The sequence below is a fragment of the Aeromonas sp. s9 genome, from assembly GCF_040907765.1.
Classification (GTDB): domain Bacteria; phylum Pseudomonadota; class Gammaproteobacteria; order Enterobacterales; family Aeromonadaceae; genus Aeromonas; species Aeromonas caviae.
The window spans coordinates 55,537-113,207 of the sequence record NZ_JBFOCK010000026.1 but is presented as its reverse complement, the minus strand read 5'-3'; the positions used below and the strand labels follow the sequence as shown (position 1 = coordinate 113,207).

The window sequence follows — 57,671 nt, the reverse complement described above, 5'->3', positions numbered from 1 at the left end:
CCGATAACTGGTATCGTTGCCCCTCGGTCAACTGCTGATAGCTCATGGTGATACTGCTTTTACTTTGGCGAGCAGAAGGGTACCACCAATCAGCAGTTGGCCACCTCTCGCCATTCATCCATGAGTGTCGCACTTATTATCTGAATTCCCGCCTTGCTGAGATTTTTCGGTTCTTTTCCTAAGGAAGAGAAATCGATTGCTTTAGCAGAAAGCATTATTGATGGAGAGCTGTCCGGCGGCACCCCTCAAGTAAAAGCTAGGGCGCTAGCGCTAATTGCAAGATACTTATGTGTAGGAGAAAGGGCTCAGCTAGCGAAAAAATGGCTATCATGTTCTAAAAAATTGTGTCAAACGGAGGAGGCTGCGATAGCACAGGCCTTTATCGATGCTATTGAATTGAACAGAGTAGATGCGGCGTCTGGTTTGCTTGCAGGGGGGGCTTCAAATTATTCTGCCTTTTTTATGATTAAAAAAATAGTAGAAGGAAACGACGCTGCTTTGCTCTGGTTAGAAAGTGCAGGATTAAGCTCTCAAGATTTAGACAATGATGGCAAAGTCTTTTTGGTTTCTACATTGTTGATAGAGCATCAATGGGAAAAGGCTTTAGATTCGGCGCAGACGATAGGCGACGCATCATTTTATATTTCACCAGCACTGGCGCAGATTTCTGCGTTTGCATTCTTGGTAAATGCAATTAAGGCTGTTGAACTCCGCGAGAGCGTGTTGGCTTTTATTCCTTTAGCAGCAGATAAGTTTCCACTTGCAGATGATTCTGAATCGACAGCGCTTAGAAATAGAGCTGTCGAACTATTCAAATGTTGTTCAGGTCAGGCAAGGCACCTCGGTGCTGAAGATGTCGCTAATATATCAGATAAATATGTGCTGTGGTTACAGCTTAGAAACAGTGAAACACACGAACAAGCAATTTTAGAACTTGAGAGCTACTTTGTTAGTTACACTCAGAAAACACTTGAGAATTTGTCATTGGCATTTGCTTTTGGAATTGAAATCGATTTTGATGCGATAGAAAAGGAAGTAAATAGACAAACAGCACTAAGTCCAGAGAATGATGCAACTCTTGGTTTAGCCAGATTTGTATTGGCACAGGTACAAAAGCCAATATCGGCAGCAGTGGATTATATTAACCGCCACAGAACTCAAATGGAAGCCGCCGTTAATTCCAGTGCAATTAGTATGCTAGAGATAGAGGCATTAGCGAAGTCAGGGTTGGTCGATGATGCACAACAGCTTTTACAGAAGGTCGGGAATTCTGGAGCGTCAGATGCTGATGTCAGAAAGTTGCAAAATATCATCGAATCAGTTAAGGGGGCTGACCCAGTTGCATTAGCTATAAGTCAATATCAACAAAGTGAAGATACAAGTGATCTTGCTCATTTGGTAAATTTGTTAGAAAGGACAAATCGAGGTAGTAAATACTACTCATACTGCCGAGATCTTTTTTACCGTACAGGCCAGGAAACTGATGCTATCAGAGTCTGTAATGCGGCCTGTTTATTGGGGCGGTTTGCTGAACTTCATCAGTTTTTATTAGATAAGATAGATCTTGTAAAAAGAAGCGAGAGGCTGCAAGCCCATTGGGCTTGGTCTCTTTTTAGAAAAGGAGACTTAATCGGTGCTCATGAACAGATTGTTCGATTGAAGCAGTATAAGTCGCAACAGACTGATCTTAAAACTCTTGAGATCAATCTATCTATATTTGGTGGTGACTGGGAGTCTCTTAGCATTTTTGTGGAAGATTGCTGGAATAATCGGGATGAGTTAAAGGCCAATGACCTTTTACAAGCTGCCCAGTTAGCTAAAGCAATTTCTCCACGGAGAGCAAGGCAAATTTTAGATTTCTGTACAGGAAAATATATGGATGATCCTCAAGTGCTAGCATCATCATACTTCATCGCTACAACAATGGGCACGGAGGACAATCAAGAAACATCAGCATGGCTCAATAAGGCAATAGATCTCTCTAATGACAACGGTCCATTGCGAAGGGCTTCATTCGAAGATGTAAGGGAGATGGTGTCCGAGGCTAGAGAGAAAAATGAGAGGGTCTATAAAGCCTATTTAGATGGCGATGCACCCATTTTTACAGTGGCGGAACTATTGAATAAGACAATGTCTGATTTTTATCTGATCCAGCCATTTGAAAATAAAAAGGCTAAAGATATAAGGCGGAAAAATGTAATTCCGCTATTTCATGGTGTAAGGTTGGATCAGGTCATTGTTGGTAATACAATTGTAGTCGATGCTTCCAGTGCTTTGGTGATGGAAAATATTGGGATATTAACCCATCTGTTTGATTGTTTTGAAAAAATAGTTATCCCGCATTCTTTTATGCGATGGCTTTTTGAAGAGAAGCAGAAAGTTGCTTTTCATCAGCCGAGCCAAATTGAAAAGGCAAAGTATTTTGAGCGGCTTGTTACTGATGGCAAAATTTCCGTTTTTCATCCTAAGAAAATTAATAATCCTGAGCTGGCACTAGATGTAGGTGAAGAGCTTGCGTTTATGCTAGAAGAGGTGCGTGAGAATCCTGCGAATGAGTCGCAATCTGTGGTCGTGTGTTCCTACCCTGTATATAAGGCAGGAGGCACCTTTAGAGAGGTGGAAGCTGACCTTTCTTTATTTCATCACAGTCTGACTTCATGTTCCCAATTAATAAAAAAACTCAAAGATCTAGCCGTAATCACTGAATTTCAGTGTGTTAAAGCCTTAAATTATCTTAGCCAGCACGAAAAAGAATGGCCTGTCGATCTTGAAGTGGTCAGTGGAGCACGATTATTTCTCGATTCACTGTCAATTACCTACCTGATTACCGTTGATATGCTTGATAGACTTAGCGAAGCCGGATTCGAAGTGTATGTATTTAAGGGCGAGCGTGATAGATATAGAACGCTGATAAACTACGGTTCAGTTGTCGAGCAGGCAGATTCGAAAATAGAAAGTATAAGAAAGTTGTTTTTTAATGGGCTTACATCTGGGAAAGTTACACTCGCTGAAATACCTTTAAAAAAAGACCAAGTAGCTGCTTCTGAGAACAATTATGCCAAGCCAACAGAAGAGCTTTTTGAGGCGCTAAAAATATGCGATGCAGCTTTGATAGATGATCGATTTATGAATAAGCATCGAAATATTGCATTTGATGAAAGAACAGTACCAATCTATACATCATTAGACTTTATCGAGACGCTACACCATAAAGGACTTATTTCTAAAGCTCAGAAGCTTGAATTCAGAACATTACTTCGGGAGTTTGGGTTAGAGATTGTTAGCATTTCCAGTGAAGAGCTTGAATATCACCTAAATCACTCCGTTATGTCTGATGGTGAGTTTAAACCAACTAAACAGCTAAGAATGATAAGAGAAAATCTGTTTTTGATCAGGATTAGTGGTCTGGTTCAGCTCCCAAGAGATGCCCAGTGGCTACATGAGACGATGAAGACTATTGCAAAAGCAATAAAAACTCAGTGGACCGCCGATATCTCACCTGAACTAAGTCGCGCTAGCTCCTGCTGGCTATATGAGCTTATGGGTTATAGGGAGTGGGCCCAAGCTCATAAAATAAGAGGGGATGAAGGTATGGCCTATTTAGGCGAGGTTATTAAAGTGAATTCAGTGTTGATTCCGCCGGAGTCTTTATCAGACGAGCAAAAGAAAGGCTACAAAGCATGGTTGGATGAGTTTGTTTTGGGGCCGCTAAAGGATAATGACCCGTGGAGCTTTAAGACTGTAATTGATTCGATGAAGTCGGAGGTTAAAAGTATCGCTCAGAAATCGATACTGGAGGAAGAGGTTTATGACTAACTCATATTCAGTGCGAGCTTATATGGTTTCGCACACTCTCAATTTATTCCCCAGTTTGGTGAGAGAGGAACTATTATCTGATAGTAAGTTGTTGGAAGAACTAGAGCTAGTAACAGATGTCACGATTAGTTTTGGTGATAAAGAAGTCGCATTTTCCAGAACCGCTCTCTTTAAAGCTATTCGCAGTACTTTTGACAATGTCGAGGAAGAGTCCTCCTTAGAGGATATTAATCGCAATGTTTGGTTTCTACGAAATATTCCAGAAGAAAGTTCAGCATTTTCTTTAACCAAAGGTGATGTGCAGATACTTAATAATAGTTTTTGGCCGCTTTTGGGAGATATCGACAGACGGTTAAGTATATTTGAGACAGTAGCGAAGAAGAGTTGCCTTTCGAAAGAGGAGTTTGAGTACTGGAGAGCAGTTCTCTCAATGGAGGCAGTAAGTGATGATGATGTATCTGACTTGTTGCTTGATTTGGATTTATCACCAGCCCACATTAAAGGTGTGTTAAAGAATGAGTTTCAAGGACCATCAAATAGTGTTTCAACACTGGTCCCAAATGAAATTTGTTATTATGAACGGCTTGTGGGTAAGTACAGCGGGAGTAAAAACATTGAGGAGTTCTGTAATAATGAACTCAAGCAGTACCTCGAAGGTAGAATAGAAGGTGGAGTAACTGAAAATAATTTATTGCTTTGTATGCATAAGTCAATATCAAAAGTCATTTCAACTAGGCTCGTTGACGAAGATTCGTATCAGTCAATAGCAAAGCGAGCAATTGAAAGCAGTCATCCGATACTTTTGATATCTTGCCTTGAAATCGGTATTTTGAAATTCGCAAATTCATTAGATGCGACTCTTAAAGCTCTTTTTGAGAGTGTGTCGGCTGTAAAAACATTAGAAAATCTACGTCTTTTTTGCTCGATGGCTGTTTTCGTCGATGGTGAACTGGCGCGACTTCAGATATTTCGCAGTATGCCACCATTCTACCGGCGTCTCGCTTCACTTGCCCAGTCAGCCTTAATTGTTGAAGCTGCACTGGAAGAAAATGTTACCTTTGACAAAGTAGAGCAATGGGCGGCTCAACAGAGAGGGCTTTATTTTTACTGTCAAAATTTTATTGATCTACTAGAGGAGCCAAGATGGTTACCAACGTACTTGACAGCAGATCAATTCATTAATGAGATTTATGGGCGGGTATATAATGTATGTCAAGAAGTTGGTGAATTCGAGATCGCTGAATGTCTGCAAGAAGAGCTTATGACTGGTTCTCGACTCAATATGAATTCGTTTTTACCTGGACCGTTGGAAGGTAACTCTATTCCAGCTGATGTGCCGAGAGAAATATTTAATTTGCTTGATAAGCAAGTCGGCGCTAATGTTTCATTAGCATCGTTCAAAGTTTTGATGAATTCAGCGCCTTTCTGGAAAATTGATGAAAAATATTTGGAACATACAGTTTCGCTATTAGAAAGCGCACAGCATAAGTTATCCTCGGTAAACGATAAAGATTCAGTCTATCAGGTGCTGAACGGGTTAGCGCAAGTTTCTTGTCTGACTAGAAGCAGAAAACTTTCTGCGTCGGTAGTGATTTTAAGTCGTCTATATCGGGACTATATTGATGTGGACTCTGAGCCCGAAAACTATCTTTCATTAGGTTTAGTCGCAGGAGCTGCCTTTGAGGATAAGAATGACTGGGCTGAATATATAGGGCAATGGTGTACAGAATTAGCATATCTGCCAATCAGTGATGATGCAATTTTTAGAATAGAGGCAATGCTCGAAAGGCTTTGCATCTTGGAACCTTATTTGTATCACACCTGTTCAAAGGCTCTAGACATATTTAAGATGCTGAGTAGAAAATAATTTGTATTATCAACTGGTGTCCTGACATTAAGGGAAGGTTAGGGAAAGAGCGAATAAGTCCTTGATGTGAGATCATAAGCCTCTATTGGTATGTACAGATCTAGTTATCACCTGACACCGGCCTCAAACCGGTGTCTTGTTTACGCTATTTTAGTGCGCACTTCCTTCGGTATCAATTTCAGACTCTTCTTGAACATGTTGTAGGGGGGTTGACCCTCCATCATCCTGCCTTGATGTGACCGCTGGGTGTTGTAGTGCTCCAGGTAGCTATCCTGGTCTGCCTGCATCTGTTCTACCGACTCATACCAGGTCGTCCTCCCCTTGATACGGAAGTGTTCATCCAGCAGTGTGCGATGCAGTCGCTCGATAAAGCCGTTGCGCTGCGGCCTGCGTACCTTGGTTGTCCGGTGCTCAATCCCCTCCAGTTGCAGGAACAGCTCGTAGGGATGGTGGTCAGGTCGTCCACAGAACTCACGCCCGTTGTCCGACAAGATGGTATAGATCAGTGCCTCGTGGGCTTCGAAAAACGGCAGTACCGTTTCATTGAGCACATGGACCGAGGTCACCGGCAGCTTGCTGGTGTAGAGCCCCCAGGCGTGGCGACTGTAGCAGTCCAGCACTGTTTGCAGATACACCTTACCAACCCCCTTGAGCGCGCCGACGAAGAAGGTATCGACCGCCACCAGTTCCCCGGTGTAGTGGACCTCAATCTGACGTTCGCGAAACTCGGGGCTGAAGCGCTCTAACAGGCGAATTTGCTCGTCATTGAGCTCAATGGTCTGCTCACGGTGCGTTTTCTCAAGGCGCAGCAAGCGGTCGTGTTTGGAGAGCAAGTCGTGCCGTTGCCACACGCCACGCACTCCACCGGCACTGACGTTGATACCATGCAGAGCCAGTTCTTGGGCGACCCGCAGTGGGCCATGGGTTGGTCTGGTGAGGGAGTAATCGAGGATGGCCTGTTCAATCTCGGGAGCGACCCGATTGGGATGAACCCCTTTGCAGCCGGGCAATTTGTCGAGCAATCCCTCGGCACCATAGGTCTGGTAATTACGGCGAATTTCGTAGAACTGCTGACGGCTGTAGCCGATGAGCTTGCAGGCTTTGCTGACGTTATTGAGCTCTTTGGCGAGCTCTAACAGGCTGAGTTTTACCGGTTGATGAGTCAGGTGATGCCCGGTTGGGAAAAGACCAAAGCGAAGCTGGATGGCATGTCTAATCGCTTGTTGACGTGAGTTATCCGCTCGTCAGTCACCCACAGCCCGGCAGGCCACCCTTGCCGGGCTGAATTTTTTGGTATGGATGCATTGATTGCTCTTCGCATGGAGCCTTTTGTAGCCCAAAATGGACATTTTTTCTGAGCGGAATCACCAATCGCCTCAGAATAATGTTCTATATCCGCCACCCTCTTATGTCAAAAAAGGAATAAAAAATATTTGCTTATTATTTATAAAAATAAATATTCGTGATTATGTATGCTTATGTGATTTTTTATAACTCTATGTTTTTTAAGATAAAAAATGAAATTTTGTTGAGTGTGGCATTTTTGCCATGATAGCGTCGATAGTTATTATTTATAAAAATAAATAAGTAAAAACAACGTCTTACGTGCGCCATTGCGGTTGACGACTCCCTGCCCAGTTACTAGGTTGTATGCAAGTCAGGTAGGAGTAGTCATGCAGCAAAAAACGGTTCAGCAGCCCATCGTCACCGATGCGGAGATCGCAAAAACAGAACGGTACAACCGCAGTATCCAGGCTCGGGGGTATCGGCCCTGGGTCACGGTGCGGCAGTCCCATACCTATGGTCAGGGGCAGATTGTGTATAGTCACAAAACTCGGCGTGAGCATCATCTGCTGAGTCGTGGCGAGAGGGCACCATTTTTCTATTTCGAACGCGATCCAACTGTTATCGACATTCTCGAACAGTATCCGTTACCACTGCATGAAACGCTCAAAATTGCGGCATCTCTGCACATTGTCCATCCTGGTAATTACAAAGAGCGGGCGAATTATGGTGGCCGCATCCCAGCCAAAACTATGACTCAGGATTTTGTCATTATTCGGCAAACGGAGGCAGGGAAGCATATATTGAGTCCATATAGCTTCAAATATTCTGATGCGCTGGATCCAGAAATAACATCCCCCCGTGTTGTTAATCGTACAAGGGCAAAGGAGAAAATTGCCATTGAATATTGGCGTACTCAAAATATTGACCATGTGCTGTTAACGGAAAAAAGCTTCGATAAAGTACATATATATAATCTGGAGTTCCTACGTGAGTGTTTTGATACGCCTGAGTATATTCAGGTATCTGAGGCCATATACCTCATTATATTGGGACGAATCAAACATCACCTGATTGCCCGTCCCTCAAATACCTTGTTAGTGTTGATCCAGCTGGTGGCCAAGGAGTTGAATATTTCTGACGTGCAGGTGAAATGTGTATTTCAATATGCAGTTTACCATGGTGTTATAATCGTTGATCTTACACAACGTTTAGAGTTGTATAGGCCTGTGCCATTCAACGAGGTGGTCCATGCGAGTTAACCAGAAACTGATCACTAATACAAATGGTGGTTCAGAGTTTCTGATTGTCTCTATTTGTTATGACATGGGGTTGTTAGCTGTAAGTGAATTATTAGATGGGCCACCAAAACGGCCGACTAATCTATTAATCGAGAATGTCGAGTCTAATATTGAAAGTGGTGAGTGGACTCTGGCTGAACATCAATTTCCAAAAGTTTTATTTTCCTCTGATAGTGAGCTAGAACCTCAATGGATCAAGATTCGCAATGAGAGGTTGGCTGTAATTAGTCCGTTGCTTAGTCAGCCTGAATTGTTACATCGCTATTTATATGGTGATGCAAGTGGTATATTGAAAACATTGATTGAACATTCCGGCCGAAGTAGGAAATACATTTGCGCTCAATTGAATAGTTATTTCTTTTTTGGAGCTTTTCCAAATTCATTGCTTCCACACTATTTTAATTGTGGCAGCAACTTTCAACTACCAGATGTGCCATTGGGTCAGAAAGCAACCAAGAGTGGCCCAATTACTCGATATGGTACACCATATCGTGGCATTACTCAGCGAGATATTATACAAATTGAGCGTTTTTCAAAATCTATTAAATCTGGCTCTGAAGTGAGGTTGTCAGAGCTATACTTTGACTATTGTTTGAAATATGAATGTGTCAATGTTTTACCGAAGGGCATTGAGGATTGTGACATAGCAGAACCAATTAAAATGTTACTTCATAGGGAATATTTAATATCACCAAGAATATTTAAATATCATCTGAAAAAGTTCGTCAGTGATCTCACGTTCCTGAAAAAGCGAGTAGGCAGTATTAATTATTCCCGTGACCATGCAGGAAAACCAGGTCTTGCCCGTGCCGGCCTGCGGGGGCCAACGTCACGATATGAAATAGACAGTACTATTGCCGATGTTTACATCCGTTACCCGTACAGTAACGATGAGCTACTGAGTACTGGAAGACCGGTTATATATTTTGTCGTTGATACCGCCAGCAGTATGATTGTTGGATTGCATGTCGGTTTCGACTCGCCTTGTTGGCATGGAGCAAGTCAAGCATTATTCAATGCGATGAGTAGTAAGCGAGAGTTTTGTCGGCAGTATGGTGTGGAGATCGAAGAGGCTGACTGGCCCTGCAATTTACCATGTCGTGAATTAACGTTCGACCGGGGCTCTGAGAATACTGATACCAATATTTGCAGCCTGCTGCGCGGACTCATTGGTATCACAGTCGGTAATTTTAATGCCTATCATCGCGGGGATATGAAAGGCCAAGTGGAGAAAACTTTCGACATTATTCAGACTTTAGCGATCCCGTTCGAGGCAGGCAAGGTGGTTAAGTATCCACATAAGGAGGATCAGCACGCATCTCGTCGCCCCCTGTTGACGTATGAACAGTTCATGTATCGACTCATTAATATCATTATCTATTCAAATAATCATCGTCAGCGCGTGACCTCGCACAACCTAGAAATGTCACGTGATGGGGTTGGTTTTACTCCTCGTGATGTATGGAACTGGGGTCTGAAAAATTCAGTGATGGTGAGGCCTGTTCCCATAGACCGCCTGCGATTTGCGCTGTTGCCAGAGGATGAGGCTACGGTGCGTGCTGATGGGATATTTTTTCGAGGCCTTTACTATAGCAGTAATGAAATTGTTCGAATGCAGTGGCTGGATCAGGCGAAAAATCTCGGACGTTTCAAAATCAAAGTCAGGTACATAGATACATGTACTAATCATCTTTGGTTTAAAACTGAGGATAGTGATGAGGTCTATCAGGTTGAGCTGACAGATCGCAGTGAGGCATATCGGAATCAGGTTTGGGCAAATGTCATGCATCGCCTGTATATTGTTAAACAACAATTGGCTGCGTTGGATGAGAAGAGATTCAATGCTCGCGCAGTGTTAGAAATGGACTTTCGCGAATGTGATGAGGTAATTCGAAAAACTAATCGTGGACTGAAAAAATCCACTGCAAAAAATATACAGTCAGGAATGAAAAGCCATAAACAGGTCGAAGGGAACTTGCAACGTCATCATGAGGAAATGGCTATTGCTGCTGATTTAAGAAATACATGTCAGCAAGATAATTATATTAAAAAAACACCCAGTCAGAACCTTGCTGATCCGACAATATTTACAGTTCAGGAGAAATAGTCATGGCCGCACCTCAATATTACCCACATCCCAATTCAAAATATCGGGGAAACCCCTATATCGAGGGGCTTGGCTTGCCGCTCTCAACGGCACAATTTTATGCGAACTGTGAGATCCCTTTTCAGTGTGATCTGGATCTTGCAGGGGTGGATGAATCGCTGCATTCATATTTTATCCGCACAGCCATAGATCAACTGGCGGACGTGTATACCTCTCCAGATGAGGCGTACCGTTTATATGACCAAATACGACGAATGATCGAGGCCGGGTATACTCGACGCAATCCAGTGGGGGCAGATGTGCGCCGGATATTAGCTGCAATTGATCGTGACAAAGCCGAGCCATGGAAAGCCTCTCATGTACTGAGTCTTGGCTTGTCTGTTCAGTATAGCCTGTTACTGCTAGGGCTCAGCGGACGTGGGAAGAGCACGATGGTTAGGCAAATTTGCCAACAGATACCACAAACGATAGAGCATGATCGCTATACGGACCTGCATGGTCACGAAATTATTGTGAGTCGAGTGCAGGTGACCTATCTGTACATTGAAATTCATGATCGCCGTGGCCAAAAAGCACTTTTGCTGAACTTGTTAGAATCACTCGACGCTGTCACTGGTGAGAGTTATAGCCATACCCATAGGAACCGCTCTGTTAATGAGTTGATTTCGGTAGTGCAAAAATCGTTTATCGGCCATGGGGTTGGTTTGCTGATCCTTGATGAAGCGCAGAACCTGGCCAGGTCTGCCAAGAATGAAGTGATCAGTAACAACGAGAAAACGACCATGAAATTCCTAGAGGAACTATTAAATCGAGTGGGGATCCCGTTGATGTTTGTCGGAACATTGGCCACGATGAAATTGTTTGATAGCGAAATGACGCTAACCCGCCGAGCAACTAAAAATGGATTTATGCAGTTGGTAAGCTGCGATATAAATAGCTCATTTTGGCTGCGTTTTATCCGCCTGATATGTCAAACCAGATTTCTGAAAAACCAGAAAACATCAGAGGATGTGTTACGCCAACATATACATTATTTGAGTGCCGGTATCCCGGCTATTGCAACCAGTCTAGTTCGCGCCACGCTATCATATCTAACCCTGCTGAAACCAACAGATCAAGATCTCTCGATCGCAGCATTGGACCTATGTTTCAATCGCGAATTTAAAATCCTCCAGCCTGCGTTGAGTGCTCTGCGTAAAGGTGATTACTACCAATTTGAGGACTTATCGCCGATGTTACTGCTCGAATCAGTGGGAAATAGTCAGGTTGTTGATGGAGACGCATATTCAGCAGAAGGAGAAATCCTGCTGCAAGGCGAGGTTAAAATCACCAAAAAGCTGCCAAAAACAGAGGAAAAGAAGCTAAAAACTTTAGAGCAATTATCCCCGGATTCATTGCTGGGGCAACTCGGTTACTCTGTAGATAAGGGGTCGTGGAAATGATCCTCCATCGGCTGGAGTTGCTACCTGGTGAGCATTTAGGGGCGGTAGTTGGCCGGATGCATGTGCTGAGCACGCACGGGACGTTTACTGCAACGGCCCAGGTGCTGGGGCTGAGCAGCCCACAAATCCGTCCCCATCGTTTATGTCATCCCGACGATCCTGTCCTCGATACCCAATTTCGGGCCCGACACGTTCAACGTGCGTGGCAGGATCACTCTGTCGGCAATTATTTAGCTTCTTTTTTGACTCCGGATGAGCAGAGGATAGTGGCATCAGCATTGGCGGGCCGTTCTCAGCTTCGGTTACGGGTGACTGGCCTGCACAATGTACAACACCAATATTGGCGCTGGTGCGCAGACTGTATTGCCGAGGATTATGAGCTCCATGGTATGCCCTACTACCACCGAGATCATCAACTACCAGGAGTGTTCCATTGTTATCGGCATCAATGCGGTTTGTCTGGTCACTGCGCAGGCTGTGGTTTTTCTGCCAAATTATTGTCGGAACAACTGATCCCACCATACGAGGGCCTCTGCCCCCATTGTGGGCACTGGATGGGGGGATACGATGGTCATTTTTCCGAGCGGATGAAAGAGATTGAGTTGGCGTCGCTGGCATTAGCCCAGTCCGCGAGTGCTCTCACCCTGTGTGCGCTAACTCAGCTGGTGACTGATTCGATGGGCATCTCGGGCGAGGAGATGCGCACGGTCAAAAGTATCAAAACGATCAATGCGTGGTTTCAGCAGATGGACTCGCAATGTGATCCCCTGGCACTTACTGCGTATTTCACCAATAGTGGGGGGCCAGGTCAGGTATGGCAATTACCCCCACAGCTGCGCAATGCACGGGGCTACCATGAGAAGTCAGCCCGAGATCCGTTGCACCCTCTGGCCCATCTAATGATGTTGCAGCATGCAGGCGTCGATCTGGTGGGGCTCTTGGGATCTGAGGGGTGATCGGTGTTGACCTCGGTGATCCCCACCTATATTCCTGGCGAGTCGGCCTACAGCTGGGTCAGCCAGTATTTTGTTCATTCGGCCTACAGTGATCGAAACCATTTTTGTAACCAGCTATTCCACTGTCCTGCTGTTCGGTTGCATCCGGCATTACCAGGGCATATTGAGGCGGCTGCCCAGGCGGCGGGGGTGGATCCGCAATACCTGCTGCACCATGGCACGGGTTTCCCATTGTTCGCCCTGACGCTGAACAATAAGCACCAAGTCCACGCCCTGGCTGCCGCCATGCTGGGTGAGAGGAGGGGAATAATGGCCCTGTCAGGACAAGCCGCCAGCAAACTCGCCTTTGGTGTAGTTTGCCTGAAATGGTGTCCTAGTTGCCTGCTGGAGGATGAACAGACGTTTGGGGCCGGATATTGGCATACAGAGCATCAACTGTATGGAGTGACCGCCTGTATCAGGCATACGCTGCGTTTGCAAACCCTGGCGGCCAGCGCGGGAGGTATCGATCGGCGACTGCTCTTGCCCGATCCCGCCATGCGCTATGAGCAATCGTTGCCGTCCGAGCAAGAAATCTACCTTTCTTCATTTATCACCGAGCTGCATCGGTATCTGTGCGTCCAGTCGCCAGTGGCATCACCAGCTGAGTATTATCGGCGATGGCTGGGACAGCAGGGCTATTTGACAGCCCAAGGTCATCTCCGCAGTCAGGCCCTGTTGAAGGCTCTGAGTGCGTTCTGGCGGAGCCTGTTTACCGGCTCTGCCCCCATGGTGCCAGTGGGCCTGGCCAGTTATCAGTACATCTCGGCTCTGGTTCACGGAAATCGTAACCACCACTACCTAAAACACGCGGTATTGATGGCGTTTGTGAGCCGCAGCCCAGCAGAATTCTTTTCCATCGAGGAGCCACACGTGATGCCGGAGCCTGCCTCTTCTCCGAGTGACAGGCAAGCCGCCGAGCAAGCGGTGTTAAGGCTGCTGGCAGAACAGACCCCCATGCGGCAGATCGCCCGCCAGACTGGATACAGTGTCGGCTATATCAAGCAACTCGCGCTGCGACACCACCAACCTGTTGACCACCGTGCCAAGCGCATCACTGTGGAGGTTGAGCGGGGAATATGGCGTCAGGCGTTCATGGGGGGAGCACGGCAGCAGATCGCGCACAGTCATGGCGTTTCTGTCGGGGCGGTCGAAGCCATTATTCAGAGCCACCAAGGGCTTTCTGACTGGCGACGGCATTTGAAAAGGGTCAACCGTCTACGTGAGCACCGTGTAACGGTGGCTGCATATTTGGCACAGCATGCCGATGTCAGTCGAGGCTGTGTCGAACAGGTGTGTAGAACCGCATTTACTTGGCTCTATAAACATGATCGTGCTTGGTTGTATCAACAGTTACCTGCCGCCAAGCGAGCAGTTCACCATCCCAGTGTGGATTGGGAAGAACGGGATAGGAAACTGGCTGAGCAACTGGGGCTGCTGGCCGAGCAGGCAAGTTCGCTATCTGCATTGGAACGGGCAGTCGATAGGCCAGACTGCCTGAGGAAATACAAAACACGTCTACCGCTCAGTTACGCATTGGCTGTGCGGCTGGTTGCGGCGTATGCCGCTCAACATCCTATGCCCTGATGCTCGCCGTCGATACCTATACAGGTTCTGATATCAGGCATCACAACGAGGAGTATTGCCATGAAGGTCGAAGCAATCGTTCCTACCACACAGGTCGTCGATATTTTGTGCGATGTCTGTGGTGCTAGTACTACTAAATCGCTCGGTACGCAGGAATTCGGCACGCTGGAAGCTTGCTGGGGTTATGGTTCGCAGCACGATGGTGAACGATATCAGGTACACCTATGTGAAGGCTGCTTTTTTGGGGCGCTGGCCAACCTGAGACAGGAGCATCGGTTGATGAATATGTTTTCGGATGATTATCAACCCGCAGACCCTGATCAATTTGGGAAAATTGAAGGCAATCGAGAGCTTATCTAACCACGATTTGAGTGGTTGTGTTGATCGGCTCATCAAGTGAGTCGATTGGTCGAGGTCATCGGCTCATCAAGTGAGTCGGTTGGTCGAGGTGATCGGCTCATCAAGTGAACCGATTGGTCGAGGTTATCGGCTCATCAAATGAGCCGATTGGTCGGGGTGATCGGCTCACCAAATGAGCCTATTGTTTGTTCTTTATGGTATGACCCTTAATCAGCAGGGGATGCCATGCCTAATCCGGCCGACAAGATCGATAACTGCCTGCGCTCCCATAGGCGTAGTAATCACATCGGCCGGTTTTTCACCACCCAATCCCCACGCAGAGCGGGTGAGCCAGCTCATCGTTTTAGCAGTATCTCCCCGGTGTAGGGATATGGCTGCGTCCACTGCTAAGGCAACCCAGTAGACGCGATCTCCCTGAGCTGTCGATAAGCGATTGCCCCGTTTGATTTGGCGATTCAGTGTGTCTCGGCTAATGCCAATCATCTGGCAAATTGTTCGGGTATTAGACCCCAATAGCGAGCTCAGTTTGACGACGATCTCAGGAGATACACCAGACACTATGTGCTGATGGGCGGCTAGCCAGTTACGTGGTAGACCGAGCGACTCCAGAACAGATAGATTGCTGGTTGTGGGAGATTGCTCTACATGAGTCATTATGAGTCTGCGCCTCCGTCTGGGGGTTGTTGATGGCAGCCCAATGCGAATCATCACTCAGGAGTTCATTGGGTCATCATCTAGTTTGGGGCATTTCGCAAGCCGTTGGCTACAAAATTGACATCATGATGTAATTATATATAAATCAATACTTTAAGTTGGCCAACCCCGATTGGCTCAGTTATCGTTCAACACAAGTGTGCACCAATCAGTTGATGGTATCCATATGACAACCATTGTGCGCTCAATCTGTTCCCTTTCTGGCGACTATTGCTGCGAATAGAATCAGTCTATGCGCGGCCCTACAACCTATAAACATTCAATCCTCCAGAGCTGCCATGGCCCCAGGGGTAGAGAGGCCGCACAGGCGTGTGCCAACCTATGAGAGGTGTCATCTGATGACGAAAGTTTTCGTCTAGTTTCCGCTTTGCCGCCTGGCATCTCGCCCGAGCAGGACTATCGTCTGCCGGTGGCGAGTGGGTCATTGCGCTAAACCGATCAAAATGCCCGCTTGGCGGCCTTTCTTGTGGCAAACCAGAGCGGCCACCTCGCTGAGTCAAACTCACCAGCGATTTGTCTTAAACTTTCATCCCGATCAGGCCCTACCGAGCTTCGACAGAGGGTGTAAAAGTGGCGCTACATTACTATTTGGCTGCGAAGCGACCATTTTGCTAAGCGAACTCTGCCATTCAACATAATGGGCATTATGCGCTGACAGATTGGCATGGTGGCTTGCAATTGTGGAGGACAGTTCTTTATTCTGTTTACCATACTTTCAGTATGGCGACAGTCGTTATGGAGTAGCGTTAATACTACTCAAATAATATGGCTTGCATTGTAGGTTCTCGTAGTAGTCCAATGTGTTACATTCACAATTTCTGATGCTGTGCAACGGTCGGTTTCACGTCTAGGAATTGGGGGCATTCAGTTACCATTACCATTTAAAGAAATGGCTGTGAATTGCTCTGATTTTTCGGGTGGACTGCCCTGCCGGGATAGAAAAACCTCAGTATAGTCAGTGCAACTACATACAATCCGCATCCAACTATCCACACCCAACCATTCCAAGATTCGTGGGTTGCACTATACAAAAATGCAAAAATAAGTGGACCGATTACACCCGTGAGGTGTGTCAAACTGGTCAGCAACCCTTGCAATTGTCCCTGTGCTACCTGACCGACACGAACAGATATAATTCCCTGCAAAGCGGGAAGAGTTATGCCACCACAAGCGAGTAACAGCACAACTGGCCAAACCATCCAGCTTTGCGTAATGACTGCCAATAAAAGTAGGCCACAGCCATCAGCCAAGATGCCAACCACGATAGCTCTCTGTTCTCCCAAATGTTTAGCGATAAAACCAGCAGCAAGTCCTTGAAACAGAGCGTGTGTAAGCCCAAACACAGCCAATGAAACACCGACCATTACGCCATCCCATGCGAAGCGCTCTTCTCCGAATAAAACCCATAATGTTGCAGGGATTTGGCCAATCAATTGAATGATGAAAAAGACAACTAGCAATCCCGATAATGGGGAGATCATCTCGCGTATGGAGGATGTGGTTTCATTGATTGTTTCATTCTTTATCTCGTCACTAACCTGATTAGCATTATGGGTCTCATGTAAAATGAATAGGGAGACCAGAAATGCCAGCCCGTTAATGGCAGCAGCGAACATAAACGGTGCCTGTACCGAAAGTTGACCTGCAAAACCACCAATGACTGGTCCAGCAATCATACCGCCACCAAAACAGGCACCCATCATACCAAACCAATGTGTCCTGGATTCCTCAGGTGTGACATCGGCAATTGTTGAGGCTGCAACAGCTCCAGTCGCACCGGTAATACCAGCAATTAAGCGTCCCAGATACAACACCCACACTACGCTGGCTGTTGCCATTAATGCGTAGTCCAGTGTTGCACCTAAAAGTGAAAGTAATAATACAGGGCGACGACCTATGCGATCTGACCAGCGGCCGAGAAGAGGGGCAAAAATCACTTGCATCATTGCATACAGCGCCAATAAAACACCGTAGTTCTCCGCAACATTAGCCTTTCCAACAAACTCCCGTAATAACGCCGGTAAGACAGGCATAATTATGCCAATCCCTATGGCATCTAAAAAAATGATGACCAGTGCCATCATCACAGTGCGGTTCATAGTTAACGCTCTCTATCGGTGATAGGGTTTGAAAAGTAACTCTATCAGTGATAGATTGTCAACAGCGAAAGGAGATAGTGATGGCACGACTAAGCTTGGACGACGTAATTTCAATGGCGCTCACCCTGCTGGACAGAGAAGGGCTAGAGGGCCTGACTACGCGTAAGCTGGCGCAGTCCCTCAAAATTGAGCAACCGACTCTGTATTGGCACGTGCGCAACAAGCAGACCCTTATGAACATGCTTTCAGAGGCAATACTGGCGAAGCATCACACCCGTTCAGTACCGTTACCGACTGAGAGTTGGCAGCAGTTTCTCCAGGAAAATGCTCTGAGTTTCCGTAAAGCATTATTGGTCCATCGTGATGGAGCCCGATTGCACATAGGGACCTCTCCTACGCCCCCCCAGTTTGAACAAGCAGAGGCGCAACTACGCTGTCTATGCGATGCAGGGTTTTCGGTCGAGGAGGCTCTTTTCATTCTGCAATCTATCAGCCATTTTACGCTGGGTGCAGTATTGGAAGAGCAAGCCACAAACCCGACAGAATACAATACAGTGATGGACGCTGTGCCACCATTATTACAGGAGGCATTTAATGTTCAGACGAGAACCACTGCTGAAACGGCCTTCCATTTCGGGCTGAAATCATTAATAGTTGGATTCTCTGCACAATTAGATGAAAAATATATGTCCATCCAGGGTAATAATAAATGATGCTGTCTATGGGGCAGTGCTAACGGTAGTAATTTTAAATCTATCGCCAGTGATTTTTATTTTTCACGCGACAAGTATTCTTGAAAATGTGTATGTGCATAGCCTTTGATAAATTAGGGAGATCCGAACAAAAGGGGGATTTCTTTGCGGGTCTGGCGGTGTTTGCCATTGAACTCGTAGTCAGCGAAGGTCAGTTGATGGCTCACGTTGGTTCTCATCCATGGTACTAAGAAAATCTGATGATCTCGTGTCAAGGATTTGTTCGCACCCTCCCCATCACGTCAAATAGAGCCTGTTTTCCAACTTAAATGTCCTGTTTGCTCACGGAGCAGATGTAGTATTACTTTTGAGTTTCCAACTTAAATGTCACATTTGGTATCGTTAACTCATTGAATACTTTGATCTGCCAGTTTCCAACTTAAATGGTTGTGATCACGCCGTGAAGAGCTGACAGCCAATATGCACAAGGCCACCCCCAGGGGTGGCCTTGTTGTGTGTGGCGCCCGTGCGAACGGGCTACTCGCCCCGGCGCGCCGCCTCGATGGTGGCAATATCAATCTTGCCCATCTGCAGCATGGCCTCGAAGGCGCGTCTCGCTGCCTCGGGGTCGGGATCGCTTATCGCCTCGGTGAGGACCTGAGGGGTGATCTGCCAGGAGATGCCCCACTTGTCCTGACACCAGCCGCACTCGCTCGCCCGGCCGCCATGGTCGATGATGGCGTGCCAGTAGCGATCCGTCTCGGCCTGGTCCTGGGTAGCCACCTGAAACGAGAACGCCCAGTTGTGGCGGACCCCGGGCCCGCCGTTGAGGCCGAGGCAGGGGATCCCCATCACCCTGAACTCGACCGTCAGCACGTCCCCTTTCTTGCCGGCGGGATAGTCGGCCGGGGCCCGGTGTACGGCACCGACGGCGGAGTCGGGGAAGAGGCTGGCGTAAAACCGTGCCGCCTCCTCGGCATCCCCGTCATACCAGAGGCAAATCCTGTTCTTGACTGGTCTCATTGTGTCGCAGCTCCATCCTGGTGTTTGTCCTTCGACGCCCGTGAGCGGGCGCCCCGATGGGTATCCTGCCGCCCGCAGCGCCTGCGGCTTCGCTGGGTGACAAGCCAGCCTGTACGCCGTTTGCCACCCGCTTGGGGCTTGCATGATGGGGTCAAGTGTAGTGGCATGGGGATCCTGGTCACCAGGCCGGGAGCCGGCATGAAGGCCGCAGCAAGAGAGGAGTCTGCCATGGACAGTACCCAGCGATTCTCGACCCGGGTCGAGGCCTATGTGAAATATCGACCCGGTTATCCCGCCGCCATGCTGGATTTTCTGGTAAGGGAGCTGGCCATGGGGCCCGAGTCCCAGGTGGCCGACATCGGCGCGGGCACCGGCATCCTGACCGCCCCGCTGGCCCCCCGGGTCGCGCGGGTCTGGGCGGTGGAGCCCAACGACGATATGCGGGCAGCCGCCAAACGGCTGCTCGCCCAGGTGGGGAACATCGGCTGGCTGCACGGCAGTGCGGAAGCCACGGGCCTGCCCACGGGGGCGATGGATCTGGTGACGGTCGCCCAGGCGTTTCACTGGTTCGATCGCGCGGCTTTTCGGCAGGAGTGCCAGCGGCTGCTCAAGCCCGGTGGCCAGGTCGCCCTCATCTGGAATGACAGGCTGACGAACACCCCGTTTCTCAAGGCCTATGAAGAGGGGCTGCACGCCTACTCGGGGGATTACGAGGAGGTCAATCATCGCAACCTCGGCGAGGCGGATTTTCGCGCCTTCTTCACCGGGGAGTACCGGCTCGATCGCTTCGAGAACAGCCAGCTGTTCGATCTTGACGGGGTGCTTGGACGGCTCAACTCCTCCTCCTATGCGCCTGTGGCGGGCACGCCGGCCCACGATCAGATGACGGCGCTCGTTCGCCGCGAGTTTGCTCGCCATGCCGTTGACGGCAAGATAGCCTTCAACTATTGCACCCTGGTCTACAGTGGCCGGGTGTAGCACCGTTCAGCGCTGACATCCGCAGTGAAAAGGCCCCCGCCAGTGATGGCGAGGGCCTTGTTTCATTTTGGCGGTCTGTATCCCGGCGATGCGAAAGAGACCGTCGCGCGGCGAAGGGGCGGTATCAGCCCTGATCGATGCCGAGAATGGCCATGGCCTTGGCCAGGGTATCGACCGATTCCTGATGCTTGCCCGCGTTGTGCAGGGTCTCTCCGTCCGCCCTCAACTGCTTCACCTCGGCCAGTTGCTCGGCACTGAGGGCGGGGCCTGCGGCCAGGGCGTCGTCTATCTTCTTCATGTCCATGGGGCAGTGGAAGGCGAGGGCGCTGCCGCAAAAGAGCAGGGCTGCCAACAACAGCATGAGTCTCATCTTTCGGATCTCCATATGGGGTTCCCGTCAAGCATAGCCCCGCAGGGGGAGGGCATTCGGGTTGAAGGGGGCGGGAGGCAGGGGCTACCATGACTCTTTTGTTGCGAGGAGGCTCCATGGCACTGACAAGGTTGCTGTCCCCCCTGACCAGTCTGGTGATCTTCATTCTGGGTCACGGTCTGTTCAATACCCTGCTGACGGTGCGTCTCTCCGCCGAGCAGGTGTCCGCCCAGGCCATCGGTCTGGTGTCGGCTGCCTATTTCGGCGGCCTGGTGCTGGGGACCTTCATCAATGCCCGCCTCATCATCCGGGTGGGTCATATCCGGGCCTATGCGGCTTATGCCTCCCTGCTCTGTTTTCTGTTTCTGCTGCACGGCATGGTGGTGGAGCCCGTCACCTGGGCGGCGCTGCGGCTGATCGGGGGGTTTGCCACCGGCGGCCTGTTCGTGGTGCTGGAGTCCTGGATGCTGGTCTCAAGCACCCCGGCGAACCGGGGGCGGTTGATGTCCCTCTACATGATCCTGCTGTACGGCTCACTCGCCCTGGGCCAGCTGCTGCTCAAGCAGGTGGACCCCATGGTGCTGACGCCGTTCGCCCTGTGCGCCATGGCGGCGACTCTCTCCGTGGTGCCTCTGGCTCTCTCCCGGGTGGCGACGCCGGCCATGGTGGCACCCCAGCCGGTGGGCGTGCTGGAGCTGGTGCGCCTCACCCCGGCGGGAATGGGCAGCAGCTTTACCTCCGGCCTCATCCTCGGGGCCATCTATGGGCTGTTGCCGCTCTATTTCACCGACAGCGGCGCCTCCCTCTCCCAGGTGGCGGACATGATGGCGCTGGTGATCCTGGGGGGGATGTGTCTGCAATATCCCATCGGACGAGCATCTGATCGTTACGACAGACGGTTGGTGATCCTGCTGCTCTGCGCCCTGCTGACCCTGATCGCGTTGTTGATGGTGCTGCTGCCGGAGCCCTGGCGCGAGCCAGTCGAGGGGACTCTTGTCTTCCTGCTGGGGGGCATGGCGTTCTCCATCTATCCCTTGAGCCTCAGCCATGCCTGCGATGAACTGCGCCCGGATCAGGTGCTGGGGGCAAACCAGGGGCTGCTGCTTGCCTACAGCCTGGGGGCCATGACGGGTCCGCTGCTGGCCCCCTTTACCATGGCGACGTTCGGACCACAGGGGCTGTTCGTCTACTTTGCCCTGTGCGGTCTGCTGCTGTCGGCCTATCTCGGCTGGCGCAGGCGTAAGCGAGCCCCCATTCCGCTGACGGAGCACCAGGTCTTCATGCCGGTGCCCCCCAACACCCCCATGACGGCGGAGCTGGAGCCAAGAACGGATCTGGAAGGGGAGGCTGTGCCGGCGAGCTATGCCGCGCCTGATGCAGAAGAGAGAGCGGTGAGTGAAGAGGGGCAGGAGAGGGACGCGCCGCAAGGGCGCTGAAGGCTGGCGACCCAACGACAGGGATAAAAAAACCGACTCCAGGGAGTCGGTTTTTTGTTGGCTTGAAGGAGGTTATCAGGCAGTCACGGCGTCGGCCTGGGTGGCCTGGGCCTCAGGCGCCGGGTTGCGAATGAGGTAATCAAACGCACCCAGGGCGGCGGTGGCACCTGCCCCCATGGAGATGATGATCTGCTTGAACGGTACCGTGGTGGCATCCCCTGCGGCATAGACGCCGGGCAGGGAGGTGGCACCCTTGGTGTCGATCTCGATTTCGCCAAAGCGGGTCAGGGCCACTTCGCTCCCCTTGAGGAACTCGGTGTTCGGCACCAGACCGATCTGGACGAAGATGCCGGCCACAGCCAGATGCTTGATCTCGCCGATAGTGCGATCTTCGTAGTCCATGCCCACCACCTTGCTGCCGTCGCCGATCACTTCGGTGGTGCGGGCGCTCATGATGATGTCGATATTGCCCATGGAGCGGGCCTTCTTCTGCAGCACGTCGTCGGCACGCAGGGTATCGGCGAACTCCACCACGGTGACGTGCTCGACGATGCCGGCCAGATCGATGGCCGCCTCGATGCCGGAGTTGCCGCCACCGATCACCGCCACGCGCTTGCCCTTGAAGAAGGGGCCGTCACAGTGGGGGCAGTAGGCCACACCCTTGGTACGGTACTCGAGTTCACCCGGCACGTTCAGGTCGCGCCAGCGGGCACCGGTCGCCAGGATCACGGCGCGGCTCTTCAAGGTGGCACCGGAGGCGAGGTCCACGTTGACGTAACCATCCTTGCTGATGGCGGCGGCACGCTGCTCGGTGATCACTTCCACGCCGTACTGCTTGACGTGCTGCTCCAGGCTGGCGGCCAGCTTGGGGCCCTCGGTGTAGGGCACGGAGATGAAGTTCTCGATGCCGACGGTGTCCATCACCTGGCCACCGAAACGTTCAGCGACAATGGCAGTGCGAATGCCTTTGCGGGCGGCATAGATGGCCGCGGCGGCGCCGGCCGGGCCACCGCCCACCACCAGCACGTCATAAGGCGCTTTTTCGCTCAGCTCTTGCGCCTTGCGCTCGGCAGCGCCGGTGTCGAGTTTGGCGACGATCTCTTCCAGCGAAATACGGCCCTGGCTGAACGGCTGACCGTTCAGGTAGACGTTCGGGACCGCCATGATTTGACGCTCGTTCACCTCATCCTGGAACAGGGCACCGTCGATCATGGTGTGGGTGATGCCGGGATTCAGGGTGGACATCAGGTTCAGGGCCTGTACCACGTCCGGACAGTTGTGGCAGGAGAGTGAAATATAGGTCTCAAAGTGGAACTCGCCCTTGAGGTTCTTCACCTGCTCCAGCACGGCCGGATCGGCCTTGGAGGGGTGACCGCCGCTTTGCAGCAGGGCGAGCACCAGGGAGGTGAATTCATGACCCATGGGAATGCCGGCAAAGTGCACGCGCGGGGCCTGGCCCAGGGGCGCGATGCTCATGGAAGGCTTGCGGGCATTGGTGCCATCGGTCAGGGAAATTTTGGGGGACATCTCGGCGATCTCGCTGGCCAATGCCAGGAGTTCGGCGGATTTGTCGCTGTCATTGCCGGACACGCTGATCTCGATGGGATTGACGATGTACTGCAAGTAACCGTTGAGTTGTTGTTTGAGGTTGGTATCTAACATGGTCGAATTCCTTCTTGCTGAATGCGGGTCGGCACGATGACCGGATACAGAAAACAGAGGTCCACACAGCAGACCGGCGCATTTTCTGAGGGCCGTAAACAAGACCGGCCCTTGAACGGGCCGGTCTTCAGAGCGGGGCGGCTTAGATTTTGCCTACCAGATCCAGGGACGGGGCCAGGGTGGCGTCGCCTTCTTTCCACTTGGCCGGGCACACTTCACCCGGGTGGGAAGCAACGTACTGGGCAGCCTTGACCTTGCGCAGCAGTTCCAGTGCGTCACGGCCGATGCCGCCAGCGTTGATTTCAACGATCTGGATGACGCCTTGCGGGTCGATGACGAAGGTACCGCGGTCAGCCAGGCCAGCTTCTTCGATCATCACGCCGAAGTTGCGAGTGATGGTGCCGGTGGGGTCGCCGATCATCGGGTACTGGATCTTCTGGATGGTGTCAGAAGTGTCGTGCCAGGCCTTGTGGGTGAAGTGGGTGTCGGTGGAGACGGCGTAGATCTCGACGCCCAGCTTCTGGAATTCGGCGTAATTGTCGGCCAGGTCGCCCAGCTCGGTCGGGCAGACGAAGGTGAAATCAGCCGGGTAGAAGAACACCACGGACCACTTGCCTTTCAGGTCAGCGTCAGACACCTGAACGAATTTGCCATTGTGGTAGGCGGTGGCGTTGAACGGCTTGATTTCAGTGTTGATGTAGGTAGACATGTATTTGCTCCTTGGTGATGTACATATGCCTGTCTGGTGTTGAAGAGTCGTGCCAGACGAGGCGCTTAACTTTCGATGGAGTCATCATAGTGACTTTTTCTAATCGGTCAAAGCCACAATTTTGAATCACATAAATCTATTTATTAGATAGACCATCACAACTGTACCTAACATGAATATCTCAGGCCTTCGGAGATAACTCATTGTCGAAGTTCAATTTCTGTCCTGCATGTCACATTTTCAAGGGCTGGGCCGGATTTGTTTTCATTGCGTGAGCAGAGAAGGGGGCAGACGAGGCGGCGCAGTAGAAAAAAGAGGGATAAAAAAATCCCGGCGCCGTCGCACAGACAGGGCCGGGTCATCAAACAAGGAATGGCGATAAATATGCTTTACAGCAAAGACTAACTACGGGGTGTGCAAACTTGCAGACATATGAAGAGAAGATGGCGGGTGCACAATCCTCATCTCCTCTTCGGCAACCATTGCATGGTGGGCATCATAGTGTGATGAATGTCACAACGCAAGTTTTGTGGTGTAATTTTACAGTCAAATTGAAAGTGTTTCACTTAAATAGCCGTTAAATTAGGCTGAAAACGCTTTTATTGTAATTTTATTACAGAGTTTTAAGATCAAAAGTCGGTTGGGGGCTCCTGCTCCTCCATCAGCTCCAGCAGATTGATGGCCACGGCGATGAAGTCCGACTCGGTGACGATGCCAACCAGCTTGCGCCCCTTGAGTACCGGCAGACAGCCATATTTGTGGCGCTGCAGATACAGGGCCGCCTCCTTGATGCCGGCGTGGGGATCCACGCTCGCCACCTGACGGGTCATGATCTCGTCGAGCTGGACGCTGTCGGTGAACTCTGCCTCCCGCTCCGGATTGATCAGCAGCAGTTTGGACTCGCGGGTGGCCAGGATGTCCGAGAGGGTGACCAGACCGAGCAGATGCTGGTGTTCATCGACGATGGGAACGTGACGGATCCGCTCCTGCTGCATCAGCTCCATCGCCTGCTTGACGCTGTTTTCCGGACCCAGGGTAAAGGGGTGTTCAGTCATGATCTCGGAGAGGGTCATCATGGTGGGCCTCCTTGTGTGTCTGCTTCCACCCTAGCCCAGCCCCCGTCGCCAGAACATGATCGGGGTCAATACAAAACCTTAAAGGTTTTTTAACGGGCCCAACCTCACAAAATGGCCCGCTATCCCTTGTCTTCCTTGGGTTTTTAGTCTTTTGGGTTGCCTTGGAAGAGGGGGATAACTAGACTAGCCGCCGATTCCCCCGAGGTGAAAGATGCAAGTATCCGATTTTCATTTTGATCTGCCAGACGAGCTGATTGCCCGCTACCCCATGGCGGAGCGTACCGCCAGCCGCCTGCTGCAGCTCGATGGTCAAACCGGCGCCCTGCGCCACGGTCATTTTGTCGATGTGCTTGACCAGCTCAACCCCGGCGATCTGCTGGTGTTCAACAATACCCGGGTCATTCCGGCCCGCATGTTTGGCCAGAAGGCCAGCGGCGGCAAGCTGGAGGTGCTGGTGGAGCGCATTCTGGACGAGCACAGCGTGCTGGCGCACGTCCGCTCGTCCAAGTCCCCCAAGCCAGGTACCCGTCTCCTTCTGGATGGCGGTGCCGACGGCGTGCCCGTCGAGGCCGAGATGCGTGCCCGCCACGACGCTCTGTTCGAGATCCACTTCCTGGACCCGCGCCCTGTGCTGACCATTCTGGATGCCATCGGCCATATGCCGCTGCCCCCTTACATCGACCGTCCCGACGAGGATGCCGACAAAGAGCGCTACCAGACCGTCTACAACCAGAAGCCGGGTGCCGTGGCGGCGCCGACCGCCGGTCTGCACTTCGACGAGCCGCTGCTCGAGCAGATCCGTGCCAAGGGCGTGGAGATGGCCTTCGTGACCCTGCACGTGGGGGCGGGCACCTTCCAGCCGGTGCGCGTCGACAAGATTGAAGATCACCACATGCACTCGGAATACGCCGAAGTGCCCCAGGAGGTGGTGGATGCCATCGCGGCGACTCGCGCCCGCGGCGGTCGGGTGGTTGCGGTGGGGACCACGTCGGTACGATCCCTCGAGAGCGCAGCCAAGGCGACCCTGGCCCAGGGCAAGCCGCTGGCGCCCTTCTTCAATGACACCGACATCTTCATCTTCCCCGGTTACGAGTTCCAGGTGGTCGATGCCATGATCACCAACTTCCACCTGCCCGAATCCACCCTGATCATGCTGGTCAGCGCCTTTGCCGGCTATGACAACGTGATGGCCGCCTATCAGGCCGCCGTGGCGGGACAGTACCGTTTCTTCAGCTACGGGGACGCCATGTTCGTCACCCGTCGCCGGGTGCAGGGTTAAGCCTTGCCCTTCAGAAGTCGTTCAGGCTCTGCTTGTCAGTATGCCGACCGGCTTCATATTACCGGGCCCCTCGGGCCCTTTGTTGTCAGACTGTTTCTCTGACTGAATAGAGGTAGCAATGAAATTTGAATTGAAAACCACCGATGGGCGTGCCCGTCGCGGTCAACTGGTGTTCGAGCGTGGCGTGGTCCAGACCCCGGCCTTCATGCCGGTCGGCACCTACGGCACCGTCAAGGGGATGACACCGGAAGAGGTACGTGAGACCGGTGCCCAGATCCTGCTTGGCAACACCTTCCACCTCTGGCTGCGCCCGGGTCAGGAAGTGATGCGCGCCCACGGCGATCTGCACGACTTCATGAACTGGCAGGGGCCGATCCTGACCGACTCCGGTGGTTTCCAGGTGTTCAGTCTGGGGCACATCCGCAAGATCACCGAGGAGGGGGTGCACTTCCGTCATCCCATCAACGGCGAGAAGATCTTCCTCGACCCCGAGAAGTCCATGGAGATCCAGTACGATCTGGGTTCCGACATCGTGATGATCTTCGACGAGTGCACCCCGTACCCGGCCACTTACGAGGAAGCGCGCAAGTCCATGGAGATGTCCCTGCGCTGGGCCAAGCGCTCCCGTGACAAGTTCGATGCGCTGGGCAACAAGAACGCCCTGTTCGGCATCATCCAGGGTTCTGTCTACGAACCGCTGCGGGATGTGTCGCTGGACGGTCTCCTTGAGATCGGCTTCGACGGTTACGCGGTCGGCGGTCTCGCCGTGGGTGAGCCCAAAGAGGACATGCATCGCATCCTTGACCATGTCTGCCCGAAAATTCCGGCCGACAAGCCGCGCTACCTGATGGGGGTGGGCAAGCCGGAGGATCTGGTGGAAGGGGTGCGCCGCGGTATCGACATGTTCGACTGCGTGATGCCGACCCGCAACGCCCGCAACGGTCATCTCTTTACCACCGATGGGGTGGTCAAGATCCGCAACGCCAAGTACCGGGAAGACACCAGCACCCTGGATGCGGACTGCGATTGCTACACCTGCAAGAACTACACCCGCAGCTATCTGTACCATCTGGACAAGTGCAACGAGATCCTCGGTGCCCGTCTGAATACCATCCACAACCTGCGTTATTACCAGCGCGTGATGCAGGGTTTGCGGGACGCGATCGAGCAGGGTAAATTAGACGACTTTGTAACTGAGTTTTACCGTCGGCAAGGGAAGCCTGTGCCTCCACTGGCTGAAAATGACGTGAAATAACAACGACATATAAGTTAGTATTCAAATCTACATCAATAAGAGGTTGTTAAATGAGCATTATCTCCAAGGCGTATGCAGAAGGCGCGGCTCCGGCAGCACAGGGTGGTGGCATGGAAATGATCATCATGCTGGCCGTGTTCGGTCTCATCTTCTACTTCATGATCTACCGTCCCCAGGCCAAGCGTGCCAAGGAGCATCGCAATCTGATGAGCTCCCTCTCCAAGGGCGACGAAGTGCTCACTTCCGGTGGCCTGGTCGGCAAGATCGCCAAGGTTTCCGCCGACAGCGACTACATTGTGCTGGCCCTGAACGATCAGACCCAGGTCACCATCAAGCGTGACTTCGTCTCTGCCGTTCTGCCCAAGGGTTCTATCCAGTCCCTCTAATCTCCCGAGGAGCACAGCGTGTTAAATCGCTATCCGCTGTGGAAATACCTGATGGTGATCGTCGTGATCGCCATCGGTTTTCTATATGCAGCCCCCAATCTTTACGGCGAAGACCCGGCCTTGCAGGTCTCTGCCAGCCGTGGTGCCGAAGTCAAACTAGAAACCCTCGACCAGGTGAAGGAAACCCTCGACGAGGCGAAGATCCCGGTCAAGCATGCGGCGTTCGAGCACGGCTTCATCCTGATCCGTTTCAACAACACCGAAGACCAGCTCAAGGCGCGCGACATCGTGGCCAACAAGCTGGGCGACAATTTCATCACCGCCCTCAACCTGGCACCGTCGACCCCCGCCTGGCTTGAGGCCATCGGCGCGGCGCCCCTGAAGCTCGGTCTTGACCTGCGGGGCGGTGTGCACTTCCTGATGGAAGTGGACATGGCCGAAGCGCTGGCCAAGCAGCAGGAACAGATGGTGCAGGATTTCCGCGCCGAGCTGCGTACCCAGAAGATCCGCTACTCCGGTGTACGCCGGGTCGGGGATCAGGTGCAGGTGGTCTTCCGTGACGAGGCCGATCAGGCCAAGGCACTCTCCTTCCTGCGTCGCCAGAATGCGGATCTTGTCTTCACCACCGACCAGAAAGGGGATGACTTCATCCTGCTGGCCACTCTGAGCGAAGCCAAGATCAAAGAGGTGAAGAAGTATGCCCTCGAGCAGAACATCACCATCATCCGCAACCGGGTGAACGAACTGGGTGTGGCCGAGCCGCTGGTCCAGCAGCAGGGCGGTGAGCGTATCATCGTCGAGTTGCCGGGGATCCAGGACACCGCCCGTGCCAAGGAGATCCTGGGTGCCACCGCGACCCTGGAGTTCCACATGGTCGATGAGGCTGCCGATATCCAGGCCGCTGCCGCAGGCCGCGTGCCGCCGAGCTCCAAGGTCTACAACGATCGCAACGGTCGTCCCGTGGTACTGCAAAAGCGCGTGATCCTGACCGGTGACCACATCGTGGGTGCCCAGTCCGGTTTCGATGAATACAGCCGTCCCCAGGTCAACATCAAGCTCGATGGTCAGGGTGGCAACAAGATGGCCAACTTTACCAAGGACAACGTTGGCAAGGGCATGGCGACCGTCTTCATCGAGTACAAGCCGGTGGGTCAGCCTGGTCCGGACGGCAAGCGCAAGTTCCGCAAGCAGGAGGAGGTGATCAACGTCGCCACCATCCAGTCTCGCCTGGGTAGCCAGTTCCGCATCACCGGGATCGACAACGCCAACGAAGCCCACAACCTGGCGCTGCTGCTGCGTGCCGGTGCCCTGATTGCCCCCATTCAGATCGTCGAAGAGCGCACCATAGGCCCGAGCCTGGGTCAGCAGAACATCGACAGCGGGATGGAAGCCATCGGCTGGGCCATGCTGGTGATCGTGCTCTTCATGGGGATCTACTACCGTGCCTTCGGCTGGGTGGCCAATCTGGCGCTGACCATGAACCTGGTGCTCATCGTCGGTATCATGTCGATGATCCCGGGGGCCACCATGACCCTGCCGGGCATCGCCGGTATCGTGTTGACGCTGGGGATGGCGGTGGATGCGAACGTGCTGATCTACGAGCGTATTCGTGAAGAGATCCGCAATGGTCGCGGGGTGCAGCAAGCCATTCACCTGGGCTTTGATCGCGCCTTCTCCACCATCGCCGACTCCAACGTCACCTCGCTCATCACCTGCGTGATCCTGTTCGGTATCGGTACCGGTGCCATCAAGGGCTTCGCCCTGACCCTCGGGATCGGCCTGACGGCGTCCATGTTCACTGCCATCACGGTATCCCGCGCCATCATCAACCTGGCCTGGGGTGGACGGCGCATCGACAAGCTGCCGATCTAAGGAAGAGACATGTTTCAAATTCTACATTTTGAAAAGCCCATCCCCTTCATGCGTTTCGCCAAGCTGGGTATGGTCCTCTCTGCTCTGGTGACGGTGCTCGCCCTCTACGTTCTGTACGATCGTGGCCTGAACTGGGGGCTGGACTTCACCGGCGGTACCACCATCGAGGTGGGGTTCCAGCAGTCGGTGAGCCTGGACAAGATGCACGAGGCGCTGGATCAGCAGAAGATTGACGGGGCGACCCTGCAGTTCTTCGGCTCCAGCCGTGATGTGCTGGTGCGCATGGCCCCGCAAGAGGGCGTCAAGGTCGAGCAGCAGGGCAACGAGGTCCTGGCGGCCGCCAAGCTGGTCGACGAGAGCGCCGTGCTCAAGCGTGTCGAGTTCGTCGGTCCCTCCGTGGGTGACGAGCTGGCCACCGACGGTGCCCTGGCCATGCTGGCCTCCATCCTCTGTATCCTGATCTACGTGGCGGTGCGCTTCGAGTGGCGTCTGGCCACGGGGGGCATCCTCTCCCTGGCTCACGACGTGATCATCACCCTCGGCATCTTTGCCTACTTCCAGTACGAGTTCGACCTGACCGTGCTGGCGGCGCTGATGACGCTGGTGGGGTACTCCCTGAACGACACCATCGTCGTGTTCGACCGGGTGCGGGAGAATTTCCGCAAGGTACGCCGTGGGGACACCGCGGAGATCATGGATCTCTCCATGACCGAGACCCTGAGCCGGACCATCATCACCTCGGGGTTGACCTTCGTGGTGGTGGTGGCGCTGCTGCTCAAAGGCGGGCCTCTGATCCACGGTTTCTCCATCGCCATGGTGATCGGGGTGGCCTTCGGGACCTACTCCTCCATCTATGTGGCGAGCGCCTCAGCCATGTTCCTCGGGATCAAGCGGGAGCACATGCTGCCGACCCAGGTGGAAAAAGAGGGCGCGGATCAGCAAGAGATCCTGCCGTAACAGACAAGGGCGCCGCAAGGCGCCCTTTCTCTTGTGGCCGGGGTGAGTCATGATGCTCCCCACAACCCAGCATCCATTACCCAAAGCAAGGAGCAAGCCCATGCAACACAATCCCCGTTTTCTGGCCCTGGTAGAGGCCATCCGCCCGCAGGTGCAGGAAACCGATGTGCATCAGATCAAGCGCTGGCAGGATGAGGGCCGAGCATTTCATCTGATCGACGTGCGCGAAGAGAGCGAGTGGGCCAGGGGCCATCTGCCGGGGGCCACCTATCTCGGGCGCGGGGTGATAGAGCGTGACATCGAGACCCGGTATCCGGATCCCGACACCGAACTCTACCTCTATTGTGGTGGGGGATTTCGCTCCATCCTGGTGGCGGATAACCTGCAGAAGATGGGTTATTCCCGGGTCGTCAGCGTCGATGGAGGCTTTCGCGGCTGGAGCGATGCCGGATACCCTGTCGAATCCTGATTTATTTGAGGGAGAGGGGCTGCGCCACATGACAAACGGCCCCGTGATCTTTACCATATGCGGGGTCAAGCGTAAGCGTCGGAGTGTTCATTGAACGTCAGGATAGGGATTGGATACCTCACGGGTATCCTGTTGTTGCTCCCCTTGTGGGGTTGCAGCAGTAGCAGTCAGGTAAAAGCGCCTCAAGTTCCCAAGCCGCAACCCGCTTCACTGGTATTGGCGACCCCCTTGCAGGTCTCCTACCAGAGCGAGTTGGCGTTGGCGCGACTCGGGCAGATGCTCAGTGAAATGGAATTGACGACCGAACAGCGGGCAGAACTCTTCTATGAGCGTGCCGTGGTGTTTGACCGGGTGGGCTTGCGTTCCCTGGCGCGACTCGACTTCAACCGCGCCCTGCGGGAGAAGCCGGATTTTGCCGAGGCCTACAACTTCATCGGTGTCTATCTGGTTCAACAGCAGAACTACGACGAGGCCTATGAGGCGTTCGACTCCGCCCTGGAGCTCGCCCCGGATTACGACTACGCCTATCTCAACCGGGGAATCGCTCTCTATTACGGCAATCGCCCCGAGCTTGCCGCGGCGGATATGAAGCGCTTCTACGAGGCGCAACCAGAAGACCCTTATCGGGTGATCTGGCTCTATCTGGCCGAGCAGAAGCTCAACGGACCGGCGGCCATGAGCCGGATGCGCGAGCGGCTCAACAAGTATGACGACGACGCCTGGAACTGGGATCTGGTGCGCCTCTATACGGGCGACATCAATGCCACCCAGTTGATGAGCAACGTGGTGAAAGGGGTCAAGGACAACAGGGAGCTCGCCGAGCGCCTGTGCGAGACCTACTTCTACCTCGGCAAGTTCGAGCTGGCCAAGGGTAACCGCAAGGAAGCCATCAGCTACTTCAAGCTGGCGCTGGCCAACAACGTCTATGACTTCATCGAGCATCGCTATGCCTTGCTGGAGCTGGAACTGATGGCGCGCAAGCCCCAGCCACCTGGAGCCCAGGGCAAGAGCGGCAAAGCGTGACTAAACGGGTTTGATCCCCATGAAAAAGGCCTCTTGACGAGGCCTTTTTGCTGTCTGGTGACACGGGGTGTGCCGCTACTCCACCAGGCTCATGCCGGGGATCTGGCGCCAGTAACCGTTGCAGTCCCGCTCCTGCAGCAAGGGCAGGGGGGCCATCCCCTGTTCGTTGGCCTTGAAGCGCTCCAGCATCGTCAGGGTCTCCATGCCTTCGGGCGAGAGGCGCACCACATCCACCAGGCCCTCCATCCCCTTGAGCTCGTTGCCCAGGTTGTAGCAGTAACCGGACTGGGTCTGGATGCCGTTGAGGTTGAACACCTTCTGCCCCTCGCGACTGCTGGCAAGTCGCCCGGTGGGGTAGTCGATGCAGGCCAGTTCGCAGTTGTCCTTGGGCCGGTCGAGGGATCGGGCGGTGAAGCAGCGTGCCGAGTAGGCGAGCGGCAGATGACCATAGGCGAACACCTCCACCTCGAACTGCTGGCGCTCCCTGCCCAGATCCTGATTGAGCTGCATCAGCCAGTCGCGGGAGAGCTCCACCGGCATCACCCAGCGCTGCATCCCCTGTTTAAGCAGCATGCGCAGCACGTCGGCGTTGTAGGCGTTGATGGCGGGGCCGCAGACGAACGGCAGCCCGGCTGCACTGGCGAGCTGGACCGCCCCCAGATCGTTGGCCTCGATCATCAGCTCGCCGTTGTCGATCAGTCGCTTGACCTCCTTGAGCTCGGAGGGGGCAGAGATCAGCGCCAGCGTGGAGAGCACCGCCTGCCTGCCCGAGGCGGTCACCTGACGGGCGAGGGCAATCCAGTCATCCACTTTCAGTTCACGGCGTTTGCTGCACACCGTCTCGCCCAGATAGATGATGTCGGCCTGGCTGGCGGCGGCCGCCTGATAGAAGGCCTGGGTATCGGCCTTGGGCCAGTAGAAGAGCAGGGGGCCGAGAGAGAATTTCATGAACAGGGCTCCTTATTGCCACTGGCGATGATAGGCACCGAGGGTGGTCTGGCTCCCCTCGGAGACACGGGCGAGCTGGGCATCCCACTCAGCCTTGACCTGATAGGCCTCGGGGTTGGCCTGATAGGCGTCAATGGCGGCGCGCCAGACCCGGGTCACCTGCTCCACATAGGCGGGGCTGCGCTGGCGCCCCTCGATCTTGACTGACTGGATGCCGGTCTGGAACAGCTCGGGCAGGAGGCCGAGGGTGTTGAGGCTGGTGGGCTCCTCCAGCGCGTGATAGGTCTGGCCATCCACCTCGAAGCGCCCCTTGCACAGGGTCGGGTAGCCGGCGTTTTCCCCCGGGCCGTAACGATCGATCAGCACCTCGTTGAGGCGGGATTCGAGGCCGCTCGGGGTCTCTTCCCAGCGTACGAACTTGGCCGGTGAGCAGGCGCCGACGGTGTTGGGGCTCTCGCCGGTCATGTAGGAGGAGAGGTAGCAGCGCCCTTCCGCCATGATGCAGAGGCTGCCGAAGGCGAACACCTCGAGGCCGACGTCGGTCTCGCGGGCCAGCTGCCTGACCTGATGCATGGAGAGCACCCTCGGCAGCACCACCCGGCCGACGTTGAAGTGCTGCTGGTAGAAGCGGATGGCGGCGGCGTTGGTGGCGCTGGCCTGGACCGAGACATGCAGCTCCATGTCGGGATGGCGGCGGCTGGCATAATCGAGCACGGCGAGATCGGCGATGATCAGGGCATCGGCACCGAGCGCCACCCCTTTGTCCACGGCCTGCTTCCAACGGGCATCGGAGCCCGGGTGGGCAAAGGTATTGATGGCGATGTGCAGCTTGCGGCCATGCTGGTGGACATAGTCAACCGCTCTTTCCAGCTTGCTGTCGGTGAAGTTGAGCCCGGCGAAGTGGCGGGCATTGGTGTCATCCCTGAAGCCGATGTAGACCGCATCGGCCCCGTTATCCACGGCTGTCTTCAGTGCCGGCAGGCTGCCTGCCGGGCAGAGTAATTCCATCGGGTACGCTCCGAGAGGGCAAAAATGCAAAAGTGGTCCGATTGTATTCATGCTTGCCCTCCCGCTTTTTGACCTGAGGCAGCTTTAGGTGGCTTTACCCTTCTTGAGGTAAGTGGGCACAAGTTTGATTTTCAACAGGATCTTGCCGAAGGGGCTGTGCTTGAATGCGCAAAAAACTGGGAGTTTATCGTGTTTCAACATCTGCAACGTCGCCTGGTCGAACAGGCACCCCGTCTCTTGCGCCACCCCCTCAAGCTGGTGCCCTTCCCGCTGCAACAAAACCTGATGGAGGCCCTGCTGGGCAGGGTATTCCGGGAGGCCATCGAAGAGGGGGAATTTGCGTTTCTTGCGGGCAAGTGGCTGAAAGTGGAAGTCAGCGATCTGGGGCTATGCTGGTTTATCAGCGAGCAGGAGGGCAAATTGGTAGTGGCGAGGAAGTGTGAGCACGCCGATGTCTGTTTCAGCGGCAATAGCCAGGATCTTGTTCTGATCGCCGGGCGCCGTGAAGACCCGGATTCCCTCTTCTTCCAGCGCCGGCTGAAGATAGAGGGGGATACAGAGCTGGGCCTGGAGGTGAAAAATCTGATGGACAGCCTGGATCTGGACGGGCTGGGATTGATGAAATACCCCCTGATGGATCTGGCGACCTTTATCGAGCGGGCCCGCGTGACGCACGTGCCCACTGCCGCGACAATGAGCTGAGCCGTTTTCTTGCCCGAGTGCTGCGGAACAGGTGAACTTGAGCCGCAGTACCCCACTGTCAGCGTGACCACGCAGGGTGGGGATGTATCATCTGCCTGTTTGTGCAGAAATGCCTGGTCGGAAGCGGTGCCAAAATAGCGATTGGTTATGTTACAATTGCGCGCCATTTTTGACTGAAGATTGACTGGGCATGTTGGATCAGATTCGTATCGTGTTGGTAAACACCTCTCACACCGGCAACATGGGATCCGCGGCGCGGGCCATGAAGACCATGGGACTGACTCAACTGGTGCTGGTCGATCCCCAGGCACAGCCGGATGAGGAGGCCGTCGCCCTGGCGGCGGGGGCCAGCGATATCCTGGCTCGCGCCCGAATCGTGCCGACCCTGGATGAAGCCATTGCCGACTGTGGTCTGGTCATCGGCACCAGTGCCCGTTCCCGCACCTTGAGCTGGCCCATGCTGGATCCCCGTGAAGCGGGCGAGAAGCTGGTTGCCGAGGGCATGGAGCACCCGGTCGCGCTGGTGTTTGGGCGTGAACGCACCGGCCTCACCAATGACGAACTGCAAAAATGCCACTTCCATGTGGCCATTCCCGCCAATCCAGAATACAGCTCCCTCAATCTGGCAATGGCAGTGCAGACCCTTTGTTACGAGGTGCGGATGCGCTGGCTGGAAGTACAGAACCAGGAGCCGGAGGATGAGCGGGTCGAGTACCCCAGCGCCCAGCAACTGGAAGGGTTTTATCAGCATCTGGAGCAGACGTTGCAAAAGACGGGATTCATTGCCGATGACCACCCAGGCCATGTGATGAGCAAACTGCGTCGTCTATTCAATCGGGCCAGACCCGAAGCGGTGGAGTTGAACATCTTGCGGGGCATTCTCACCTCTGTCCAGAAGTCCAGGGCACAAGATTAATCCCGACTGATTTACTCAAGCATATACTTGACTGATTTAGTCGGGTATGTGACCATATGCCACATATTGATTGGTTCGCAAGACGGTAAGGCATATGAGACTGACCTCAAAAGGACGTTACGCGGTGACAGCCATGCTCGACGTGGCGTTGCATGCAGAGCAGGGGCCCGTGCCCCTGGCTGATATTTCAGAGCGCCAGGGCATCTCCTTGTCCTATCTGGAACAACTGTTTGCTCGTCTGCGCAAACATGGTCTGGTGAGCAGCGTACGTGGCCCCGGTGGCGGTTATCGCCTCGGTCTGGCCCCTGGCGAGATCTCGGTCGGTCAGGTGATCACTGCGGTCGATGAATCGGTCGATGCGACCAAGTGCCTCGGCAAAGGGGGCTGCCACGGTGGTACCCAGTGCCTGACCCACTCCTTGTGGCGGGATCTGAGCGAACGCATCTCCAGTTTCCTGGGGGATATCACCCTGGCCGAGCTGGTTGGTCAGGCCGATGTGCGCCGTATCGCCGGCAAGCAAGATGAACAAATGAAGACCGTGTTGTCCCTGGTTGATCGGGCCGAACGCGGTGATGTGAGCTTGAAAGTCCAACTATAAACGTGCTTTCCACGACGAGTCGCTGTGTGACCCCGTCGTAACGGAGAAAAAGATGAAACTGCCTATTTACCTTGATTATTCGGCAACCTGTCCGGTGGACCCGCGTGTCGCAGAAAAAATGATGCAGTGCCTCACCATGGACGGCCTGTTCGGCAACCCAGCCTCCCGTTCCCACCGTTTCGGCTGGCAGGCCGAAGAGGCGGTGGATCTGGCCCGTAATCAAGTGGCAGAGCTGATCGGCGCGGATCCGCGCGAGATCGTCTTTACCTCCGGTGCGACCGAGTCCAACAACCTGGCCATCAAGGGCATTGCCCATTTCTACGCCGGCAAGGGCAAGCACATCGTCACCTCCAAGACCGAGCACAAAGCTGTGCTGGATACCTGCCGCCAACTGGAGCGTGAAGGCTATGAGGTGACCTACCTCGAGCCCATGCCCAACGGCCTGTTCACTCTTGAGCAGATCGAAGGCGCCCTGCGTGATGACACCATCCTGGTCAGCATCATGCACGCCAATAACGAGATCGGGGTGGTGCAAGACATCGCTGCCATCGGCGAGCTGTGCCGTTCCCGCAAGATCCTGCTGCACGTGGACGCCGTCCAGAGCGTGGGCAAGATCCCGGTCGACGTGGAAGCACTCAAGGTTGATCTGCTCTCCATGTCCGCCCACAAGGTATACGGCCCGAAAGGCATTGGCGCCCTGTATGTGCGCCGCAAGCCCCGTGTTCGTCTGGAAGCCCAGATGCACGGCGGTGGCCACGAGCGCGGCATGCGCTCCGGTACCCTGGCAACCCACCAGATCGTCGGCATGGGGGAAGCCTTCCGCATCGCCAAGGAAGAGATGGCGAGCGAGAGCCAGCACATCATGGCCCTGCGCCAGCGTCTGTGGGATGGCATCAAGAACATCGAAGAAGTCTATATCAACGGGGATCTGGATCAGCGTGTACCGGGTAACCTGAATGTCAGCTTCGCCTATGTGGAAGGGGAATCCCTCATCATGGCACTGAAGGATCTGGCGGTCTCTTCCGGTTCTGCCTGTACTTCGGCCAGCCTGGAACCTTCCTACGTGCTGCGCGCCCTGGGTCTGAACGACGAGCTGGCACACAGCTCCATCCGTTTCAGCATCGGTCGCTTCACCACCGAAGAAGAGATCGACTACGCAATCAAGCTCATCTGCGACTCCATCGGTCGTCTGCGCGAGATGTCCCCCCTGTGGGAGATGTTCAAGGATGGCGTCGATCTGAACACGGTCGAATGGGCACATCACTGATCCTTGCCTGCATGGCAAGGGTCTGGTGAACAACGGAATTAGCAGGAGTTAGATATGGCTTACAGTGAAAAAGTAATCGACCACTACGAGAATCCCCGCAACGTCGGTGGTTTTGACAAGAACGATCCCAGCGTCGCCACCGGCATGGTCGGTGCACCGGCCTGTGGTGACGTCATGAAGCTGCAACTGAAGATCAGCGACGATGGCATCATCGAAGATGCCAAGTTCAAGACCTACGGCTGTGGTTCCGCCATCGCCTCCAGCTCCCTGGTGACCGAGTGGGTCAAGGGCAAGACCCTGGACGAAGCGGCCGGTATCAAGAACACCGACATCGCCGAAGAGCTGGCGCTGCCGCCGGTGAAGATCCACTGCTCCATTCTGGCGGAGGATGCCATCAAGGCCGCCATCGCCGATTACAAGCAGAAGAAAGGTCTTTAAGGTCCGGAGAGCAGTATGGCCATAACCATGACAGATGCCGCAGCGGCGCGGGTTTCCTCCTTCATGATCAACCGGGGCAAGGGCATCGGCCTGCGCCTCGGCGTCAAGACGACCGGCTGTTCTGGCCTTGCCTATGTGCTCGAGTTCGTGGATGAGCTGGCTGCCGAGGATCAGGTGTTCGAGCAGAAAGGCGTCAAGATCATCGTGGATGCCAAGAGCCTGATCCACTTGGATGGCACCGAGCTGGACTTCGTGAAGGAAGGCCTCAACGAGGGCTTCCAGTTCAACAACCCGAATGCCAAGGGCGAATGCGGTTGTGGCGAAAGCTTCAGCGTGTAAGTGGTTCGATTGACCGATCGCCCATGTTTGCAACGCCTCGCAGCCCCAAGGGTGAGCCCTGTTGCGGCGAGTCTCTTGTGATCAACACCTTGCTCATCAACACAGTGGTGTGGACGCCAGTCCATGCCACTGCTTTCAAGTTCAAGACGAGTGTGGTTGCACTCCCAGCGCTATTGTCTGAGGACGAAGGATGAATCATTTCGAGCTGTTCGGGCTGGCTGAGGGCTTCGAGCTCGATACTCGCCAACTGGCTGACACCTATCGTCAGCTGCAGACCCAGTTCCATCCCGATCGTTTTGCGACTGCCCCCGAGCGGGAGCAGCTGGCTGCCGTGCAGCGTGCTGCCCAGATCAACGATGCGTTTACCACCCTCAAGGCCCCCTTGCGCCGAGCCGAGTACCTGCTCTCCTTGCGGGGCACCGAACTTCGTGGCGAGCAGCAGACACTGCAAGATCCTGCCTTTCTGATGCAACAGCTGGAGTGGCGAGAGCGGCTGGCTGATCTCAAGGGCGACGCCGACCCTGAGGAGGCCATCAAGGATTTTCGCCAGGAGATCAGGCATGATCACCAGGCGTTGATGCAACGGCTGACCGACTCTCTCACCAGGGGTGAGGATCTGCAGGCGGCGGATTGCGTTCGCAAGCTCAAATTTGTCGACAAGCTCCTCGAGGAGCTGGAACGATTCGAAGACTCGCTGTTCGAGTCTTGACCCTCTAACGCAGGAATTGTGATTACCCATGGCATTACTGCAAATTGCCGAGCCAGGCCAGAGCGCCGCGCCTCACCAGCATAAACGTGCCGTCGGCATCGATCTTGGCACCACCAACTCCCTGGTCGCCGCCGTGCGCAGCGGCCAGGCCGACACCCTCTGTGACGAGCAGGGGCGTGATCTGCTGCCTTCCGTGGTCCATTACCAGGCCAATACCATCCGGGTTGGCTTCGATGCCAAACGTGAGGCGGCCCTCGATCCCCACAACACCATCGTCTCGGTCAAGCGGATGATGGGCAAGGGGCTGGCCGATATCGATACCCGCCAGCAGCCTTACGAGTTCGTGGCTACCGAGACGGGCATGCCCCAGTTGCAGACCCGCCAGGGGCTGGTCAACCCGGTGCAGGTCTCGGCCGAGATCCTGAAAAAACTGGCCGAGCGCGGTGCCGCGTCCCTCGGGGGAGACCTCGACGGCGTGGTCATCACGGTGCCCGCCTATTTTGACGATGCCCAGCGTCAGGGCACCAAGGACGCGGCCAGACTGGCCGGTCTGCATGTACTGCGGTTGCTCAACGAACCCACGGCGGCGGCCATCGCCTATGGCCTCGACTCCGGCCAGGAAGGGGTGATCGCCGTCTATGACCTGGGTGGCGGAACCTTCGATATCTCCATCCTGCGCCTGCATCGCGGGGTGTTTGAGGTGATGGCCACCGGTGGCGACTCGGCACTCGGTGGTGACGATTTTGACCATCTGCTGGCGGACTGGCTCAAAGAGCAAGCCGGGTTGTCCGGTCAGCTCGATGCCCGTACCCAGCGCGAGTTGCTGGATGCGGCGGCCAACATCAAGCACGGCCTCACCGATGCCGATGCCGTTGCCTGCACCTTTGCCGGCTGGCAGGGTACCGTCACCCGCAGCCAGTTTGACGAGCTGATCCAGCCCCTGGTCAAGCGCACCCTGCAGGCCTGTCGGCGCGCCCTGCGCGATGCGGGTCTCGAGCAGGAAGAGGTGCTGGAAGTGGTGATGGTCGGTGGCTCGACCCGGGTGCCGCTGGTGCGCGAGCGGGTGGGCGAGTTCTTCGGCCGCACCCCCTTGACCAGCATCGACCCTGACAAGGTGGTGGCCATTGGTGCCGCCATCCAGGCCGACATCCTGGTGGGCAACAAGCCCGACGCCGAGATGCTGCTGCTGGACGTCATCCCGCTTTCCTTAGGGTTAGAGACCATGGGTGGCCTCGCCGAGAAGGTGATCCCGCGCAATACCACCATTCCGGTGGCCCGCGCCCAGGAGTTTACCACCTTCAAGGATGGCCAGACCGCAATGGCCATCCACGTGGTGCAGGGGGAGCGCGAGCTGGTGGCGGATTGCCGCTCCCTGGCCCGCTTCACCCTGACCGGCATTCCGCCCATGGCGGCCGGCGCCGCCCACATTCGCGTCACCTTCCAGGTGGATGCGGACGGTCTGCTGTCGGTCAGCGCCATGGAGAAATCCTCCGGCGTGCAGGCCGAGATCCAGGTCAAGCCCTCCTACGGGCTGGGGGAAGATGACATCCTCAACATGCTGAGCGCCTCCATCGCCAATGCCCAGCAGGACATGGACGCCCGCATGTTGGCGGAGCAACAGGTCGAGGCCGACCGGGTGGTCGAGAGTCTCAACGCCGCCCTGGCCGCCGATGGCGAGGCCTTATTGAGCCCCGCCGAGCGGGCCGAGCTGGATGCCGCCATCGCCCATCTGCTGACCATGCGCAGCACGGGCACCACCAACCAGATCAAAGAGGCCATCGAGGCAGCAGACGCTGCCAGTGGCGAATTTGCAGCTCGCCGGATGGATGCCTCCATCCGCAAGGTGCTGACCGGACAAAACGTCAACAAGGTGTGATATGCCAAAACTGATTATTCTGCCCCATCCCGAGCTCTGTCCGGACGGCGCGGCCCTCGAAGGTGCGACCGGTGAAACCATTCTGGACATCGCGCTGCGCAACGGCATCGAGATCGAGCACGCTTGCGAGAAGTCCTGTGCTTGCACTACCTGTCACTGCGTGGTGCGGGAAGGGTTCGACTCCCTCGAGCCGAGCGACGAGCTGGAAGACGACATGCTGGACAAGGCGTGGGGGCTGGAGCCGGAATCCCGTCTCAGCTGCCAGGCCAGACTGGCGGACGAGGATCTGGTGGTGGAACTGCCCAAGTACACCCTGAATCTGGCGTCCGAGCGCCACTGATGACCCCTTAATTACACATGAGTGAATTGCGCGTGCAGCATCTCATGGTGCAGTAATGATATGGTGAAGGCCGTGACCCTTGAGGGAGCGGCCTTTTTTGTGCCCGTGATTTCCCTATTCGTTGATGAAAGTGCCAATAAAAAGGAAGCAAGAGAACATGGCTGACATGATGAACGTAAGGTTGTCGTCCCAGGCTGCCGCCGCCCAGTGGGGCGAGGGTGCCCTGCTCAGTTTCAACGGGGACGAGGCCCATCTCCATCTGGCCGCTGGCCAGGAGAAGGAGGCGCTGCGCGCCATCCAGCGCGGGGCCAGACGCCTCGAGTCGAGCGGCATCAAGCGCATCAAGCTGGTGGGCGAGGGGTGGAATGGGGAGCGTCGTTACGCCTTTGCCCAGGGCTTCTATGCCGCCAAGGGGGTTCGCGAGCTCGATTTTGGTGAACAGAGCGAACAGGAAGCGGCCGAACTCGCCGCCCTGCTCAAGGCGACCCACTGGGTGCGCGAGGTGACCAACGGCTGCCCGGAAGCCATCTACCCCATGAGCCTGGCGGAGTCCGCTCTGCTGCTCATTCGCAGCCTTGGCGGTGACAAGGTGACCGCCCGCATCACCGCTGGCGAAGCCTTGCGTGAATCGGGTCATATCGGGATCTGGTCGGTGGGCCGTGGCAGCGAGCGCGAGCCGGTGCTGTTGGAGCTCGACTACAACCCGACCGGGGATGCCAACGCCCCCGTGGTCGCGGCGCTGGTGGGCAAGGGGATCACTTTTGATTCCGGCGGCTACTCCATGAAGTCCTCCGACAACATGCTGCCGATGAAGTCCGACATGGGCGGCGCCGCCATGGTGACCGGCGCCCTGGCGCTGGCCATCAGCCGTGGCCTGAACAAGCGGGTCAAGCTCATCCTCTGCTGCGCCGAGAACCTGGTCTCCGGCCATGCCTTCAAGCTCGGCGACATCCTCACCTATCGCAACGGCATCTCGGTCGAGATCCAGAATACCGACGCGGAAGGTCGCCTGGTGCTGGCAGACGGCCTGCTGGCCGCGAGCGAAAGCGGGGCTGCCTACATCCTCGACGCTGCCACCCTGACCGGCGCCGCCAAGACCGCGCTGGGCCGCGACTACAACGCCGTGTTTGCTCTCGATGAGGCGGAGCAGGTGCGCGCGCTGGCTGCCGCCAACGCCGAAAACGAGAAGGCCTGGCCGCTGCCGCTCGAACCCTGGCACGCAGGCCAGCTCACCTCGGCCTTTGCCGAGCTGGGCAATGTGGCCTCCGCCGAAGGCACTGCCGGCGCCACCACGGCAGCGGCGTTCCTGTCGCGCTTCGTCCGTGACGAAGGCAAGGGCTGGGTGCACCTGGACCTGGCCGCTTCCTATCAGAAGTCGGGCAATGAGCTCTGGGCGACCGGGGCCAAGGGTCATGGTCTTCGCACGATTGCCCGCTGGTTGCAGGAGGTGTGCGCATGAACGTCTGGTTGAGCCGAGAGTTTGCACCGGCCGAGTGGGGGGAGGGGGCACTGCTCTCCCACCGTGCCGACGGCATGGTGATCCATCTGGTGAGCGCCACTCCCTTGCTGGATATCCAGCAGGCGGCGCGGCGCCTGTGCAGCCAGGGGATCCAGCAGGTGGTCCTGGCTGGCCACTGGGAGCGGGAGCAGCAGTGGGCCTTTGCCCAGGGGCTGCAGACGCCCAAGGCGGAAGTGGGGTTGCAGTGGGCCACTTCGTCCGAGGAGGACAGGGAGGAGCTGGAGGCGCGCTGGCTGTGCGGGCGTTGGGTGCGGGAGATGACCAACGCCACCCCGGAGCAGCTGGGGCCGCTGGAGTTGGCGGTCGAAGCCGCTGCCTTCCTCACCGAGCTGGCACCGGACCGGATCAGCCATCGCATCCTCAAGGGAGAGGCGCTGCAACAGGCGGGCTGGGTCGGTCTCTATCAAGTGGGTCGTGGCAGTGACCGCGAGCCCGTGATGCTGGAGCTGGATTTCAATCCGGGCAAGGATCCCAAGGCGCCGGTAGCTGCCGCCCTGGTGGGCAAGGGGATCACCTTCGATTCCGGCGGCTACTCCATGAAGACCTCCCAGGGCATGCTGACCATGAAACACGACATGGGCGGTGCCGCCATCGTCACCGGCGCGCTGGCGCTGGCCATTCTGCGTGGCCTCGACAAGCGGGTGAAGCTCATCCTCTGCTGCGCCGAGAACCTGGTATCCGGCCATGCCTACAAGCTGGGTGACATCCTCACCTACAAGAACGGCACCACGGTGGAGGTGGTCAACACCGACGCCGAAGGGCGTCTGATCCTGGCCGACGGCTTGCAACTGGCCGGCGAGTCTGGTGCGCCGCTCATCATCGACGCTGCCACCCTCACCGGGGCGGCCGTGATGGCGCTGGGGGGGCGTTACAACGCCCTGTTTGGACTGGACAAGGGGCTGGTGAGCCGCGCCATGGCCTATTCGGATGCGGAGCAGGAGCCAGCATGGCCGCTGCCGCTGGAGCCCTGGCATCGCCAGCAGTGCCCGTCCCACTATGCCGACACCGCCAACAGCCGCCCCGTGCCGGGCGGCGGACCGGGGGGGGCCTCCAATGCGGCAGGCTTCCTCTCCCGCTTTGTCCCTGATGAGGGAAGAGGCTGGCTGCATGTCGATCTCGCCGCCTGCTTCAGCGAAAACGGCGATAGTCTGTGGGCGCCCGGGGCCAATACCCTGGGGATGCGCACCATCGCCCATACCCTGCTGGCGGAGACGCGCTGAGTCAGTGAGCGGCATCACAAGGGCACCTCTGGGTGCCCTTTCCAGTGCTGCTTTGCTGAGCAATTGATACGGTTTTGAGGCATTAGCATGCCGATCGTGCGCAAGCGCACATTTTTTCTCTCTGCCCTGGCACAAGATGAGTCACCATGTTGTTTCAAGGATTCTTTTGTTTAACAAAAAGTTGATTTTTTGTGTGTTATTTCGTTTTTTGTTTACGTATAATCGCCGCCGAACATGGATTCCTACAATAAAACTCTGTAGTTAAGGAAAGAACTCAATGGCTATCGAACGTACCTTCTCCATCGTCAAGCCGGATGCGGTCAGCAAGAACCTGATTGGTGCCATTTACAGCCGCTTCGAAAGCGCCGGCCTGAAAGTCATCGCCGCCAAGATGTTGCACCTGACCAGCGAACAGGCCGCCGGTTTCTACGCCGAGCACCAGGGCAAGCCGTTTTATGATGGTCTGGTCGGCTTCATGACCTCTGGCCCCGTCATGGTACAGGTGCTGGAAGGTGAAGACGCCATCCGCCGTCACCGTGAAATCATGGGCGCCACCAACCCGAAAGAGGCGCTGGCCGGCACCCTGCGCGCCTGCTACGCCGAGAGCATCGATCGCAACGCCGTCCACGGCTCCGATGCCCCGGCCTCTGCCGCCCGTGAAATCGCCTACTTCTTCTCCGACGACGAGATCTGCCCGCGCGGCTGATGTTGTCTGCTGGTGACCAAGGGAGCTTCGGCTCCCTTTTGTTTTTTGGTCATCCTGCCAATATCCACTTATTCTCCAGGTGGAAAGCCAGACCCATTATTTGTACAATGCCGCCCCCTGACGTAGGTCAGCCGATAATTTATGAAGTGTGTGAGCTGAGGCCCCTGATGAGCGAAACAAAAACCAACCTGCTGGATCTCGACCGGGATGCCATGCGTGCCTTCTTCGTCGAGTTGGGCGAGAAGCCGTTCCGGGCAGACCAGATAATGAAGTGGATCTATCACTTCGGTTGTGATGATTTCGATCAGATGAGCAACGTCAACAAGGCGCTGCGCGAGCGGCTCAAGGCCATTGCCGAGATCCGTGCCCCCGAGATCAGCCGTGAACAGCGCTCCGCCGATGGCACCATCAAATGGGCGCTGCAGGTGGGCGATCAGGAGGTAGAGACCGTCTACATTCCGGAAGCGGACCGCGCGACCCTGTGCGTCTCCTCCCAGGTGGGCTGCGCCCTGGCGTGCACCTTCTGCTCCACCGCCCAGCAAGGGTTCAACCGCAACCTGAAAGTCTCCGAGATCATCGGTCAGGTATGGCGTGCCGCCAAAGTGGTGGGTGGCAAGCGCCCCATCACCAACGTGGTGATGATGGGCATGGGTGAGCCGCTGCTCAACCTCGCCAACGTGGTACCTGCCATGAAGCTGATGATGGATGACTTCGGCTTCAGCATCTCCAAGCGCCGCGTCACTCTCTCCACCTCCGGTGTGGTGCCGGCGCTGGACATGCTGGGCGACCAGATCGACGTGGCCCTGGCCATCTCTCTGCATGCGCCGAACGACCAGTTGCGTTCCGAGATCATGCCGATCAACGACAAGTACAACATCGAGTCCTTCCTTGCCGGGGTACGCCGCTATCTGGCCAAGTCCAACGCCAACGGCGGCCGGGTGACCGTGGAGTATGTGCTGCTCGATCACATCAACGACGACATGCAGCATGCCCATGAGCTGGCCAAGGTTCTCAAGGAAACTCCTTGCAAGATCAACCTGATCCCGTTCAACCCCTTCCCGGGCAACCCGTTTGGCAAGCCGAGCAACAGCCGTATCGACCGTTTCTCCAAGGTGTTGATGGAATACGGCCTGACCGTCATCGTGCGCAAGACCCGTGGTGACGACATCGACGCCGCCTGTGGGCAGCTGGTGGGGGAGGTGATCGACCGCACCAAGCGCACCATGAAAAATCGGATGCAACAGGATGGGATTTCCGTCAAAATGGTTTAACTCCTAAGCCATTGTATAGACAGGAAATGGATATCCGTACATTGATCGTAGTGGCAGCGCTCTGTGCGCTGCCAGGCTGTGTCACAGAGACCACTTACGCTGGCCAGAATTCGACCCAGCGTGAAGTGGGCCCCGACCTCAAGGCCGCCGCCCAGACTCGTCTCGATCTGGGTATCCAGTATCTGCGCCAGGGCAATGCCGAGCAGGCCAAATTCAATCTCGACCGCGCCCTTCAGTACGATCCCAACAATCCTCAGGTCTACATCGGTTTTGCCTATTTCTACCAGCAGGTGTCGGATTTCAAGGCCGCCGAGGCGAGCTACAAGAAAGCGCTGGCCATGGATCCGTCCAATGCTGACGCGATGAACAACTATGGCGCCTTCCTCTGCAACCGTGGCCGCTTCGACGAAGCGGAAAAGGCGTTCTTGCAGGCCGTCAGCCAGCCCGATTACGTGAAGATCGCCGATACCTACGAGAATGCGGCGCTCTGCTCGATGCAAAATCACAGAAATGACAAGGCCAGCGAGTATTATCGTCTGGCCTTGGGGTATAATCCCCGCAATCCTAGGTTATTGCTGGACATGGCCGAGCTTTCCATGAAAGATGGCAAGCTTCCTGATGTCCAGTCTTACCTCGCGCGCTTTGCCGATGTGGCAGAGGAGAACGAGGAGAGCCTCTGGCTCCGGCTGCGGCTGGCCCAGGCCATGGACAAACCGGCATTACTTCACCAATTCGGGACTGAGCTGGTAAGGCAATATCCCACTTCGCAACAAGCCAAGCGTTACTTAGCCAATGACTACTGAACAGCCACACGATTTCCAAGACGACTCCCAGGCAGCGGGCCCAGGCCAGCTGCTGCGCAACGCCCGTGAACAGCTCGGCTGGACCCGGGAACAGGTTGCGTCCCGCATTCACCTTCGTCTGACCCTGATCGCCGCCATCGAAGCGGATACCTATGACAAGCACACGTCCCATACCTTCATTCGTGGCTATCTGCGGGCCTATGCCAAGCTCGTGGGCATCCCCGAGGAGACCATCCTCGCCGCCTACGAAAAGCTGGGGCTCACTCCCCCCGACAACATCGACATGCAGAGCTTCTCCCGTCGCTCCCGCCAGCAGGCCAATGACAGCCGGCTCAAGGTGGTGACCTGGCTGGTGATCCTGGTGCTGATCGGGCTCTCCGTCGCCTGGTGGTGGCAGAGCACGGCGCGCCGCTCCGCCGGTGACGACGCCCTGGCGGCGACCGAGATGAGCGCGACCGTCAATACGCCGGAAGCAAATGTTGCCCCCGCCGTGGAGGTCGCCGAGCCCGTGCTGCCCGTAGCGTCCGATGCCGTGTCCACCCAGGTTGTGGTGAGCGGTGCCACCGCGACCCTGCCTGTGGTCGCTACGGATGCCAGCGCAGCCGTCCCGACGGACGTTTCCGGTGCGGTCTCGACTGCCGAGAGCACGACCACCGAGCCCGCCAAGGCGCCCCAGCTCAAGATGAGCTTCACCGCCGATTGCTGGCTGGACGTCAAGGATGCCAACGGCAAGACCCTGTTCAGCGGTCTGAAGAAGGCGAACGACGAACTGGTACTGGAAGGACCCGAGCCACTCAGATTCATCATTGGCGCGCCCATGGCGGTCAATCTCGAATATCAGGGCAAGTCCTTCGACATGAGCCGTTACAACAACGGCCGGACTGCCCGCTTCTCACTGCCGCAGGAGTAATCAGTCCGCCATGTCTGTTCACGAAAAGCCCGCACACGAATCACCCATCGTTCGTCGCAAATCCAGACAGATCATGGTCGGCAACGTGCCGGTTGGGGGCGATGCCCCCATCACGGTACAGACCATGACCAACACCAAGACCACGGACGTGGCCGCTACCGTCGAGCAGATCCAGCGGATCGAGCGGGTCGGCGCCGACATCGTCCGGGTCTCCGTCCCCACCATGGAGGCGGCGGAAGCGTTCAAGCTCATCAAGCAGCAGACCCGCATCCCCATCGTGGCCGACATCCACTTCGACTACCGCATCGCCCTCAAAGTGGCCGAGTACGGGGCCGACTGCCTGCGCATCAACCCGGGCAACATCGGCAACGAAGAGCGGGTGCGTGCGGTGGTGGATTGCGCCCGTCACTACAACATCCCCATCCGCATCGGCGTCAACGGCGGTTCCCTTGAGCGTGATCTCCAGGAGAAATACGGCGAGCCGACCCCGGAGGCGCTGCTGGAGTCCGCCATGCGCCACGTGGATTACCTGGATCGCCTCGACTTCCAGAACTTCAAGGTGAGCGTCAAGGCGTCCGATGTCTTCCTGGCGGTCGGTGCCTATCGCCTGCTGGCCAAGCAGATCGACCAGCCGCTGCACCTGGGGATCACCGAGGCGGGTGGATTCCGCGCCGGCGCGGTCAAGTCCGCCATCGGCCTTGGCATGTTGCTGAGCGAAGGGATTGGCGACACCCTGCGCATCTCTCTGGCCGCCGATCCGGTGGAAGAGGTGAAGGTGGGCTTCGACATCCTCAAATCCCTGCGCATCCGTTCCCGCGGCATCAACTTCATCGCTTGTCCCTCCTGCTCCCGTCAGGAGTTCGACGTCATCGGCACGGTCAACGCCCTGGAAGAGCGGCTCGAAGACATCATCACCCCGATGGATGTCTCCATCATCGGCTGTGTGGTGAACGGTCCGGGGGAGGCGCTGGTTTCCGATCTCGGCCTTGCGGGCGCCGCCAACAAGAGTGCCTTCTACGAGGGGGGCCAGCGGGTCGACCGGCTCGACAACAAGGATTTGATCCCGACCCTGGAGCGTCGCATCCGTGCCCGGGCCGCCATGCTGGATCCGGCCAACCAGATCCAGGTGGACAAAGGTTGAACCATGACGGGGCCACCTGGGGTGGCCCCGGCTTTAGGTTGTTGATTTTACATCCCGCATCCGGGCACCCGATTTTACCTCGGGGTCGAAAATCCCTATAATGCGGCCAAATTTTACCTCTTTTTCTCGAGTATCAACGTGGCAAAACAGATCCAAGCTATTCGCGGTATGAATGATTGCCTGCCGGAGCAGAGCCCGGTATGGCAGAAAGTAGAACAGATCCTGCGCCAGGTCGTGGCCAGCTATGGCTACAGCGAAGTGCGCATGCCCATCGTCGAGCAGACCCATCTGTTCAAGCGTGCCATCGGTGAAGTGACCGACGTGGTCGAAAAAGAGATGTACACCTTTGAAGACCGCAACGGCGACAGCCTGAGCCTGCGTCCGGAAGGGACCGCCAGTTGCGTGCGTGCCGGCATCGAGCACGGTCTGCTTTACAACCAGGAACGCCGGATGTGGTACATGGGCCCCATGTTCCGTCACGAGCGTCCCCAGAAAGGTCGCTATCGCCAGTTCCACCAGTTCGGGGTCGAGCTGTTCGGCATCAACGGGCCGGACATCGATGCCGAGCTCATCATGCTGACTCACCGCCTGTGGCGTCTGTTCGGCATCAGCGATCACGTCACCTTGCAGCTCAACACCCTCGGCCAGAGCAGCGAACGTGCCGCCTATCGCGATGCCCTGGTCGCCTATCTGGAACAGTACAAGAGCGAGCTGGACGAAGAGAGCCAGCGCCGCATGTACAGCAACCCCCTGCGGGTGCTCGACTCCAAGGACGAAAAAGTGCAGGCCATCCTGGTGGGGGCGCCCCGTCTGTTCGATCACCTGGGCGAAGAGAGCCTGGCTCATTTCGAAGGGCTCAAGCGCCTGCTCGAGTCTGCCGGTATCAAATACGAAGTGAACGAGCGTCTGGTGCGCGGCCTCGACTACTACAACCTGACCGTGTTCGAGTGGGTGACCAACAGCCTGGGTGCCCAGGGCACCGTCTGTGCCGGTGGTCGCTACGACGGCCTGGTGGAGCAGCTCGGTGGCCAGCCGACCCCGGCGGTGGGCTTTGCCATGGGCATGGAGCGTCTGGTACTGATGCTTGAAACCCTCGAACTCAATGCTGACATCCGCCCGGCGGTGGATGTCTATCTCTGCATGGTGGGTGAGGGGACTGAACAGGCTGGCTTTGCCCTGGCAGAGCGCCTGCGCGATGCCCTGCCGGACTTGCGCCTCATGAGCCACTGCGGCGGCGGCAACTTCAAGAAACAACTCAAGCGTGCCGACAAGAGCGGCGCGGCCATTGCCCTGATCCTTGGGGAGACCGAGGTGCAAAGCGGGGAGATCACCATCAAATATCTGCGTGGCCAGGCCGAGCAACAGACCGTCTCGGTCGATGCCGCCATCGCCCTGCTGGCAGCGAAAGGAGAGTAAGCTGTGGAAGTGTATACCACTGAAGAACAACAGGTTGAGGTCATCAAGAACTGGTGGAAAGAGAACGGCACCTCGGTGATCGCCGGGACCGTGATCGGTCTGGTCGGCCTCTTTGGCTGGCGCTACTACAACGAGATGCAGCAGAACAACCAGGAAGCCGCCTCCCAGGCTTACAACGAGATGACCACCCAGCTCGCCAAGGGGGACGCCGCCGCCCTGGAGCAGGCAAAGAGCTTCATTACCGCCCACAAGGGTGACGCCTATGCCGAGCTGGCTGCCCTGCAACTGGCTGCGGCCGCCGTCAAGGCGGGCAAGCTGGATCTGGCTGCCGAGCAGCTGACCCAGATGGCCGCCAGTGGCGATGACAGCATCAAGCCCATCGCCGCCCTGCGTCTGGCCCGGGTCCTGAGCGATCAGGGCAAGGCAGACGAGGCCCTGGCCCAGCTTGGCAAGATCAACAACGACGCCTTCAAGGCCCAGGTGGCGGAAGTGCGCGGCGACATCCTGCAAAAGCAGGGCAAGGCCGAAGAAGCGCGCGATGCCTATCAGGCGGCGGCGGATGCCGGCGGCCTGCAGAGCAGCGCCGAACTCAAGCTGAAAATGGATGATCTGGCGCTGCCAGCCGTCACTGCGGGCGAGGCTCCGGATGCGTAATCTGTACAAGCGAATGGCGCTGGGGGTGGCTGTCTCCTTCGCCTTGCAGGGCTGCTCCCTGTTCAGTTCGGAAGAAGATCTCAACCCCATGGCACCCCTGCCCAAGGTCGAGTCCGCGTTCACTGCCGATACCGCCTGGTCCTCCTCGGTCGGGGATGGCATCGGCGACTTCTACTCCCAGCTCAAGCCGGTGGTGGAAGAGGACCGCATCTATGCAGCGGCCCGTGATGGCGATGTGACCGCCTTCGAGCGCGAGAGCGGCAAGGAGCTGTGGAGCGTGGATCTGGCAGATCTGCCCATCAACGCCGACAAGCGCAGTGCCCGTCTCTCCGGTGGCCTGGTCTCCCGCTACGGCAAGCTGTTCCTCGGGTCCGAAAACGGGGTGGTCTACGCCCTGAACGAGGCCAACGGCGAAGTGCTGTGGCAGACCACGGTGCCGGGTGAAGTGGTGGCGAGCCCCGCCGTCGAGGATGGCCGCGTGGTGGTGCTGACCACCTCCGGTCGTCTGGTGGCGCTCGATACCGACGAGGGCAAGCTGCAGTGGACCCTGTCCGAAGAGCAGCCGCCCCTGACCCTGCGCAGTGCCGGCGCCCCCATCATCACCAACGGTGCCGTCATCTATGGCCGCGCCGATGGCAAGGTGGGCATCGCCCTGCTGAGCAACGGCCAGCCGGTGCGTCAATCCAAGGTGGCCGACCCGCGCGGCGCCACCGAACTGGATCGGATGGTGGACGTCGATGCCAGCCCGCTGATTGCCGGTGATGAGCTCTACGCCATCGCCTACAACGGCCAGTTGATGGCGCGCAAGCTGATGAGCGGCGACGAAGTGTGGAAGCGCAAGTATTCCGGTTATCGCGATATGGCGGTGACCGGCAATGCCATCGTGCTGACCGACAGCCGCAGCCATCTGTTTGCGGTCGATCGTCGCAACGGTCTCGAGCTGTGGTCCAACACCCAGCTGGAAAACCGCACCGTGACCGCCCCCGTCATCCTGGGTGACTATGTGGTGGTCGGCGATGTGGAAGGTTACCTGTATTGGCTGGACCGTACCGACGGGACCATCAAGGCCATGCAGCAGCTCGACAGCAGTGGTCTCTATGCCGCTCCGCTGGTGGAGGGTGACACCCTGTATGTGCAGAGCCGTGACGGCAAGTTGTACGCCCTCAAGCGTCCTTGATCGTCCGATAATGTGAATATCCGGCTCCTGGTCTTCGGACCCGGAGCCTTTGTCGTCTTGAGAATGAGGCTTTTATGACTCCTGTAGTTGCCCTGGTGGGCCGCCCCAACGTGGGGAAATCCACCCTGTTTAACCGCCTGACCCGTACCCGGGATGCCCTGGTTGCCGACTTCCCCGGCCTGACCCGGGACCGCAAATATGGCCAGGCGAAGCTGGGCGAGCTGGAATTTATCGTGGTCGATACCGGCGGTATCGATGGCACCGAGGAGGGGATCGAGCTGAAGATGGCCGAGCAGTCCCTGCTGGCCATCGAAGAGGCCGATGTGGTGCTCTTCATGGTGGATGCCCGTGCCGGTCTCACCGCGGCGGATCAGGCCATCGCCGAGCACCTGCGCAAGACCCACAAGAAGGTGTTTCTGGTGGCCAACAAGACCGACGGCATCGACGGTGACTCCGCGGTGTCCGAGTTCTACGGTCTGGCCCTGGGCGAGGTCTACCAGATGGCGGCCGCCCACGGCCGTGGCGTACTGAGCCTGCTGGAGCTGGCCTTGGCCCCCCACCTCGAGACCCTGGTCGGCTCTGCCACCGAGGCACAAGAGGAAGAGGAGCTGGAGGAGTTCGACGAAGAGGCCCTGCTGCGCATGGTGGCTGCCGGTGAGCTCGACACCCGGGAAGACACCAAGGAGACGCCGTTCGCCGACCTGCCCATCAAGTTCGCCATCGTCGGTCGTCCCAACGTTGGCAAATCCACCCTGACCAACCGCATGCTGGGTGAAGATCGGGTCATCGTCTACGACATGCCGGGTACCACCCGCGACTCCGTCTACATCCCCATGGAGCGCGACGATCAGAAATACGTGGTCATCGACACCGCCGGCGTGCGTCGCCGTGGCAAGGTGCACGAGACGGTGGAGAAGTTCTCCGTCATCAAGACGCTCAAGGCGATTGAAGATGCCAACGTCTGCCTGCTGGTCATTGACGCCCGGGAGACCATCACGGATCAGGACTTGAGCATCCTCGGCTTCGTGCTCAACAGCGGCCGCTCCGTGGTACTGGTGGTCAACAAGTGGGACGGCCTGGATCAGAAGGTGAAAGAGGACGTCAAGAACGAGCTGGACAGACGTCTGGGCTTCATCGACTTCGCCCGGGTGCACTTCATCTCCGCCCTGCACGGCAGTGGCGTCGGTCACCTGTTCGAATCCATCAACGAGGCTTACGAGTCCGCGACCCGCCGCACCAGCACCGCCATGCTGACCCGCATCATGCAGATGGCCCAGGAAGATCACCAGCCGCCCATGGTGAATGGTCGCCGGGTCAAGCTGAAGTATGCCCACGCCGGTGGTTACAACCCGCCGCGCATCGTGATCCACGGCAACCAGCTCAACGACCTGCCGGACTCCTACAAGCGCTACCTCATCAACTACTTCCGCAAGTCGTTGAAGATCATGGGGACCCCGATCCGGGTGGAGTTCCAGGAGTCGGTCAACCCGTTCGAGGGCAAGAAGAACACCCTGACCCTGAGCCAGGAGCGCCAGCGCAAGCGCCTGCTCAAGGCCAAAGCGAAGAAATAAAGCCCTGCGGCTGCCCTTACCGGCAGCCGTTTTTCTTGGTGGCCCTCTTCAGGGCAGACAAACCGGGGGAGGGGCTGCGGGTAATGCCGGTGCACAGTGACGTAAAGAGGAGAAGAGAATGAACACGCTGACCTGCCCTGCCTGTCAGGGCGAACTGGACAGCCGCAGCCGCGAGACGACGTGTGGCCAGTGTCAGGCCCGTTATCGCATCCGGGCCCTGTGTCCTGCCTGCGGGCAGGAGCTGGAGCGACTTCGGGCTTGCGGCGCGGTGGATTATTTTTGCAACCACTGCAACACCCTGGTCTCCAAACGCACCGTTCTGTTTGAAGCGCAGCCTGACAAGGCATAAAAAAACCCGGCTGATGCCGGGTTTATACTGTGTGCTCCGCTATCAGCAGCGTGAAGGAGCGGTTTCTGTGCCAGATCTTGCGTTTCATGTCGGCCAGCTTGAGCTTGCGTCTCGGGCTCCAGGCACATTTGGTTTTTCGGGCCAACATGGCTCTTCTGCGTGCTCGCATCCTGTTCTCCTACCTGGTCTTGCGTGGGGCCGAAAGGGCCCTTGGCAGGAACTGCAACGCAATGAATACATTGCAATAAGTTCGCTCCAGCGCCCCTCGTATACCCAAGGATGGTAACAGAGAACAGGGCAGGAAAACACACCCCCGACGAGGCTAGGGGGTGATGATCTGTTTGACCACTTCGGCAATGATGGCCGGACGCTGCGCCGGCACGTCCGGCTCGCTGCTGTCGTCCTCGTCCAGCTCTTCGCGACGATGGGCCTTCTGCTGTTCGTTGTCGAGCCAGAGCAGGCTCTGGTAGTACTGGCGCACGTTGTTGACATAGTTGCGCGCCTCGCCGCCACGGGCATAGCCATAGCGTACCTTGCGATGCCAGCGTGACTGCTGCAACAGGGGCAGCACCTCTTTCACGTCGCTCCAGGCGTCCGGGTTCTTGCCCAGCTCCTTGGTCAGGCGGCGGGCATCCATCATGTGGCCGTAGCCGATGTTGTAGGCGGTGAGGGCAAACCACACTTTCTCGTCCGCCGGGACCGAGTCGGGCACCTTCGCCATCATCTCCTGCAGGTAGCGGGCGCCCCCCTTGATGCTCTCTTCCGGGTGGGTGCGATCGTTTACCCCCATCGCCTTGGCGGTCGGGCCGGTGAGCATCATCATGCCGCGCACCCCGGTGTAGGAGCGAGCCTGGGGATCCCAGTGGGATTCCTGATAGCTGATGGCGGCCAGCAGCCGCCAGTCGATATCCTTGGCGTGGGTCTGGAACAGCGCCTGGTACTTGGGCAGCAGGCTCTTGGCCCGTTGCAGGAAGGTACGGGTGTCGACGAAGTCGAAGTTCTGCACGTGGCCGAAGTACTTCTCGTCGAGCTTGGCGATGGCGCCATCCATGAAGCGCTGACCGAAGAAGTCGATGATGCTGGCGTAGAGGCTGTCGTCGGGCAGCTTGGTCATGGCCCAGGCCACGGTCTGCTTGCTGGCGAGGGTCAAGCCTTCGGTGAGTTCGGGGTAGTAGCGCTGGGTACGGGCCAGTATGGTGTCCTGCACCACGGTGTAGTCCACCTTGCCGTCGGCGACCTGCTTGAGCAGCTCCTCCACGTCCGCATCCCGATTGGTGCTCCACTTCAGGTTGGGGTACTGCTTGGCCAGCTCCTTCATCAGGTCCTCGCCGGTGGAGCCCGCCGGCACCACTATGTTGCCCTTGATGTCACCGAGGTTCTTGGGCCTGGAGGAGCCGTTGCGATAGACCAGCTTGGGGGAGACCTGGTAGAAGCCAGGGCCGAAGCGGAACAGCTTGCGCCGCTCCGGGGTCACGACGATGGCGGCGGCGGCGAGATCCAGCTTGCCCTTTTGCAGTTGCTCGACCAACTCGGCGGTGCTGTAGGCCGGTACTATGGTCAGCTTGACCCCCAGCCAGTCGGCGTAAAGCTGCGCCAGCTCGTAGTCGAACCCCAGTGCGGTATCGTCACGCTGGTAATAGGAAGTGGGGCCATAGAGGGTGCCAACCCGGATCTCGCCTCGCTGGCGGATCTGCTCCAGTTGGCTGGAGGGGTGGTAGAAGTCGCAACCGGCCAGGGCCAGCGTCAACATCATCCCGATGAACAGTCGAAAAATGCAGCGCAAGTAGGTGAGTACCCTTGTTGAAAAAATCGGCATTTGTCAAAAAAGAGGCACCTTTATACCAGAGAGTATGAAGGGAGTCACACCGCGCGAGATGAGAAAAACGTTTGTTCAGGATGGGCCTGATCCCTATAATACGCGCGTCTCAAATCCCCCCACACTCTAAAACTTGGTGAGAAAGGTATATGGAAATCTTGCGTGGTGCCCCAGCACTGTCTGAGTTTCGTGTCCACAAGCTGCTGCAGAGCTGCGCACAGAGAGGAGTAGAGATAGCAAGCGTCTATGCGGAATACGTGCATTTTGCCGAGCTGACGAGCCCGCTGTCGCCCCCCGAGCGAGCGACCTTGGGCCAGCTTCTGCGCTACGGCCCGACCATCCCGGAACACACCCCCAGCGGTCAGCTGTTCCTCGTTACTCCCCGCCCCGGCACTATCTCCCCCTGGTCTTCCAAAGCAACCGACATCGCCCACAACTGCGGCCTGAAACAGGTCAAGCGGCTGGAGCGCGGCATTGCCTATTACGTGCAGGCCAAGGGTGAGCTGAGCGTGGCCCAACGCAGCGAGATCGCGGCCCTGCTGCACGATCGCATGATGGAAGTGGTCTTTGCCGAGATGAACGAGGCCGCCGCCCTGTTTGCTCACCACGAGCCGCGCCCCTTTACCCAGGTAGATGTGCTGGGTGGTGGTCGCGCCGCCCTGGAAGAGGCCAACGTGACCCTGGGTCTGGCCCTGGCCGATGACGAAATAGATTACCTAGTGACCAACTTCACCCGGCTGGGTCGCAATCCCAACGACATCGAGCTCTACATGTTTGCCCAGGCGAACTCCGAGCACTGCCGCCACAAGATCTTCAACGCCGACTGGACCATAGACGGCGAACAGCAGCCCAAGTCGCTGTTCAAGATGATCAAGAACACCTTCGAGCAGACGCCGGATCATGTCCTGTCTGCCTACAAAGACAACGCCGCGGTGATGGAAGGCAGCCAGGGTGGCCGCTTCTTCCCGAGCCCCGCCAACGGTGAGTACCAGTATCACCAGGAGCGTGTCGACATCCTGATGAAGGTGGAGACCCACAACCACCCGACCGCCATCTCTCCCTTCCCGGGGGCCGCCACCGGCTCCGGCGGCGAAATCCGCGACGAGGGTGCGACAGGCCGTGGCGCCAAGCCCAAGGCGGGCCTGGTGGGCTTCTCCGTCTCCAACCTGCGCATCCCCGGTTTCGAGCAGCCCTGGGAGCAGGACTTCGGCAAGCCGA

52 protein-coding genes (2 of these 52 only partly in view) are annotated in these 57,671 nt (G+C 56.3%); 40 read left to right on the top strand and 12 right to left on the bottom strand.

The genetic code is table 11. From position 1 onward, the window contains the following. Positions 1-46, bottom strand: the 5' end (the start) of a protein-coding gene (locus AB5Y54_RS05135) for an IS30-like element ISAs2 family transposase (RefSeq protein WP_019706001.1). Its footprint begins 902 nt before the window's first position; the window shows 46 of its 948 coding nt (coding positions 1-46); its start codon is at positions 44-46; its stop codon lies off the left edge, out of view. Positions 47-153: 107 nt separating this feature from the next. Here AB5Y54_RS05135 and AB5Y54_RS05130 point away from each other — a divergent pair, with 107 nt between their 5' ends. Both AB5Y54_RS05130 and AB5Y54_RS05125 read left to right on the top strand, forming a co-directional pair. Then, complete coding sequence (locus AB5Y54_RS05130; protein WP_368153327.1) at positions 154-3,816, top strand: hypothetical protein; 3,663 nt, start codon at positions 154-156, stop codon at positions 3,814-3,816. Next, positions 3,809-5,683 carry a hypothetical protein gene (locus tag AB5Y54_RS05125; protein WP_103251526.1) on the top strand — a complete coding sequence of 625 codons (1,875 nt, stop codon included), beginning with the start codon at positions 3,809-3,811 and terminating at the stop codon, positions 5,681-5,683. The genes AB5Y54_RS05130 and AB5Y54_RS05125 overlap by 8 nt, the downstream gene beginning before the upstream one ends. Before the next feature lie 140 nt (positions 5,684-5,823). On the opposite strand, the gene AB5Y54_RS05120 is transcribed toward AB5Y54_RS05125, so the two are convergent. Beyond that, positions 5,824-6,849, bottom strand: a complete 1,026-nt coding sequence (locus AB5Y54_RS05120; RefSeq protein WP_103251527.1) for an IS481 family transposase — start codon at positions 6,847-6,849, stop codon at positions 5,824-5,826. 507 nt (positions 6,850-7,356) lie between these two features. Here AB5Y54_RS05120 and AB5Y54_RS05115 point away from each other — a divergent pair. The 6 genes from AB5Y54_RS05115 to AB5Y54_RS05090 are packed head-to-tail and all read left to right on the top strand — an operon-like array spanning position 7,357 to position 14,759. After that, positions 7,357-8,229: a TnsA endonuclease N-terminal domain-containing protein gene (locus tag AB5Y54_RS05115; RefSeq protein ID WP_103251528.1), complete on the top strand. Its 873-nt coding sequence runs from the start codon at positions 7,357-7,359 to the stop codon at positions 8,227-8,229. After that, positions 8,219-10,375, top strand: coding sequence for a transposase (locus AB5Y54_RS05110; protein ID WP_103251529.1), 2,157 nt, complete (start codon positions 8,219-8,221; stop codon positions 10,373-10,375). The genes AB5Y54_RS05115 and AB5Y54_RS05110 overlap by 11 nt, the downstream gene beginning before the upstream one ends. A 2-nt stretch (positions 10,376-10,377) precedes the next feature. After that, positions 10,378-11,817: an AAA family ATPase gene (locus AB5Y54_RS05105; protein WP_077097817.1), complete on the top strand. Its 1,440-nt coding sequence runs from the start codon at positions 10,378-10,380 to the stop codon at positions 11,815-11,817. Beyond that, the gene (locus AB5Y54_RS05100) at positions 11,814-12,773 is read left to right on the top strand and encodes a TniQ family protein (RefSeq protein WP_103251530.1); all 960 of its coding nucleotides are present in this window, start codon (positions 11,814-11,816) and stop codon (positions 12,771-12,773) included. Before AB5Y54_RS05105 ends, AB5Y54_RS05100 begins: the two co-directional genes overlap by 4 nt. Before the next feature lie 3 nt (positions 12,774-12,776). Next, positions 12,777-14,399 (top strand): TnsD family Tn7-like transposition protein, encoded by a 1,623-nt coding sequence (locus AB5Y54_RS05095; protein ID WP_368153322.1) that lies wholly within the window; start codon positions 12,777-12,779, stop codon positions 14,397-14,399. Between the two features lie 60 nt (positions 14,400-14,459). Beyond that, positions 14,460-14,759, top strand: a complete 300-nt coding sequence (locus AB5Y54_RS05090; RefSeq protein ID WP_024941359.1) for a hypothetical protein — start codon at positions 14,460-14,462, stop codon at positions 14,757-14,759. Between the two features lie 210 nt (positions 14,760-14,969). On the opposite strand, the gene AB5Y54_RS05085 is transcribed toward AB5Y54_RS05090, so the two are convergent. After that, positions 14,970-15,413, bottom strand: a complete 444-nt coding sequence (locus tag AB5Y54_RS05085) for an antitoxin Xre/MbcA/ParS toxin-binding domain-containing protein (protein ID WP_082182281.1) — start codon at positions 15,411-15,413, stop codon at positions 14,970-14,972. Positions 15,414-16,354: 941 nt separating this feature from the next. Beyond that, positions 16,355-17,572 carry a tetracycline efflux MFS transporter Tet(E) gene (tet(E), locus tag AB5Y54_RS05080; protein ID WP_011899270.1) on the bottom strand — a complete coding sequence of 406 codons (1,218 nt, stop codon included), beginning with the start codon at positions 17,570-17,572 and terminating at the stop codon, positions 16,355-16,357. Between the two features lie 80 nt (positions 17,573-17,652). Between tet(E) and AB5Y54_RS05075 the strand changes: the two genes are divergently transcribed. Beyond that, the gene (locus AB5Y54_RS05075; protein WP_011899269.1) at positions 17,653-18,285 is read left to right on the top strand and encodes a tetracycline resistance transcriptional repressor TetR(E); all 633 of its coding nucleotides are present in this window, start codon (positions 17,653-17,655) and stop codon (positions 18,283-18,285) included. Positions 18,286-18,801: 516 nt separating this feature from the next. On the opposite strand, the gene AB5Y54_RS05070 is transcribed toward AB5Y54_RS05075, so the two are convergent. Then, a complete protein-coding gene (locus AB5Y54_RS05070; RefSeq protein ID WP_368153318.1) occupies positions 18,802-19,287 on the bottom strand; it encodes a VOC family protein in 486 nt (161 codons plus the stop codon). A gap of 228 nt (positions 19,288-19,515) precedes the next feature. On the opposite strand from AB5Y54_RS05070, the gene AB5Y54_RS05065 reads away from it, so the two are divergent. Then, entirely contained in the window at positions 19,516-20,265 is a 750-nt protein-coding gene (locus AB5Y54_RS05065; protein WP_368153315.1) for a class I SAM-dependent methyltransferase, read from the top strand. Positions 20,266-20,389: 124 nt separating this feature from the next. Here AB5Y54_RS05065 and AB5Y54_RS05060 read toward each other — a convergent pair whose 3' ends face one another. Further along, entirely contained in the window at positions 20,390-20,635 is a 246-nt protein-coding gene (locus AB5Y54_RS05060) for a hypothetical protein (RefSeq protein WP_041215012.1), read from the bottom strand. A gap of 116 nt (positions 20,636-20,751) precedes the next feature. On the opposite strand from AB5Y54_RS05060, the gene AB5Y54_RS05055 reads away from it, so the two are divergent. Then, entirely contained in the window at positions 20,752-22,071 is a 1,320-nt protein-coding gene (locus AB5Y54_RS05055; RefSeq protein WP_286701133.1) for an MFS transporter, read from the top strand. A 75-nt stretch (positions 22,072-22,146) separates the two neighbouring features. Here the strand turns inward: AB5Y54_RS05055 and ahpF are convergent, their stop codons facing one another. From ahpF to AB5Y54_RS05040, 3 genes are all read right to left on the bottom strand, one after another. Next, complete coding sequence (gene ahpF, locus AB5Y54_RS05050) at positions 22,147-23,733, bottom strand: alkyl hydroperoxide reductase subunit F (protein WP_368153313.1); 1,587 nt, start codon at positions 23,731-23,733, stop codon at positions 22,147-22,149. A gap of 142 nt (positions 23,734-23,875) precedes the next feature. Then, positions 23,876-24,442 carry an alkyl hydroperoxide reductase subunit C gene (gene ahpC, locus AB5Y54_RS05045; RefSeq protein ID WP_010675074.1) on the bottom strand — a complete coding sequence of 189 codons (567 nt, stop codon included), beginning with the start codon at positions 24,440-24,442 and terminating at the stop codon, positions 23,876-23,878. Between the two features lie 629 nt (positions 24,443-25,071). After that, positions 25,072-25,518, bottom strand: a complete 447-nt coding sequence (locus AB5Y54_RS05040) for a CBS domain-containing protein (protein ID WP_010675073.1) — start codon at positions 25,516-25,518, stop codon at positions 25,072-25,074. Between the two features lie 211 nt (positions 25,519-25,729). Here AB5Y54_RS05040 and queA point away from each other — a divergent pair, with 211 nt between their 5' ends. The 7 genes from queA (at position 25,730) to nlpI (ending at position 32,759) form a co-directional block, all read left to right on the top strand. Then, positions 25,730-26,797: a tRNA preQ1(34) S-adenosylmethionine ribosyltransferase-isomerase QueA gene (gene queA / locus AB5Y54_RS05035; protein WP_010675072.1), complete on the top strand. Its 1,068-nt coding sequence runs from the start codon at positions 25,730-25,732 to the stop codon at positions 26,795-26,797. Between the two features lie 118 nt (positions 26,798-26,915). After that, entirely contained in the window at positions 26,916-28,052 is a 1,137-nt protein-coding gene (gene tgt, locus AB5Y54_RS05030; protein WP_010675071.1) for a tRNA guanosine(34) transglycosylase Tgt, read from the top strand. 50 nt (positions 28,053-28,102) lie between these two features. Then, positions 28,103-28,438, top strand: coding sequence for a preprotein translocase subunit YajC (yajC, locus tag AB5Y54_RS05025; RefSeq protein ID WP_010675070.1), 336 nt, complete (start codon positions 28,103-28,105; stop codon positions 28,436-28,438). Positions 28,439-28,456: 18 nt separating this feature from the next. Then, a complete protein-coding gene (gene secD, locus AB5Y54_RS05020; RefSeq protein ID WP_103260284.1) occupies positions 28,457-30,310 on the top strand; it encodes a protein translocase subunit SecD in 1,854 nt (617 codons plus the stop codon). A 9-nt stretch (positions 30,311-30,319) separates the two neighbouring features. Next, positions 30,320-31,267 carry a protein translocase subunit SecF gene (gene secF, locus AB5Y54_RS05015; protein ID WP_039038736.1) on the top strand — a complete coding sequence of 316 codons (948 nt, stop codon included), beginning with the start codon at positions 30,320-30,322 and terminating at the stop codon, positions 31,265-31,267. A 100-nt stretch (positions 31,268-31,367) separates the two neighbouring features. Then, positions 31,368-31,736, top strand: coding sequence for a rhodanese-like domain-containing protein (locus AB5Y54_RS05010; protein ID WP_039038735.1), 369 nt, complete (start codon positions 31,368-31,370; stop codon positions 31,734-31,736). A 90-nt stretch (positions 31,737-31,826) separates the two neighbouring features. Next, positions 31,827-32,759, top strand: a complete 933-nt coding sequence (gene nlpI / locus AB5Y54_RS05005; protein ID WP_280520777.1) for a lipoprotein NlpI — start codon at positions 31,827-31,829, stop codon at positions 32,757-32,759. Positions 32,760-32,834: 75 nt separating this feature from the next. On the opposite strand, the gene AB5Y54_RS05000 is transcribed toward nlpI, so the two are convergent. After that, complete coding sequence (locus tag AB5Y54_RS05000; RefSeq protein WP_201985266.1) at positions 32,835-33,707, bottom strand: U32 family peptidase; 873 nt, start codon at positions 33,705-33,707, stop codon at positions 32,835-32,837. A 12-nt stretch (positions 33,708-33,719) separates the two neighbouring features. Then, positions 33,720-34,715, bottom strand: a complete 996-nt coding sequence (locus AB5Y54_RS04995) for a peptidase U32 family protein (RefSeq protein WP_201985268.1) — start codon at positions 34,713-34,715, stop codon at positions 33,720-33,722. Between the two features lie 189 nt (positions 34,716-34,904). Between AB5Y54_RS04995 and AB5Y54_RS04990 the strand changes: the two genes are divergently transcribed. The 21 genes from AB5Y54_RS04990 to AB5Y54_RS04890 all read left to right on the top strand — a co-directional run bounded on the left by AB5Y54_RS04990 (position 34,905) and on the right by AB5Y54_RS04890 (position 54,637). Next, positions 34,905-35,417, top strand: coding sequence for an SCP2 domain-containing protein (locus AB5Y54_RS04990; RefSeq protein WP_041215881.1), 513 nt, complete (start codon positions 34,905-34,907; stop codon positions 35,415-35,417). A gap of 190 nt (positions 35,418-35,607) precedes the next feature. Then, on the top strand, positions 35,608-36,333 hold the full coding sequence (gene trmJ, locus AB5Y54_RS04985) for a tRNA (cytosine(32)/uridine(32)-2'-O)-methyltransferase TrmJ (RefSeq protein WP_042880722.1): 726 nt from the start codon (positions 35,608-35,610) through the stop codon (positions 36,331-36,333). Positions 36,334-36,427: 94 nt separating this feature from the next. After that, positions 36,428-36,931 carry a Fe-S cluster assembly transcriptional regulator IscR gene (gene iscR / locus AB5Y54_RS04980; protein ID WP_025327241.1) on the top strand — a complete coding sequence of 168 codons (504 nt, stop codon included), beginning with the start codon at positions 36,428-36,430 and terminating at the stop codon, positions 36,929-36,931. A gap of 52 nt (positions 36,932-36,983) precedes the next feature. After that, positions 36,984-38,198 carry an IscS subfamily cysteine desulfurase gene (locus AB5Y54_RS04975; protein ID WP_010675060.1) on the top strand — a complete coding sequence of 405 codons (1,215 nt, stop codon included), beginning with the start codon at positions 36,984-36,986 and terminating at the stop codon, positions 38,196-38,198. A gap of 54 nt (positions 38,199-38,252) precedes the next feature. Further along, positions 38,253-38,636, top strand: a complete 384-nt coding sequence (gene iscU, locus AB5Y54_RS04970) for a Fe-S cluster assembly scaffold IscU (RefSeq protein WP_010675059.1) — start codon at positions 38,253-38,255, stop codon at positions 38,634-38,636. Between the two features lie 15 nt (positions 38,637-38,651). Next, positions 38,652-38,975 (top strand): iron-sulfur cluster assembly protein IscA, encoded by a 324-nt coding sequence (gene iscA / locus AB5Y54_RS04965; protein WP_010675058.1) that lies wholly within the window; start codon positions 38,652-38,654, stop codon positions 38,973-38,975. A gap of 190 nt (positions 38,976-39,165) precedes the next feature. Then, positions 39,166-39,684: a co-chaperone HscB gene (gene hscB / locus AB5Y54_RS04960; protein ID WP_042880720.1), complete on the top strand. Its 519-nt coding sequence runs from the start codon at positions 39,166-39,168 to the stop codon at positions 39,682-39,684. A gap of 28 nt (positions 39,685-39,712) precedes the next feature. Beyond that, a complete protein-coding gene (gene hscA, locus AB5Y54_RS04955; protein WP_368153311.1) occupies positions 39,713-41,560 on the top strand; it encodes a Fe-S protein assembly chaperone HscA in 1,848 nt (615 codons plus the stop codon). A 1-nt stretch (position 41,561) separates the two neighbouring features. Next, positions 41,562-41,900, top strand: coding sequence for an ISC system 2Fe-2S type ferredoxin (gene fdx / locus AB5Y54_RS04950; protein ID WP_005299781.1), 339 nt, complete (start codon positions 41,562-41,564; stop codon positions 41,898-41,900). A 157-nt stretch (positions 41,901-42,057) separates the two neighbouring features. Continuing rightward, entirely contained in the window at positions 42,058-43,359 is a 1,302-nt protein-coding gene (gene pepB / locus AB5Y54_RS04945) for an aminopeptidase PepB (RefSeq protein WP_109112004.1), read from the top strand. Next, positions 43,356-44,639, top strand: coding sequence for an aminopeptidase PepB (pepB, locus tag AB5Y54_RS04940; RefSeq protein ID WP_041213015.1), 1,284 nt, complete (start codon positions 43,356-43,358; stop codon positions 44,637-44,639). Before pepB (AB5Y54_RS04945) ends, pepB (AB5Y54_RS04940) begins: the two co-directional genes overlap by 4 nt. A 277-nt stretch (positions 44,640-44,916) precedes the next feature. After that, positions 44,917-45,345, top strand: coding sequence for a nucleoside-diphosphate kinase (gene ndk, locus AB5Y54_RS04935; protein ID WP_045524435.1), 429 nt, complete (start codon positions 44,917-44,919; stop codon positions 45,343-45,345). Between the two features lie 167 nt (positions 45,346-45,512). Continuing rightward, on the top strand, positions 45,513-46,616 hold the full coding sequence (locus AB5Y54_RS04930) for a bifunctional tRNA (adenosine(37)-C2)-methyltransferase TrmG/ribosomal RNA large subunit methyltransferase RlmN (protein ID WP_041213014.1): 1,104 nt from the start codon (positions 45,513-45,515) through the stop codon (positions 46,614-46,616). Between the two features lie 11 nt (positions 46,617-46,627). Next, entirely contained in the window at positions 46,628-47,419 is a 792-nt protein-coding gene (gene tapF / locus AB5Y54_RS04925; protein ID WP_103857947.1) for a PilW family type IVa pilus biogenesis/stability lipoprotein TapF, read from the top strand. Continuing rightward, positions 47,409-48,329 (top strand): RodZ domain-containing protein, encoded by a 921-nt coding sequence (locus AB5Y54_RS04920; RefSeq protein ID WP_104454297.1) that lies wholly within the window; start codon positions 47,409-47,411, stop codon positions 48,327-48,329. Before tapF ends, AB5Y54_RS04920 begins: the two co-directional genes overlap by 11 nt. A gap of 10 nt (positions 48,330-48,339) precedes the next feature. Then, positions 48,340-49,470, top strand: a complete 1,131-nt coding sequence (ispG, locus tag AB5Y54_RS04915; RefSeq protein WP_010675049.1) for a flavodoxin-dependent (E)-4-hydroxy-3-methylbut-2-enyl-diphosphate synthase — start codon at positions 48,340-48,342, stop codon at positions 49,468-49,470. Positions 49,471-49,608: 138 nt separating this feature from the next. Next, positions 49,609-50,886 carry a histidine--tRNA ligase gene (hisS, locus tag AB5Y54_RS04910; RefSeq protein WP_201997076.1) on the top strand — a complete coding sequence of 426 codons (1,278 nt, stop codon included), beginning with the start codon at positions 49,609-49,611 and terminating at the stop codon, positions 50,884-50,886. Positions 50,887-50,889: 3 nt separating this feature from the next. Further along, a complete protein-coding gene (locus AB5Y54_RS04905; protein ID WP_324033958.1) occupies positions 50,890-51,540 on the top strand; it encodes a tetratricopeptide repeat protein in 651 nt (216 codons plus the stop codon). Continuing rightward, entirely contained in the window at positions 51,533-52,717 is a 1,185-nt protein-coding gene (bamB, locus tag AB5Y54_RS04900) for an outer membrane protein assembly factor BamB (RefSeq protein WP_029314685.1), read from the top strand. The genes AB5Y54_RS04905 and bamB overlap by 8 nt, the downstream gene beginning before the upstream one ends. 74 nt (positions 52,718-52,791) lie before the next feature. Further along, a complete protein-coding gene (gene der / locus AB5Y54_RS04895) occupies positions 52,792-54,288 on the top strand; it encodes a ribosome biogenesis GTPase Der (protein ID WP_010675045.1) in 1,497 nt (498 codons plus the stop codon). A gap of 118 nt (positions 54,289-54,406) precedes the next feature. Further along, a complete protein-coding gene (locus AB5Y54_RS04890; RefSeq protein ID WP_039038718.1) occupies positions 54,407-54,637 on the top strand; it encodes a zinc ribbon domain-containing protein in 231 nt (76 codons plus the stop codon). A 322-nt stretch (positions 54,638-54,959) separates the two neighbouring features. Here the strand turns inward: AB5Y54_RS04890 and mltF are convergent, their stop codons facing one another. Further along, on the bottom strand, positions 54,960-56,453 hold the full coding sequence (mltF, locus tag AB5Y54_RS04885; protein ID WP_109112009.1) for a membrane-bound lytic murein transglycosylase MltF: 1,494 nt from the start codon (positions 56,451-56,453) through the stop codon (positions 54,960-54,962). A gap of 149 nt (positions 56,454-56,602) precedes the next feature. Between mltF and purL the strand changes: the two genes are divergently transcribed. Further along, positions 56,603-57,671, top strand: partial view of a phosphoribosylformylglycinamidine synthase gene (gene purL / locus AB5Y54_RS04880; RefSeq protein ID WP_368153308.1) — the 5' portion only. The gene runs 2,825 nt beyond the window's last position; 1,069 of the gene's 3,894 nt are visible here — the first part of the coding sequence; it begins with the start codon at positions 56,603-56,605; its stop codon lies beyond the right edge, outside the window.

Bases quoted from the DNA above. Each gene is read 5' to 3' on its own strand.
- AB5Y54_RS05125 (WP_103251526.1), top strand. From the start codon at position 3,809: ATGACTAACTCATATTCAGTGCGAGCTTATATGGTTTCGCACACTCTC.
- AB5Y54_RS05115 (WP_103251528.1), top strand. From the start codon at position 7,357: ATGCAGCAAAAAACGGTTCAGCAGCCCATCGTCACCGATGCGGAGATC.
- AB5Y54_RS05110 (WP_103251529.1), top strand. From the start codon at position 8,219: ATGCGAGTTAACCAGAAACTGATCACTAATACAAATGGTGGTTCAGAG.
- AB5Y54_RS05105 (WP_077097817.1), top strand. From the start codon at position 10,378: ATGGCCGCACCTCAATATTACCCACATCCCAATTCAAAATATCGGGGA.
- AB5Y54_RS05100 (WP_103251530.1), top strand. From the start codon at position 11,814: ATGATCCTCCATCGGCTGGAGTTGCTACCTGGTGAGCATTTAGGGGCG.
- AB5Y54_RS05090 (WP_024941359.1), top strand. From the start codon at position 14,460: ATGAAGGTCGAAGCAATCGTTCCTACCACACAGGTCGTCGATATTTTG.
- AB5Y54_RS05085 (WP_082182281.1), bottom strand. From the start codon at position 15,413: ATGACTCATGTAGAGCAATCTCCCACAACCAGCAATCTATCTGTTCTG.
- AB5Y54_RS05075 (WP_011899269.1), top strand. From the start codon at position 17,653: ATGGCACGACTAAGCTTGGACGACGTAATTTCAATGGCGCTCACCCTG.
- AB5Y54_RS05070 (WP_368153318.1), bottom strand. From the start codon at position 19,287: ATGAGACCAGTCAAGAACAGGATTTGCCTCTGGTATGACGGGGATGCC.
- AB5Y54_RS05065 (WP_368153315.1), top strand. From the start codon at position 19,516: ATGGACAGTACCCAGCGATTCTCGACCCGGGTCGAGGCCTATGTGAAA.
- AB5Y54_RS05060 (WP_041215012.1), bottom strand. From the start codon at position 20,635: ATGAGACTCATGCTGTTGTTGGCAGCCCTGCTCTTTTGCGGCAGCGCC.
- AB5Y54_RS05055 (WP_286701133.1), top strand. From the start codon at position 20,752: ATGGCACTGACAAGGTTGCTGTCCCCCCTGACCAGTCTGGTGATCTTC.
- ahpF (WP_368153313.1), bottom strand. From the start codon at position 23,733: ATGTTAGATACCAACCTCAAACAACAACTCAACGGTTACTTGCAGTAC.
- ahpC (WP_010675074.1), bottom strand. From the start codon at position 24,442: ATGTCTACCTACATCAACACTGAAATCAAGCCGTTCAACGCCACCGCC.
- AB5Y54_RS05040 (WP_010675073.1), bottom strand. From the start codon at position 25,518: ATGATGACCCTCTCCGAGATCATGACTGAACACCCCTTTACCCTGGGT.
- queA (WP_010675072.1), top strand. From the start codon at position 25,730: ATGCAAGTATCCGATTTTCATTTTGATCTGCCAGACGAGCTGATTGCC.
- tgt (WP_010675071.1), top strand. From the start codon at position 26,916: ATGAAATTTGAATTGAAAACCACCGATGGGCGTGCCCGTCGCGGTCAA.
- yajC (WP_010675070.1), top strand. From the start codon at position 28,103: ATGAGCATTATCTCCAAGGCGTATGCAGAAGGCGCGGCTCCGGCAGCA.
- secF (WP_039038736.1), top strand. From the start codon at position 30,320: ATGTTTCAAATTCTACATTTTGAAAAGCCCATCCCCTTCATGCGTTTC.
- AB5Y54_RS05010 (WP_039038735.1), top strand. From the start codon at position 31,368: ATGCAACACAATCCCCGTTTTCTGGCCCTGGTAGAGGCCATCCGCCCG.
- AB5Y54_RS05000 (WP_201985266.1), bottom strand. From the start codon at position 33,707: ATGAAATTCTCTCTCGGCCCCCTGCTCTTCTACTGGCCCAAGGCCGAT.
- AB5Y54_RS04995 (WP_201985268.1), bottom strand. From the start codon at position 34,715: ATGGAATTACTCTGCCCGGCAGGCAGCCTGCCGGCACTGAAGACAGCC.
- trmJ (WP_042880722.1), top strand. From the start codon at position 35,608: ATGTTGGATCAGATTCGTATCGTGTTGGTAAACACCTCTCACACCGGC.
- iscR (WP_025327241.1), top strand. From the start codon at position 36,428: ATGAGACTGACCTCAAAAGGACGTTACGCGGTGACAGCCATGCTCGAC.
- AB5Y54_RS04975 (WP_010675060.1), top strand. From the start codon at position 36,984: ATGAAACTGCCTATTTACCTTGATTATTCGGCAACCTGTCCGGTGGAC.
- iscU (WP_010675059.1), top strand. From the start codon at position 38,253: ATGGCTTACAGTGAAAAAGTAATCGACCACTACGAGAATCCCCGCAAC.
- iscA (WP_010675058.1), top strand. From the start codon at position 38,652: ATGGCCATAACCATGACAGATGCCGCAGCGGCGCGGGTTTCCTCCTTC.
- hscB (WP_042880720.1), top strand. From the start codon at position 39,166: ATGAATCATTTCGAGCTGTTCGGGCTGGCTGAGGGCTTCGAGCTCGAT.
- hscA (WP_368153311.1), top strand. From the start codon at position 39,713: ATGGCATTACTGCAAATTGCCGAGCCAGGCCAGAGCGCCGCGCCTCAC.
- fdx (WP_005299781.1), top strand. From the start codon at position 41,562: ATGCCAAAACTGATTATTCTGCCCCATCCCGAGCTCTGTCCGGACGGC.
- pepB (WP_109112004.1), top strand. From the start codon at position 42,058: ATGGCTGACATGATGAACGTAAGGTTGTCGTCCCAGGCTGCCGCCGCC.
- pepB (WP_041213015.1), top strand. From the start codon at position 43,356: ATGAACGTCTGGTTGAGCCGAGAGTTTGCACCGGCCGAGTGGGGGGAG.
- ndk (WP_045524435.1), top strand. From the start codon at position 44,917: ATGGCTATCGAACGTACCTTCTCCATCGTCAAGCCGGATGCGGTCAGC.
- AB5Y54_RS04930 (WP_041213014.1), top strand. From the start codon at position 45,513: ATGAGCGAAACAAAAACCAACCTGCTGGATCTCGACCGGGATGCCATG.
- AB5Y54_RS04920 (WP_104454297.1), top strand. From the start codon at position 47,409: ATGACTACTGAACAGCCACACGATTTCCAAGACGACTCCCAGGCAGCG.
- ispG (WP_010675049.1), top strand. From the start codon at position 48,340: ATGTCTGTTCACGAAAAGCCCGCACACGAATCACCCATCGTTCGTCGC.
- bamB (WP_029314685.1), top strand. From the start codon at position 51,533: ATGCGTAATCTGTACAAGCGAATGGCGCTGGGGGTGGCTGTCTCCTTC.
- der (WP_010675045.1), top strand. From the start codon at position 52,792: ATGACTCCTGTAGTTGCCCTGGTGGGCCGCCCCAACGTGGGGAAATCC.
- AB5Y54_RS04890 (WP_039038718.1), top strand. From the start codon at position 54,407: ATGAACACGCTGACCTGCCCTGCCTGTCAGGGCGAACTGGACAGCCGC.
- mltF (WP_109112009.1), bottom strand. From the start codon at position 56,453: ATGCCGATTTTTTCAACAAGGGTACTCACCTACTTGCGCTGCATTTTT.